The 57671-nt window shown below is 40.8% G+C and carries 48 protein-coding genes (2 of these 48 running past the window's edge); 7 read left to right on the top strand and 41 right to left on the bottom strand.

The annotated features are described in order from the left end of the window. From BLL40_RS04905 to BLL40_RS04860, 9 genes are all read right to left on the bottom strand, one after another. Positions 1–1423, bottom strand: partial view of a hypothetical protein gene (locus tag BLL40_RS04905; protein WP_073710794.1) — the 5' portion only. The gene continues 665 nt to the left of window position 1, outside the view; only the first 1423 of its 2088 coding nucleotides appear in the window; it begins with the start codon at positions 1421–1423; the stop codon falls past the left edge of the window. A gap of 19 nt (positions 1424–1442) precedes the next feature. Further along, positions 1443–2864, bottom strand: a complete 1422-nt coding sequence (locus BLL40_RS17330) for a putative Ig domain-containing protein (RefSeq protein WP_073710793.1) — start codon at positions 2862–2864, stop codon at positions 1443–1445. An 11-nt stretch (positions 2865–2875) separates the two neighbouring features. Next, positions 2876–3643: a cohesin domain-containing protein gene (locus BLL40_RS04895; protein WP_073710792.1), complete on the bottom strand. Its 768-nt coding sequence runs from the start codon at positions 3641–3643 to the stop codon at positions 2876–2878. Positions 3644–4079: 436 nt separating this feature from the next. Then, positions 4080–4703, bottom strand: a complete 624-nt coding sequence (locus tag BLL40_RS04890; RefSeq protein ID WP_073710791.1) for an S-layer homology domain-containing protein — start codon at positions 4701–4703, stop codon at positions 4080–4082. 949 nt (positions 4704–5652) lie between these two features. After that, a complete protein-coding gene (locus tag BLL40_RS04880; protein WP_073710789.1) occupies positions 5653–5883 on the bottom strand; it encodes a hypothetical protein in 231 nt (76 codons plus the stop codon). A 788-nt stretch (positions 5884–6671) separates the two neighbouring features. After that, positions 6672–9428: an S-layer homology domain-containing protein gene (locus tag BLL40_RS04875; protein ID WP_073710788.1), complete on the bottom strand. Its 2757-nt coding sequence runs from the start codon at positions 9426–9428 to the stop codon at positions 6672–6674. Positions 9429–10059: 631 nt separating this feature from the next. Then, positions 10060–11130: a glycosyltransferase family 4 protein gene (locus BLL40_RS04870; RefSeq protein WP_073710787.1), complete on the bottom strand. Its 1071-nt coding sequence runs from the start codon at positions 11128–11130 to the stop codon at positions 10060–10062. Continuing rightward, positions 11127–11855: a WecB/TagA/CpsF family glycosyltransferase gene (locus BLL40_RS04865; protein ID WP_073710786.1), complete on the bottom strand. Its 729-nt coding sequence runs from the start codon at positions 11853–11855 to the stop codon at positions 11127–11129. Before BLL40_RS04865 ends, BLL40_RS04870 begins: the two co-directional genes overlap by 4 nt. A 48-nt stretch (positions 11856–11903) precedes the next feature. Continuing rightward, on the bottom strand, positions 11904–13169 hold the full coding sequence (locus BLL40_RS04860) for a nucleotide sugar dehydrogenase (RefSeq protein WP_073710785.1): 1266 nt from the start codon (positions 13167–13169) through the stop codon (positions 11904–11906). A gap of 124 nt (positions 13170–13293) precedes the next feature. Here BLL40_RS04860 and csaB point away from each other — a divergent pair, with 124 nt between their 5' ends. Further along, on the top strand, positions 13294–14400 hold the full coding sequence (csaB, locus tag BLL40_RS04855; protein ID WP_073710784.1) for a polysaccharide pyruvyl transferase CsaB: 1107 nt from the start codon (positions 13294–13296) through the stop codon (positions 14398–14400). 12 nt (positions 14401–14412) lie between these two features. Beyond that, positions 14413–15579: a glycosyltransferase family 4 protein gene (locus tag BLL40_RS04850; RefSeq protein ID WP_073710783.1), complete on the top strand. Its 1167-nt coding sequence runs from the start codon at positions 14413–14415 to the stop codon at positions 15577–15579. A 165-nt stretch (positions 15580–15744) separates the two neighbouring features. Here BLL40_RS04850 and uidA read toward each other — a convergent pair whose 3' ends face one another. Then, on the bottom strand, positions 15745–17535 hold the full coding sequence (uidA, locus tag BLL40_RS04845) for a beta-glucuronidase (protein WP_073710782.1): 1791 nt from the start codon (positions 17533–17535) through the stop codon (positions 15745–15747). A 133-nt stretch (positions 17536–17668) separates the two neighbouring features. Here uidA and BLL40_RS04840 point away from each other — a divergent pair, with 133 nt between their 5' ends. After that, complete coding sequence (locus BLL40_RS04840) at positions 17669–18865, top strand: AraC family transcriptional regulator (protein ID WP_073710781.1); 1197 nt, start codon at positions 17669–17671, stop codon at positions 18863–18865. Positions 18866–19224: 359 nt separating this feature from the next. Here BLL40_RS04840 and BLL40_RS04835 read toward each other — a convergent pair whose 3' ends face one another. The 9 genes from BLL40_RS04835 to uxaC form a co-directional block, all read right to left on the bottom strand. Next, positions 19225–19464, bottom strand: a complete 240-nt coding sequence (locus BLL40_RS04835; RefSeq protein ID WP_245797888.1) for a PTS glucose transporter subunit IIA — start codon at positions 19462–19464, stop codon at positions 19225–19227. Between the two features lie 190 nt (positions 19465–19654). Further along, the gene (larC2, locus tag BLL40_RS17985) at positions 19655–20134 is read right to left on the bottom strand and encodes a nickel pincer cofactor biosynthesis protein LarC2 (protein ID WP_073710780.1); all 480 of its coding nucleotides are present in this window, start codon (positions 20132–20134) and stop codon (positions 19655–19657) included. 4 nt (positions 20135–20138) lie between these two features. Continuing rightward, positions 20139–20978 (bottom strand): nickel pincer cofactor biosynthesis protein LarC, encoded by an 840-nt coding sequence (gene larC, locus BLL40_RS17980; protein ID WP_073710779.1) that lies wholly within the window; start codon positions 20976–20978, stop codon positions 20139–20141. Position 20979: 1 nt separating this feature from the next. Beyond that, positions 20980–21723 (bottom strand): nickel pincer cofactor biosynthesis protein LarB, encoded by a 744-nt coding sequence (larB, locus tag BLL40_RS04820; RefSeq protein WP_073710845.1) that lies wholly within the window; start codon positions 21721–21723, stop codon positions 20980–20982. Between the two features lie 18 nt (positions 21724–21741). Then, positions 21742–23214 carry a gluconokinase gene (locus tag BLL40_RS04815; protein WP_073710778.1) on the bottom strand — a complete coding sequence of 491 codons (1473 nt, stop codon included), beginning with the start codon at positions 23212–23214 and terminating at the stop codon, positions 21742–21744. After that, positions 23207–24025 carry an ATP-dependent sacrificial sulfur transferase LarE gene (gene larE, locus BLL40_RS04810; RefSeq protein ID WP_073710777.1) on the bottom strand — a complete coding sequence of 273 codons (819 nt, stop codon included), beginning with the start codon at positions 24023–24025 and terminating at the stop codon, positions 23207–23209. The genes BLL40_RS04815 and larE overlap by 8 nt, the downstream gene beginning before the upstream one ends. Positions 24026–24043: 18 nt before the next feature. Continuing rightward, positions 24044–24814 (bottom strand): SDR family oxidoreductase, encoded by a 771-nt coding sequence (locus tag BLL40_RS04805; RefSeq protein ID WP_073710776.1) that lies wholly within the window; start codon positions 24812–24814, stop codon positions 24044–24046. 29 nt (positions 24815–24843) lie between these two features. Beyond that, a complete protein-coding gene (locus tag BLL40_RS04800; RefSeq protein WP_073710775.1) occupies positions 24844–26112 on the bottom strand; it encodes a nickel pincer cofactor-dependent isomerase, group 22 in 1269 nt (422 codons plus the stop codon). A gap of 14 nt (positions 26113–26126) precedes the next feature. Beyond that, positions 26127–27530 (bottom strand): glucuronate isomerase, encoded by a 1404-nt coding sequence (uxaC, locus tag BLL40_RS04795; RefSeq protein ID WP_073710774.1) that lies wholly within the window; start codon positions 27528–27530, stop codon positions 26127–26129. Between the two features lie 226 nt (positions 27531–27756). Here uxaC and BLL40_RS04790 point away from each other — a divergent pair, with 226 nt between their 5' ends. Next, positions 27757–28968 (top strand): ROK family protein, encoded by a 1212-nt coding sequence (locus tag BLL40_RS04790; protein ID WP_073710773.1) that lies wholly within the window; start codon positions 27757–27759, stop codon positions 28966–28968. Between the two features lie 7 nt (positions 28969–28975). On the opposite strand, the gene BLL40_RS17325 is transcribed toward BLL40_RS04790, so the two are convergent. From BLL40_RS17325 to BLL40_RS04750, 8 genes are all read right to left on the bottom strand, one after another. Further along, complete coding sequence (locus tag BLL40_RS17325) at positions 28976–29173, bottom strand: hypothetical protein (RefSeq protein WP_073710772.1); 198 nt, start codon at positions 29171–29173, stop codon at positions 28976–28978. A gap of 6 nt (positions 29174–29179) precedes the next feature. Beyond that, the gene (gene gndA, locus BLL40_RS04780) at positions 29180–30592 is read right to left on the bottom strand and encodes an NADP-dependent phosphogluconate dehydrogenase (RefSeq protein ID WP_073710771.1); all 1413 of its coding nucleotides are present in this window, start codon (positions 30590–30592) and stop codon (positions 29180–29182) included. A 242-nt stretch (positions 30593–30834) separates the two neighbouring features. Then, positions 30835–32340, bottom strand: coding sequence for a hypothetical protein (locus BLL40_RS04775; RefSeq protein WP_073710770.1), 1506 nt, complete (start codon positions 32338–32340; stop codon positions 30835–30837). Beyond that, on the bottom strand, positions 32337–33854 hold the full coding sequence (gene murJ / locus BLL40_RS04770; RefSeq protein WP_173799892.1) for a murein biosynthesis integral membrane protein MurJ: 1518 nt from the start codon (positions 33852–33854) through the stop codon (positions 32337–32339). Before murJ ends, BLL40_RS04775 begins: the two co-directional genes overlap by 4 nt. A 189-nt stretch (positions 33855–34043) precedes the next feature. Next, positions 34044–36008 (bottom strand): S-layer homology domain-containing protein, encoded by a 1965-nt coding sequence (locus BLL40_RS04765; protein WP_083566297.1) that lies wholly within the window; start codon positions 36006–36008, stop codon positions 34044–34046. 101 nt (positions 36009–36109) lie between these two features. Beyond that, positions 36110–37117: a C40 family peptidase gene (locus tag BLL40_RS04760; RefSeq protein ID WP_073710769.1), complete on the bottom strand. Its 1008-nt coding sequence runs from the start codon at positions 37115–37117 to the stop codon at positions 36110–36112. 295 nt (positions 37118–37412) lie between these two features. Then, complete coding sequence (locus BLL40_RS04755) at positions 37413–39359, bottom strand: S8 family peptidase (protein WP_073710768.1); 1947 nt, start codon at positions 39357–39359, stop codon at positions 37413–37415. An 88-nt stretch (positions 39360–39447) separates the two neighbouring features. Then, positions 39448–40869 (bottom strand): N-acetylmuramoyl-L-alanine amidase, encoded by a 1422-nt coding sequence (locus tag BLL40_RS04750; RefSeq protein WP_083566315.1) that lies wholly within the window; start codon positions 40867–40869, stop codon positions 39448–39450. A gap of 246 nt (positions 40870–41115) precedes the next feature. Here BLL40_RS04750 and BLL40_RS04745 point away from each other — a divergent pair, with 246 nt between their 5' ends. Then, entirely contained in the window at positions 41116–42417 is a 1302-nt protein-coding gene (locus BLL40_RS04745) for a hypothetical protein (protein ID WP_073710767.1), read from the top strand. After that, positions 42410–45139 (top strand): DEAD/DEAH box helicase, encoded by a 2730-nt coding sequence (locus BLL40_RS04740; RefSeq protein ID WP_073710766.1) that lies wholly within the window; start codon positions 42410–42412, stop codon positions 45137–45139. The genes BLL40_RS04745 and BLL40_RS04740 overlap by 8 nt, the downstream gene beginning before the upstream one ends. Positions 45140–45253: 114 nt before the next feature. Here the strand turns inward: BLL40_RS04740 and BLL40_RS17975 are convergent, their stop codons facing one another. The 5 genes from BLL40_RS17975 to BLL40_RS04720 all read right to left on the bottom strand — a co-directional run bounded on the left by BLL40_RS17975 (position 45254) and on the right by BLL40_RS04720 (position 49752). Then, complete coding sequence (locus BLL40_RS17975) at positions 45254–45376, bottom strand: hypothetical protein (protein WP_281247236.1); 123 nt, start codon at positions 45374–45376, stop codon at positions 45254–45256. A 27-nt stretch (positions 45377–45403) separates the two neighbouring features. Further along, the gene (locus BLL40_RS04735; RefSeq protein WP_073710841.1) at positions 45404–45781 is read right to left on the bottom strand and encodes a single-stranded DNA-binding protein; all 378 of its coding nucleotides are present in this window, start codon (positions 45779–45781) and stop codon (positions 45404–45406) included. A 209-nt stretch (positions 45782–45990) separates the two neighbouring features. Beyond that, a complete protein-coding gene (locus BLL40_RS04730; RefSeq protein WP_073710765.1) occupies positions 45991–46293 on the bottom strand; it encodes a hypothetical protein in 303 nt (100 codons plus the stop codon). Positions 46294–46310: 17 nt separating this feature from the next. Continuing rightward, positions 46311–48584, bottom strand: coding sequence for a S8 family peptidase (locus BLL40_RS04725; RefSeq protein ID WP_083566290.1), 2274 nt, complete (start codon positions 48582–48584; stop codon positions 46311–46313). Continuing rightward, on the bottom strand, positions 48577–49752 hold the full coding sequence (locus tag BLL40_RS04720; RefSeq protein ID WP_073710764.1) for an AAA family ATPase: 1176 nt from the start codon (positions 49750–49752) through the stop codon (positions 48577–48579). Before BLL40_RS04720 ends, BLL40_RS04725 begins: the two co-directional genes overlap by 8 nt. Positions 49753–50268: 516 nt before the next feature. Here BLL40_RS04720 and BLL40_RS04715 point away from each other — a divergent pair. Further along, positions 50269–52458: an ATP-binding domain-containing protein gene (locus BLL40_RS04715; protein ID WP_073710763.1), complete on the top strand. Its 2190-nt coding sequence runs from the start codon at positions 50269–50271 to the stop codon at positions 52456–52458. 306 nt (positions 52459–52764) lie between these two features. On the opposite strand, the gene BLL40_RS04710 is transcribed toward BLL40_RS04715, so the two are convergent. The 9 genes from BLL40_RS04710 to BLL40_RS04670 form a co-directional block, all read right to left on the bottom strand. Then, on the bottom strand, positions 52765–53448 hold the full coding sequence (locus BLL40_RS04710; RefSeq protein WP_073710762.1) for an NYN domain-containing protein: 684 nt from the start codon (positions 53446–53448) through the stop codon (positions 52765–52767). Positions 53449–54022: 574 nt separating this feature from the next. After that, complete coding sequence (locus BLL40_RS04705) at positions 54023–54217, bottom strand: hypothetical protein (protein WP_073710761.1); 195 nt, start codon at positions 54215–54217, stop codon at positions 54023–54025. Positions 54218–54735: 518 nt separating this feature from the next. Then, on the bottom strand, positions 54736–55182 hold the full coding sequence (locus tag BLL40_RS04700) for a hypothetical protein (protein ID WP_073710760.1): 447 nt from the start codon (positions 55180–55182) through the stop codon (positions 54736–54738). 15 nt (positions 55183–55197) lie between these two features. Continuing rightward, positions 55198–55764 carry a hypothetical protein gene (locus BLL40_RS04695; RefSeq protein ID WP_073710759.1) on the bottom strand — a complete coding sequence of 189 codons (567 nt, stop codon included), beginning with the start codon at positions 55762–55764 and terminating at the stop codon, positions 55198–55200. Between the two features lie 182 nt (positions 55765–55946). Further along, entirely contained in the window at positions 55947–56306 is a 360-nt protein-coding gene (locus BLL40_RS04690; protein WP_073710758.1) for an ArpU family phage packaging/lysis transcriptional regulator, read from the bottom strand. Further along, a complete protein-coding gene (locus BLL40_RS04685; protein ID WP_073710757.1) occupies positions 56299–56703 on the bottom strand; it encodes a hypothetical protein in 405 nt (134 codons plus the stop codon). The genes BLL40_RS04690 and BLL40_RS04685 overlap by 8 nt, the downstream gene beginning before the upstream one ends. A 52-nt stretch (positions 56704–56755) precedes the next feature. Further along, entirely contained in the window at positions 56756–57103 is a 348-nt protein-coding gene (locus tag BLL40_RS04680) for a hypothetical protein (protein WP_143180083.1), read from the bottom strand. A gap of 21 nt (positions 57104–57124) precedes the next feature. Further along, the gene (locus BLL40_RS04675) at positions 57125–57355 is read right to left on the bottom strand and encodes a hypothetical protein (RefSeq protein ID WP_073710755.1); all 231 of its coding nucleotides are present in this window, start codon (positions 57353–57355) and stop codon (positions 57125–57127) included. Between the two features lie 308 nt (positions 57356–57663). Beyond that, positions 57664–57671: the 3' end of a DUF927 domain-containing protein gene (locus BLL40_RS04670; RefSeq protein WP_073710754.1), read on the bottom strand. The gene runs 2401 nt beyond the window's last position; the window shows 8 of its 2409 coding nt (coding positions 2402–2409); its start codon lies beyond the right edge, outside the window — the gene reads right to left on this strand; it ends in the stop codon at positions 57664–57666.

Here is a 57671-nt window from a genome sequence, read left to right as displayed (position 1 = left end):
AGGCATTTAAATAAACCGCGCCCGTTGAACCTCCACTTAATACAGTTGTTTTTGGAGCAGTGACCTGATCGAGAACCGCTGTGCCATCCTGCCCAACATCAATTGTCAAGTCACCGACAATATCAATACCGTTCAATCTGGCAGTGATATCATCACCCGTACCTACTAGGACTTCTCCTTTTAGCTCAAACTGACTACTACTCCCATTGATCGTGACATCACGCTCAATTTTAAGCGAAGTAGCTAAACTAATATCACCTAAAAGCGTAATCTCAGCAATTTTATCGTTTGCCAATGCCATTAGTAATTCATTCTCATTTTTAACGCTGACAGAGTTGTCCGCTACTGCATATGTGATGCCTAATGAATCAAGCTGGCTGACTGGAATTTGTCTTAAGATCGATTCCAATACCTCTTGATCTTGCATCAAATCATATAACGTCACTGTTTGGCCAAAGTTTTTTTGTTCAAACTCCGGAATATAATCATTAATAAGAAACTCGTCAGCACTGCTATCAACGGCTTTTAATTTAAATTTTCTTTCTTCAAGAAACTTTCCATATGCATCAAACGCTCTTAATTTAAACTCATCTGAAGGTTGACCACCTGGCAATGCCGCTAGTCCAGCTTGTCCCATCGTAAATCCGCTAATATCTTTTCGATAGATTAAATCGCGGCTGTATTCGTCTTCGTCATCGAAAGTTGCTTTTAAACGTGATACTTGATCAGTTGTGACAATATCAATATTCGTTAAAGATGGATCTTTTCTCCTTTTATCGTTTTCGGGATCTTTGGTTATATCTTCATCTTCAATCGGATGATCTGGAACGAGCTGCTGAAGATGAATCGTCTCAATCGCTTGAATGAAAATGTCGGGCACGTGCACTGACACATCTCTTGGTGCATTTTGCTTGAATATATTTTCATTAATGATATCTGCTTGTGTATCAAGGAACGTTGATTTCAAACCTGGAAGCAACTCGTAGCTTTTAAACGGAATGCGGTATTCTTCAAGTTGATCAAAACGCAATGTATCTTTATCGATCACGAGTTCAAGGTCTTCAAATCTTTTAAAATCAAAATAATCAAGATTTTCAAAACGAACAATCAACTTATTATTTTGAGGAATAGCAACACTTTTTACAATATTTAATCGTTCTTTTCCCCCTTTAGCAACAACATAAAGAGGATTGCCTGCAAGAACACTTCTAGTGAAAATTTGACTGGCTGAGGCTGTAATATCTTTATCAAACGTAATGACTAGTTGATTGATCGAACTAATTTCATTGAATTTAAAGTATTCACTATCTTTATCAAACGTATATTCATATGGCTTTCCCGCTGCATTTACGTTAAAAGAAACCGAGATGATTCCCCCAATTGCTAGCAGAAAGACCAATGTGATTTTCCAGATTACATTCATGTTCGGCCTCCTGATTTGTTTAATTAATTTCTAACTTGTGTGACTTTGTCTCAAGGATGTTTCCGTATTTGTCATATAAACGGATTGTGGCGTATGACCCTCCTTTAAATAAAGAGCTTGCCAAACTAAATTGATTACTGCCTTCATAATGAGTAGCCATATTATTCACCGTAACAGCATAAACGTCAGCTGTTGTGTCAACCACAATAGTATGGATGTTCAACAATTGGAAATAGCCTACTGTGACATTTTTAATATAATTTTCATTTACAACATTTACTGTGGCATTAATCGTAAAGCCCGAAGCCCCGATTGTCCCTTTAGCTGTTACGGCGCCAAGCACTGATGTATTTACATCGTTCCAGACAACGCTTTCTTTACCTGTTGTTTTATCTTTATACGTTACGGTTACGGTTTTTGGAAGAACCGGTATTTCACCGCGTTTTACATTGATCGGACTCAGTTTTTCAACGGCGATGATGTTCGAATCAATGACCTTCACGCTGAATTGGCGTTCTGCTGCGTCACCGATCACATCCGTTACCTGAATCGTAAAGTTGAAGTCCCCCGCCCGCGTCGGTGTTCCTGTCAGTTCACCTGTTTTTTCATTTAACCTTAAACCGGATGGCATAGAGCCTGATTTCTGTTTAAATTGATACGGTGCTCTTCCATGGTGTGCTTCAATCATTTCACTGTACTCACTTTTTAAGACAGCATTGTTCATTTCTTTTGCAGCGACAGCAAGGAATGTCGTCCGCTTCCCTGTCGCATAATTCAGAATATGCATTACGTCATTTTGCGTTAACACACCGTCCACATCAACATCTGCTGATAAAAATTGTTCGCGGTCTGTAATATAGTCGCCGTTAATATGCTGTAAAACCCGAATGGCTCCTGCTGCCGTAACTTCATTGTTGCCAGTAACGTCTCCGACGGGCATTTTATATTCAATTTTCCCATTCAATGCTACAAGCTTCATCTCAGCATTATGACGACCTTTTACAGCCACATTCGTCACTTCAAGCGGAATCGATTGACCCGATGAAAATTGTTTAGACAAATCGTATGTAATGTAGCCAATCACGACTGCTTCATCCATCAGTTTATACTCTTGACCTGTCTGTGAATAAAAATCAATTTTTATTTTATTTCCATTGATCGCTTTTATCGTCCGGAATCCTTCCCCATCAAATAAATCACCGGGTTCAAATGATGCTAGTAACACATCTTTTCGGTCAGCCGGCAGTGAAATTTCCAGCTGGCCAGATGTTAAGTATGTCACGTTTCGCAGGATAACAGGTACTGTTACTTTTTTGCCCAATGACCTGACTTGACTGACTTCAAGTGTAGCATCTACTGCTGCTTGTGCTGGATAACTTGAAAAAACAAATACAAACATCATCAAAAAGGCTATCACTATTTTTGCATATTTTTGCGTCATATTATCACTCCTTACTCAACAGAGAATTCATATTTGATTGGCTGCTTTAATTTGCTTCCTTTTAACGATCGAACTTGTTCTGTAATTTCTAACGTATACGTCCCACGAGAATAATTACTTTTTGGTGACACAACAAATACCTTGCTGTCGCGCACTTTAATCTTCACATCGATCGCGTTTCCTCCACTGTCTTTTACCGTTACGGTGTGTTTATTTACTGTTGCTGAATTAAATTCATTATTAAGACGAACACTCCATTCTTTATCTCCTTTTACTTTCGACTTATGCTTTCTCACATCACCTTTAAACGGCTTCACTGAGCCATCAAATGAATCTACCGCAATCGCCGAGCCATTTTTACTATAAATCTTTACATTTTGCAAATCCAAATTCGTCGTCTCATCTGCTTTTAATAAACGCGCGGTTATTGTTAAAAGCGTCCCTTCCTGTGTTTCTCCGACAGCTTTTGCCCAAACAAGAGACACTTTTCCATCCTGACCCGTATGAACGGAAGATAAATAACCGGTTAGCTGATCGCCTGCTTCGGTTTTTTGAACAGTCAGTGCCGTTTTATCATATAGAAGATCAAGAGAGCCACCCGCTATCTTTTCACTTCCATGAATATAAAGGCTTATTTTTAACGTTTTTCCTTTTTGTCCTTCATAAATCGTCGTAGCACCAACAAATGATTTTCCTTCTGCTTTTACAATCGGATTTGGCAGTAGAAACACGAATGCAAAAAAAAGAAGAAGAAGCTTCCTGTATTTTACAAAGTTCATAGTATAGTAGACACAATAGATCGTGCCCTTCCTCCCTCCAAACATCTTTATATGATAGTTATCGGTTGTAAATTTATATTATTTAGGAAAAAAAGTGACAAAAGTTCTATTATTTCCCCTTAATTACGAAGGGAATGTTTAACAGAATCTTAGATGACTGATATGAGTTTGCACTAGTCTCACAGTCATCTTTCTTTTTCCACCAGTATCGGATCGTTAAACTTGTATCCACACTAGGGAGCTGACACTAGTTTTCTCGTAGCCTATTTTCCATAAGAGAATTAAAAAAGACTGCCCGGCAAATCAGTGATTGTGACTTGCTGGGCAGTCTTCTGTTGTTCTCCTATATAATTGGCGCAATCAGGAGAACCAATAGCGTCATAACGTCTAATTGTAGGCATTCGCTTCAAACGTTTGGCAACGAACCTGTTTCATTTTAGTAAATATCAATTACTTCAAAATTACCTTCCATTTGTTCCTTTGAATCGGTCCTGTATAAAAATAACGCAAATTCACCGCGTTTAATGGAATCCGCCGTACCGAATGAAACCACTGATTTCCCAGATGTTACTTTATTCGCCACCAATGCCTGAACAGCTGCATCATAACGGGACGATACGTCGCTAAATGAATGATTCGCCGCTCCCTGCAGCTTATATGCACGCACAAGAATAATCGCCATTTCCCCACGTGTTAATACTTGATCCGATCCAAAAACCGTCGCCGTTTTCCCTGATACAATACCCGCCGCTTTCAACGCGCTCACTGCTTTTTGTGCACGCGCTGGCACATCTGTAAAGCTTGATTTAGGTGCCGCTTCCAGATTAAGTTCCAATGCTTTCGCCAGCATGACTGCTGCGTCCACACGTTTCATCGATAAACTAACCCCAAATTGATTGGCATTGATCCCCGCCGAAATACCGTGATCCACCATATAACCGACTGATTCCTTATAACGGTCTGATACATCCGAAAATGAAGCTGCTTCAACTGAGAATACAGGTGTCATTATCAGTAAAGACATCCATACACTCACTGCCATCTTTTGATATTTCTTCATCTATTTCACCTCCATTCTTCATTTTATAAAAAATCTGAAACAAAATAAGCTTATAAGACAGCCCTCTTTTTATACACTTGATAGATCAGAATACCCCGATGAATGATTGTGAGCTACAATGATAAAGTGAATCTTCCATCAGGGGGGTTTTTCTTTCATCCCCCCTGATGGAAGAGGAACTCAGGTAAAGAGCGCCGCGTCCTGCGGCAATACCTGAGTGACCAGGCTCTGCCTGGCCCGAACCAATCGGGCCTTTACGGGCAGTTTGTCCCCCACTTATCCTTTTTCGATTTCTCCAAGTCTTAAAGTAGGAGTCTTACTGCCCGTTAATCTGCGGTCAACAGAGAATTTCTTAACCTTATTACTTCTTTAGGGTGAACAATTCTTCCATTGTCTCCTGCTAACAGAAGATGCCGGATACACCCTTCTCTTTCTTAATACATGGCCGAATACCCATTTGGTAATCCTTCCAACTGAATAGCGGTCGCTTCCTCCAGTTTCTTTGCCTGCACTTTTATTGGCAACAATCAGGATAAAACAAAGGATAATGTGATCAAAGCTTGCATAACCCATTTGATACTTTTAAACAGGAAAACTTTCTTATTTTACAACAAATAGTTACATTTCTATCATAAAACACTAGATGCCAAAAGTCACTATTATTTTTCAGAATATTACAATATTATATTGTGATATTCTGAAAAATGAGCGCCCCCTGCCAATCTTAGACTGTTTTTGCTTTACTAGAAAAGGACTTTACTTCCGTCCTCGTCAATTTGATAAATGTGATTCGTTGAGGCTTCTTCAATTTCTTTAAACGCCCAATAATCCGGTGCGATATCCTTAAAGGGCAGAGCGTCTTTCAAGGATATGCATAATGGTGATGTAGCATCCTTTTTGCATTCGTTTCCAACCCACCGACTGGCGATCAAAGCCATTTGCGCACGAGTCACAGTTTCTTCCGAACGGAATATGCCATTTTTAAAACCGTGAATGTATAGGTTGTGTGTACCTGCGCGAAGTAATCTGCCGTGCCTTCCATATACAACATAGTGAATGTGGAAAACTTATTGACATTAAATTTAATGCCCTGTTCCCCTGTCTTAAACTCAACTACACGTCCTTGAATGACTTCTTTCGTATCATCGCTATGTTCGATGAAAATCACGAGGTTTTTCAAGATTTCTTCCTGCTTCGCTCGTTCTTCAATTGCTGTACGGCCTATTTTATCCTTTGGCGGTCTGACTCAAAAAATAGATCCTGATTAAAAAACATATTTTGTAGGAATAAATGATTATGAAAAAAAGAGCCAAAAATAAGGTTTTTTTAGGATTATAATATTTCCAGACGGATGATCGAACGTTTCTAGCTACAGATGAATGTGATTAGTCATGAGGGAGTCCTTATGTAGAACTCATGGGAATTGTTTGTGGGGTTCTTCCTAAAGAAAAAAACACATCAGCTGGTCGGTCGCATCATAAAACAGCACTGTCCGTCGGTTGCCGGAGCTCGTAATGTGATACATAGCCAGCCAGGAACCCTATACACGGTTCACATGACAAAAACACCTTTTTTAGAGAAGTGTATTCGTGATGTTGAAAACATAAGTGATTACCTAGCACCATACCACCAAAGAAATTTCCATTGATTTCACAAAATCTATTAAGAAAATCAAACTAACAGATCTTTAACAGTCAGTCTACTCTGTTACCCTTTACCCTGTTATACCCTAAATTTTCAAATCCTCGAAAGGCATTAGGGCTGATATTAAGCCTATACACAATTATAATACAAGCTTATTTTTCCATTTGATCCTGGTTACTTAGCAAAAACAAAAAGAAAACCCTGCAGAGATTTCTCTCCACAGAGCTTTCCAAAAATCAAGACATAGAATCAAACTAAAACTCTTTTGATCTACAAATCTTGGCATTTATCGAGTAATAACAGGAACGAGTCTTTATATTAATATTATTTTACTGTATTAACAGTAATTGTTGTTCCTTCAGTAAGTTTATTAGTATCTGCATCTACAGTATCCATTACTTTTACTGTTTGTTCATTAGCTGGAACTACTTTCACTGTTAACGTTTGAGCTACGTTAATTTGGTTAGCTGCAATAAATGAAACTACAGCTTTACCACTAGTAATTGCAACTGATGCAGGAGTAACTTTAGCTCCATTAACGATAAACTCAAAATCATCAATATTCGAAGCTGTTACATTTTCACTGAATGTTAATTCCACAGATTCAGCCAATTTATTGTCATCAGCGTCAACAAATTTACCTGATTTTAATACTGGTTTCACGTTATCAACAAGACCTACAAGTTGAGTAAACGCATTTCCGCTAGCATCTGCTACTTTTTGATCAGCTTTGTTTACAACATTTTTAGAAATCTGTAATGATCCAGAAGTAGTTGTAGTTACTGACTCGCTTGGAAGCGTGATAAGAACTGTTTTCTTATCTCCAGAAAAATCTACTGTTGATCCATTTGGTAATGCCTTACCATCTAATGTATAGTTGGAAACTGTTGTTGCACTATCAGTCATATCAGTTGTACTAGCAAAAGCAACTTGATATTTGTTAGCACCTGCTGAAGTTACAGTTGGAGCAATGTCACTTGTAACAGCATACGTTGCTGATGTAGACAAGGCAAGGTTGTCATTTCCTGAAGCATCTTTAACCGCACCTGCTTCTAATTGTACAGAGTAAGTAGCAAGTTTACCTACTTCAGCAGCAGGAAGAGCGATAGACAAGAATTTGTCAGTTCCTAACGCACTTGGTGTTACTGCTAATAGTACACCATCTTTATAAACTTTAACTTTAGTTGCGTCTACAGTTGCAGAAACATTTTCGTCAAATTTAACTTTAATAACTCCAAGAGCATCAATTGTATTTGTGTTTGCACTCAATACTTTTGGTCCTACTGCATCTTTTGTTAATGTAACAGATCCATTATAATCTGCACCAGCAAGGTTTGAGTTATCTTTAATATTTGTAATCTTCACTGAAAAAGCCGCTGTATTTTCATTAGTTGCATACAAAGGATATGCAGTTGAAATATCAGTTGCAGGTAAAGTCACTATATATGTTAAGTCCGTTGGATCTTCAGAATCTAGAGCGACTTGAGTTGCTGTATTTGTAGCATCAATAAACGCTACTCCACCTTTTTTAACTTCAAATGTTGGAGCTACTGCAAGCTTTTCGCTTACTTTCACTTTGAACGTATTTGATGAATCAGCAGTTACACTTGTTATAGATGGAGCTGCTGTATCACTAACAACAGTGTATTCAGTTGCTGCTACAGAAAGAGTATTTCCATCAGCATCTACAGCATTATATGCAATTACACTGTGTGTTCCGACTTTTTTATCATCAGCTGAAGCCGGAATTTCTACATAGTACTTACCATCTTGATTAGTAGAAGTTAAAGCACCTGATAATACACCACCATCGACCTTCAAGTTAACACCAGAAACTGGCTCGTTGAAGTATACACGTACATTTGAACCGTTAAGTTCAGATGATACTACAGTTGGTGCTGAATTATCAAAGTAGTTAAGTGTACCACTCTTATAAGCAGTTACTTTGTTAAGATCTTTAGTCAATACTTCTTTCACTTCAAGTGTATAATAATCACCATTTGTAAAGATATCTGCTGCTACAGAATCGCTAAGAAGCACTGTCTTACCATCTGCTTGAAGATCTGCTACAAGAGTACCACCAAAAGGAAGTCCATTTAATTTTAATGTGTAATTAGCTACATTTTCAGCAGTTGTTTTATCTACAACTTTGTTGAAGACAACTTTAACTTCTTTAGCGTTAATCGCCATTACACTCTCAACTTGCGGAGTTGCAGAAGCTACTACCGTAAAGCTTGCTTGCGCAGAAGCTTCACCCACTGTTACTTTTGCAACATGTGTACCAGCTGCAAGACCAGTGAAATCAGCTGTTACTTTACCGTCAACGACAGTAGCTGTTTTTGTTTCTGCAGCTGTTGTTCCGCCGTTAGCGAAGATTTCAACTTTAGCCGTTGCGTTTGCTTCAGCGTTTTTAACAGTAGCTGTTACAGTTGTTTTTGCATCAGTTGTTACTGCTGCTACATTTGATACAGCTAGTTCGTCTTTTGTTTCTACTCTATAAGCGAAAATCGCGAAATCGCCGCGTTTGATTGCTGCAGTTGTGCCAAATGTTGTTGCAGTTGCACCAGAAGTAATGCCGTTGTCAACAAGCGCTGCAACTGCATCTTTGTAACGGTCTGCTACGTCAGTGAATGATAGTTTAGAAGCATCGCCTGTAAGCTCATATGCTCTTGCAATGATGATTGCCATTTCACCGCGAGTGATTTCTTGATCAGAACCGAACGTTGTTGCTGTTTTACCGTTGATGAAACCCGCTGCTTTCAATGCATCAACATATGCTTTTGCACGTGCTGGTACATCTGTGAAACCAGAATCAGGTGCATTTGACGTGTCAAGTTCAAGTGCTTTTGCAATCATAACCGCTGCGTCAACACGTGTAATTGTTTCATTTGTGCCAAATGTAGTTGCTGTTTTACCAAGTGTAATGTTGTTTTCCACAAGGTAATTTACTGCTTGCTCATATTTAGCTGGTACATCTGTGAAAGAAGATGCCGCAAAAGCAGGAGCGACTGCTGTTGCTACGAGTGTAGCTGTTGCTGCTGTAGCAACGAATTTACGATAAGACTTTGGTTGGTAAGCCATGTAATAAGTTCCTCCCGTTTTGTAAAGGTTTTTTAATGTAATTATATACTTGAAACCGATCAGCTTGTGGCCAATCGTTCCGTAAAACATAACATGAGTACCTGGGTTTATTTCTCACCGGATGAATCATTATGTAAGGCAAGTATAATTTACCAAGATTACAACTCAAGTAACATTCTATCAAACAAAGTAATTTTTTCAACCTTTTTTTGTATATTTCCATAATTTATTAAAATCGTAATGTTTGTTATCATCATGAAAAATATATGTAATAATACTAGCAAAATACGGTAGAAAAAGATTATTTGTTCAACAGTTTATTCATTATATACCATATACTAGATAAAGTTAAAGAATTTCGCTAATTTTTTTGTCATTTTTGTTGCATATGGCACTGTTACTAGATTCAATGCTGCTTAAAAACATTACAGTTTGGTTTCGGCTGTAACAAAAACACCTTTAAAAATACGGTATATCAAGTCTGTATTCATATCGGATATCTTAGGTGTAATGTTTACTCTTTTTATTAAAATTTCACGATTTATCCATAAATTAGATTTATATTTATCAAACTATTACTCAGCTTCTGAACGCTATACTTACTTTCTACAAACAAAAAATCGCGCCCCAGTTAACGGGACGCGATTTTGACGTATACTTCTTTCGTTGCTTTATGCAGTTGGTCTAATGAAAAGTTGCTTGACGCGTGTTCGTACAGTTTTTCACCCATCGCTTTTACATCCGCTTGCATCGCCCCACGGATGGCGTCGGCGAGTGCGTGTGCATCGCCTGCTCCGATGATCCAGCCCGTTTCGCCCGGTGTGATCAATTCGCCCACTCCTCCGACATCCGTGGAAATAAGCGGAATTCGTTCGTTCGCCGCCTCAAGCAGCGCGAGTGGGAAGCTTTCGCTGTACGATGCGAGCAGAGCTACATCAGACGCCGCATATATATTTGCGACATCTTTCCGGAAACCTAAAAAGTGAACACAATCTTGCAAATCTTTCGCTTTTTCTCGCAGTTCGTCTTCAATCGGCCCATCTCCTATTAAAAGGACGTGGGGCTTCATTTCTAACTGACGTAAAGCGTCAAATACAATTTCATGTCCTTTAATCGGGTGAAGTCTTGCCACCATTGCGATGACAAATGCATGATCTGGCACATGTAGCAGGGCAGATTCAGCTGGTTCTTCCGTAAAATAAATGCCATTGTATACAGTTTGTACCTTTTCGGCTGAAATCCCGAGTGAGACTAAGTTTTGTTTAAAACGGTCCGATACAGCGAAATAATGATCCATTTGTCGGATCGCATACATGCTTAATTTCGTGAAAATGGTGCCTTTGACGCCACCTTTTACAAAATCAAGCGCTGGATCACTATGAACAGTCGTTACCCAGCGGATACCCGTTTTCTTCTTCAAATAAATGCCAAACAGGTTGGCGCGCGGACCATGCGAATGCAAAATGTCAAATTGCTCCGCTTGAATGAATTTCGCAAGTCTTTTTAGAACGGACAGATCATAGCGTGATTTTTGCGCGAACAATTCCGTACGAATACCAGCTGCCCGCGCTTCTTCTGCGAGTGCACCTTCTTGAAAAATGGCAAGCGTCACTTCCGACGGCTCGAATTGTTCAAGAAGCGTAATGACGTGTTTGCGCGATCCGCCTGTTTCACCGCCGCTAATTAAATGAAGCACCTTCATTTTTTGTCCCCCCGCGAGGTGATGACCGCTGCAAGAAATTTCGGCAAAGCCATTTGACGTTTCAAACGTTTCGGTTCTTTCATGAGCCGGTACAGCCATTCGAGCCCGGCTCTCCTGTAAAATTCCGGTGCTCGCTGTACGTTACCAGAGTACACATCGAAGCTGCCGCCGACGCCTTGCAATACTTTTACTTCTGGTAATTTCGGCATATTTTCACGAATCCATAGTTCTTGACGCGGACTTCCGAGGGCAACAAAAATGATCTGAGCACCGGACGTTTGAATTTTTTCGAGCAATGCATTCTGATCTTTCACGTAGCCATTTTCGTATCCAACGACACGTAATCCAGGAATCGTAGCTTCTAGATTTTCTTTCGCTTTCTTCACTGTCGCTTCTTTTGCGCCATAGAAAAAGACACCGAGGTTTTCGGCCGCTGCCATCTGAAGAATGCGCCCCATCATATCAACGCCCGTCACCCGCTCCTTCAACTCGCCTTTTTTTAATTTAGCGGCAATGATCATACCGACGCCATCTGCAATCTGGTACGTTGAATTGTTAATAAGGTCTTTGACGAGCGGGTCGCGTCTTGCGGTCATCACTTTTTCAGGGTTGACGGCGATGACTGTGGACTGTTCGCCTCTTTGGATGCGTGTCTTCATATCCGTGATAATTTGATCATACGTGAGCGGCGATACCGACACACCTAAATATTGTTCCTTTTTCACCGTTTATCTCACCTTTTTCATTGATCGTTTATTCTGTTTCCGAACATTTTACAAACCGCGGAGGTCACCGATTTTGTGTACGGTGAGGCCGTCTGTACTCGTTAAACCTGTGCAGTTTTTCGTATCAAATACGACTGGACGGGCCATCCCGGCAACGAATATTTCTTTATTCAATTCTTTAAATTCATTATGATCGGCGAGCACAACGACTAAATGAGCGCCTGCAATCGCGTCTTCAAATGAAACGAGCGGGAATTTGACTTGTTCACCGCGGACGTGTGGATCGTGGACGCGTACGTCAAAGCGAGGGTTCTCGATCATTTTTTCAACGATTTCGATCGCCGGGCTTTCGCGGACGTCATCGATGTTTCCTTTATACGTTAAACCAAGCAGCGCAACAGTCGGCTTTTCAATATCGCCCGTCATGCGCAGCACTTGATCGACGACGTAATCCGGCATCGAGTTATTAATGTCACGTGACAATTTAATAATCTGTGCTTCTTCTGGCGCTTTTTCCACGATAAAATACGGATCGACGGCCAAGCAGTGTCCACCAACGCCTGGACCCGGCTGGTGCAAATTCACACGAGGGTGGCGGTTCGCAAGTTCGATTACTTTATGCGCATCGACGCCGAGTGCACCACAAATTTTTGACAATTCATTCGCAAGCGCAATGTTTACGTCGCGGAATGTATTCTCCATTAGCTTCGACATTTCAGCCGTCACTGCTTCGGTTACTAAAATATCACCTGTCACAACACGGCGGTAGACGTCTGCCGCTTTTTCAGCCGCCTCGGGAGTAAGACCGCCGACGATGCGTGCATTTTCAACGAGCTCGATCAAAATGCGGCCGGGCAATACGCGTTCCGGGCAATGGGCCAGATGAATGTCTTTCTCTGGATTAAAGCCGGCTTCTTTAAAAATCGGTGCCACAACGTCATCGATTGTCCGCGGCGGGATGGTCGATTCAACGATAATGACATCGCCTTTTTGCACGTGCGGCACAATTTGTTTCACTGCACTCACAACGTAGTCAACGTTCGCTTTATGATCTTCATGAACCGGTGTCGGTACAGCAATGATAAACGCATCCGCTGCTTCCGGCGCAAGTGCCGCACGCAGTTTACCAGATTCAACGGCTTCTTTCACGACTTCTGGCAAACCGTTTTCTTCTATTATAATTTCACCTTTGTTTAACAACTCAATCACTTGTGCATTTATGTCCACACCGACAACATCGAAACCGGCGCGGGCAAAGACGGCTGCAGTTGGCAGTCCGATATATCCTAATCCAATAATACATATTTTCTGCATCTGTAAGGACCCTCTCTTTTCTTTCAATAGCTTTTCATAGTATAGCAAATTCGATTTGAATACGCCACGTTTCGGTGATAAAATGAAGGTTAGTTTTCAAGTACAAACTAGGAGGATTATCCGTTTGAAAGTAGTGATTTCCGGTTTTTACGGACTTGGCAACACTGGGGATGAAGCGATCCTTGAGTCGATTGTCGATAATTTACGGTCAGAAGTTCCTAATATTGATATAACAGTGTTTTCGCTGTCACCTGAACAAACGGCGCGCGAACACAATGTAAAAACCGTGTACCGTGCATGGCGGCGTGAAAATAAAGAGAAAATAAAAGCGCTCCGGAACGCGGATGTCTTAATTTCCGGCGGCGGTGGATTATTGCAGGATACATATCCGACGAAGTTTTTGTTTGGCCCTCTTCCTTACTATTTAATCATCGCCATGCTCGCGAAACTATGCGGTGCACGCGTGATGTTTTTCTCGCAAGGCATCGGTCCTGTCACGTCCACGTGGGGCAAGTTTTTAATGAGATGTTTTGCCAACAAAGCGGACTTCATTACGGTACGCGACCAATATTCAAAAGACTATCTTCATGAACTCGGCGTCACCCGCCCAAAAACGGTTGTGACCGCAGATATCGTGTTTGCTTTTCAGAAAAAAGAAGATCAAGCCTGTTTGCAAAGTTTGAATTTGACAGGCAGTGAAAAGCTTCTCGCTGTATCTGTTCGACCATGGTTTGAACATAGTGATTACGAGGACAAGCTCGCATCCGCACTTGATGAATTGATCGAGAGCGATTCGGTGACGCCTGTGTTTGTCCCGATGGAAGGTCATCACGACGTGGACGCGTCGAAGCGAGTGATTCAAAAGATGAACAACGCATCGGCTTGTCATTTACTAGCGGGTGATTTTACGCCGAATCAATATTTGAACTTTATCGGAGGATGTGAGGCAACGGTTGGTTTACGTTTGCATTCATTAATTTTCTCGGCGCTCACAGCGGTTCCTCACGTTGGCATCAGTTACGATAAAAAGGTGGAAAGTTTATTAAAGCGGAGCGGAATGTGGGATTATTCGTTCCGTTTAGAGGATCTTGACCGGGATCAATTGGTCGAAAATACGCGTGATGTATTGAATAAAAGGGCCGATCTCAGTATGAAAGTTGCTGAGAATGCGGCGGTTATGCGGGATGAAGCGATTGAAAATATTGAATTACTGAAAAAGTATTTCATGTAGGGAGATGTCGGAATGAAGATTTTGCTTGCAACGGTGTACCATTATCCGCATACGGGCGGGTTGTCTGTGCACGTGGCGACGCTGAAAGCCGGGCTTGAAGCACGCGGACATGAAGTCGATATTTTATCGTTTACCGATATTCCAGAATTTCAGCAAAAAGCAACTGTACGCGGACCGGGCTTTTTAATGAATAAAGTGTCGAAAGGAAAAGGGTTTGTATACGGCTTAAAAAAGCGGAAGAAAATGCTTCAAAAGCTGATGGAAGCGCAAAAAGAGAAAAATTATGACATCGTGAATGCACAGGAAGTGTATGCGACGTTCGCAGCACTTGATGCAGGACTTCCTGTTGTGTCAACGGTTCACGGCTATTTGACATATGAAGCGTTGTCGGCTGGGAATATTTTAAAAGGCAGTCCAGAAGAGACATTTTTGCTTGCTCAAGAAATTGAAGCGTACCGAAAAACACGCTCGATCATCACAGTTGATACGCGCATTAAAGATTATGTGAAACGAGAAGCTGGCATTGAAGGAACGGCGATTCGTAATTTCATTAATGTCGATGATTTTAAACCGGATGCGGAAAATAAATTAGCTTATCGAGGGAAGCATGGTGTGCCGGCTGATGCGCCTGTGTTTTTCGTCCCGCGCCGTTTAACGAAGAAAAACGGGGTCATTTACCCGATTTTGTCTTTGCCTGCCGTGCTTGAGAAATACCCGAATGCGAAGCTGATTTATGCAGGAACAGGTGAAGCGATGGATGAAATGAAAAAATTAATCGCTGAACGGGGCATTGGGGCGAGTGTCGAATTGTTAGGCGCGATCCCTCATCATGTCATTAAAGAATATTATGCACTGGCGGACGTTGTATTAGTGCCAAGTGTCTATTCAGAAGGCGTGGAAGAAGCAACATCGATTTCAGCACTTGAAGCAATGGGATCTGGTTCTCCTTTAATTGCATGCGCAGTTGGCGGATTGAAAGAAATTGTCGATCATGGTGTTGATGGATTGCTCGTAGCAGAGAAAAATGTAGAAGAATTATCTGATGCCATGATTGATTTGCTCGATCATCCGGAAAAAGGGAAGCAATTTGCGGCCGCTGCCCGGAAGAAAATTGAAGATGAATACTCTCATTTAGCTGCCGCTGAGAAATACGAAGCCATTTATAAAGCTTCCCTTTAAGGGGAAGCTTTTTTTTGCTGTGCTAATGGCGGGATTGTATAAGAGTTTGGCGGAATTTCACTTCACTTCGGCGGGATTCTCCATATTCTAGCGGTTATTCTGCCGTCAGCTGCTGGAATCCCGCCATCAACACAAATAATCCCGCCATGGTGGCGGGATTCATAGTTAACCTTTATATCCAAAGTCCGGAATTTTCGTCCAGCGCTGGCGAAGTTCGTGTGCAGATGCTTTCGGTTTGCGATCACGTGTGAAGATCCCCTTTTTGTTACCTTGTACACGCAAAATGCCTTGGCTTGTAGCAAAGTCGGCAAAGTTCCATACTTGTTCTCCAACGAATTCTTTGTATTCGTCAAACACTTCATGATTTACACGATAGTATTCAACTTGAAATTCTTCCGTAAACATGACCGGTGCGACATCATGTAAGCCGGCAACGGTGTCAGCACCGTATTCAGTAAACATAATTGGTTTGCCTGGGCAGCGTTTGAGCCAGCCATCAAACTCTTCACGCAGCTGTGCTTTGACGATGTCCCACTCACCTGATTCTACGTACCAGCCGTAGTAGCGGTTCAATGCGAGTACATCCACGATTTCTGCAATTTTGCATGTTTCCGGCGTAGACCATAAATGCGTCACAATGGTAACCGGGCGTTTTTGTGGATCGCACTCTCTTGTTAACTGAACGAGTGGCTCGAAGTATTCACGCGCGCCTTCTTCTTCGGACGCTGGTTCATTGGCTACAGACCACATGACGACACATGGGTGGTTTTTGTCACGCGCCACGAGCTCTTGAATGATTTGACGATGCTGTTTGTGAGTCCCGATATGTTCCCATGTGTTGCGCTTTTCACTAGCGCCCAACAATGTCGCTGCAAAGTTTAAGTGAACGCCAACAGCTGGAGTCTCATCAATGACAACAATTCCTTCACGGTCCGCAAGACGCATAATTTCTTCAGAGTATGGATAATGAGCCGTACGGAATGAGTTGGCACCGATCCATTTCATCAACTCAAAGTCCATTACGTTAACCGCTTCATCAAATCCTCTACCATGAACGGCTGTATCTTCATGTTTACCGAACCCTTTGAAATAAAACGGTTTGTTGTTGATGAGGAATTGGCTGTCTTTTACTTCTACCGAGCGAACGCCAACTGGCTGTTCATATACATCCACAGTGCTGCCGTCTTTTGTTAACTCGATTTTAAATGTGTACAAGTATGCATTCATCGGTTTCCACAGCTTTACGTCCGGAATTTGAATCGTTCCTTCTGCACCTGATGCTTCAGCAACGATGATACCCTCTTCATCCACCGCGCTTACTTTCACATCTGCTTCGCCTGCTATGTCAATTTTGTACTGAACAGCGCCATCGATATTTGGTATAACGGTTACGTCTTGTACATATGTGTTTGGTGTTGTATAAATTTTCACCGGACGATGAAGACCGGCATAGTTGAAGAAGTCAAAGTTCGGCTGATTGCGGATCACTTTGCCAACACCCGGCACATCGCGTTCCACATATTTTCCAACCGGAAGCGTTGTTTCGTTCAGAATGTTGTCTACTGCGACGGTCAAACGGTTTTTTCCGTTTTGCAGGTGACCTTTAAGGTCTGCTTCAAACGGCATAAATCCTCCAGAATGTTCAACAACGAGTTCGCCGTTTACATATACTTTTGCTTTATGCGTTGCAGATCCGAAACGAAGAACGATACGTTCAGATGAAAAAATAGACGGTACGGTAAATTCACGCTCGTACCACACCCATCCAACATGATTGCGGATTTCCGCTGTGACACCGATATCGTTATAGGAAGACGGAACAGCCATATTCATTGTATCCGTCAATGCATGCTCATACCATTTTTCATCAAGTCCATTGCCTGTATCTAATTTGAAATTCCATATGCCATTAAGATCAATAATGCTTCTCGTATCCGTTATAATTGGGTATAACATGTTTTCAACACTCCTTTTGTAAATGGTTACATTTAAATCATATGACTATCCTTGTTCTATAAAAAGGACTATAATTGCTTTATGAGGACACTATTAACATCCATTTGTTCATCAAACAAGGAAGTAGGAACATATGATACAGAAGTCAATCCGTTTATCTTCTACCCTTATGACATTATTTCATTTAACGAATATGAATGTATGTGCGGTCGGGCGTTCTGGGATGGTCATCGCATCACACGAGTCTCATGTGCCTTCGGAAGGGTCCATCCCCCTGCAGACGCAATCATTTCGTTTATTGAGCGAAGCCGCTTTTCAACATCCAGAGCGCTGTCACTTTCATACAAACAAAGCTGGTTTCACATTTGCGGCGAGTATTTTCGATGAGGAGACGGCGATCATTGCCGGACCTTTTTTCATCCAGATGCCCGATATTTCTACATTACATACGCCCTTTCAACTCGATGAAACGTTCATCCGCGATCTGCCTCTGATGAGCGAAGCGAAACAGAAAAGTTTGGCCAATATCTTGCACCAGAGCCATGCTTTACAGCAAGCACCCATTTCATTTATTGAACATCATGACATTCCTGATCAAAAAGCTGATGCATTTGCAGAGTCTGCTAATGTGGAATTAGTGAATCTGCGCTATAAGCTAAACAATGAGATGATGCGTGCAATTGAACACGGGGATGATCAAAGGCTGATTGAAATCAGAAAAGAAAGCGGGATTTTATTCGATTTTTCCGAGCGGTTCCCGAATCGCCCTGTGCGCGCAACGAAAAACATGATGATCATTTTAAATACGACTTTTCGGATTGCGGCGGATCGCGGCGGTGTTCCTCCTTTTTTGCTGCATCAATTATCAGAAAAATTCGCGCTCGCTATTGAACGAATTGACAGCATTAATACATTGACCAAGCTGAGTGAGTCGATGGGCATCGAATATTGTGCGCTCGTGAAAGAAAATGAATTATCCCGCTTTTCCCAACTCATTCAACGAGCACTTCGGTATTTACATGTTCACTTCAAAGATCCATTTAATGGACAAGAGATTGCGGATTCGTTAAATACCCATCCCTCTCACCTTTCCCGTCAATTCAAAAAAGAAACCAATATGACGATGACCGCTTATCTTCAGAAGTTGCGCATCAAGGAGGCAAAGCGGCTATTAAAAAAAGAGCATTCTTCGATTGATTGGATTGCCGGTTCTGTCGGCTTTGAAGATGCTTCTTATTTTGCACGTGTTTTTAAAAAAATAACCGGACAGACACCTAGTGATTGGCGTAACGATCGAAACTTAGAACAAAGTGAAACATTTAACGGCTAAGCAGTCCGTTTACTCTTCGTGCAAAAAAGGTATCCTAAAAGTCAGTATTGTCACACCGGCTTTTAGGATACCCTCTTTGTTTTATTTCATCAGGTTTGTATACGTTTTCAAAAAACTCTAATCTTTTTCCTCCTTTCTGAACAGGTGCTCTTCGAGGAGGAAAAAAATATAATACGTGTGGTTTTTTTAATCCGCTAATTAGTTAATTTACTAAACAAAATAATTAAGATTAGCTTATCATCCTATTTTATTTTTGTCAATATGAAACATTTATTCTATTTTGATTTTTCAATCTATTAAAGAATCCTACGATAAAGCCGGCAGGATTCGAATTGCCTTTATCTATCATATATTGACGGTTAATCAAATTCAATAAGCAAGTCATCTTGCCACATTTTATCCCCTTGTTTGACATGAGAGGTGAAAAATTGACCTTTTAAATTCACTTTGTCAATCCCGGTATTAATTAAAACTCCCGCACCACTCTCTGATGTGATTCCAACCGCGTGTTCCGTCGATAATAAGGTAGTAACGACCCCATCCATTGGTGAAACTTCATACGGCATTTTACTGCCGTTCAATTTAAAATAAGCTTCCATTCAATAAATATCCGACGTCCAATTCAATCCTATACACCTTCATTCTCGCTAAGATGAAACCAACTCGCGTATGAACGACACTAAAATGTTTTTTTCAAAGAAAAAAGGGTTGTCCTAGTCAATGATACTGACGTTTGGGACAGGACCCTCTTCTATGTTCGTCTAAAATTTCTTGAATGGCTTCATATTTTTAATCGCATTTCCCGTCAAGACGCTTCCATACTTCCTCGTACACACGCTTGAGTGGAATGCCTTGTTTCTCGGCAATGCGCCGGCATTCATCAAACTCCGGGGCTCGCTGTACCGTTTCTCCGTTATGAGATCCTTCTTTTACCGTCACTGGTCCCCACGGGGTTTCCACTTTTATAAAAGCCCGCTCAAGCCTGTGCACTGTTAACGGATAATAACGCACGCCGAGCGTCGTCGTTTCAGTAAATAAAACATCCTTCATTTTCGGGACTGAATCACTTGAACAAAGCAGTTGAAGTAGGACACCCGGACGATTCTTTTTCATAAAGATCGGCGTGTAGTAGACGTCATTAGCACCCGCCTCAAAGAGCAGCTCCATTACGTAACCGAGCCATTCACCTGAAATATCGTCCAGATTCACTTCCATTTTAACCATTTGATCATCGATATGCTCCTGATCTGGAGGGCGCTGATTCATCATCTGTTCATTCTTTTCCGACGACTACACGCAAAACATTCGGGTGATCTTTAAATGTTTTCGTACCAGCGCCATACCCAATTGAATCAATTGTCATCGATGGCATCGAACAAAACTCATCGGCGAGAACGGAAACAATCGCAGCGCCCGTCGGTGTTGTCAGCTCAAAACGAATATCACTTTTGGCGATCGGCACCCCTTTTAACATTTCAAGTGTCGCAGGAGCGGGAACCGGATACACGCCATGATCAATTTGGATTTTACCTGTGCCTACAGGTACCGGCGATGATTTAATGGATGTGATGCCCATCTGATCGATTAAAATAGCCGCACCGATAATATCGATAATCGAATCGACCGCACCAACTTCATGAAAATGAACCGTTTCAAGCGGCATACTGTGAATGTGTCCTTCTGCTTCACCAATCTTTTTAAAAATCGCCAGTGACATACGTGTGACCTCTTCATTAAAGCCTGCCGCTTTAATCATCTCGACAATATCCTTGTACGAGCGATGGGCGTGATGATGGTGATGGTCATGTGAATGATCATGGTCATGACTGTGATCGTGACTATGCGTATGACCCTGTTCGTGGCTGTGGTCATGACTATGCGTGTGATCGTGATCATGGCTGTGACCGCTTTCAGCCGCCAACTGTACATCAAACTTTATCGCCGTGATGCCGTTTTTCACCACTTTTCCCCATGATACCGCATATTCTTCTTCTATTTGCAGTTTCTTTAATTCGGCTTCCATTTTTACCGGGTCGGCGCCCGCATCAAGGAGCGCACCGATGACCATGTCTCCACTCATGCCAGAGAAACAGTCAAAATAAAGTGTCGTCATATTATTTCTCCCCTTTATGCGCTAGGCGGTGAATAAGTACGGCGTTATAAGCTGCTCCAAATCCATTATCTATGTTCACGACACTAACACCGGATGCGCATGAATTAAGCATGGATAAAAGAGCCGATAAACCGTTAAAGTTCGCTCCGTAACCGACACTTGTGGGCACTGCAATAATTGGGTTTGTGATCAGTCCACCGAGCACGCTCGGCAGCGCGCCTTCCATGCCGGCGACACAAACAGAGACATCTGCGTTTTGAATTTCTTCAATATTATCAAGCAGACGGTGCAGACCAGCTACTCCGACGTCATAAATACGACGGACATTGACACCAAGCGTTTCAGCTGTCACGGCTGCTTCTTCAGCTACCGATAAATCAGATGTGCCCGCGCACACAATCGCTATGTACCCATTTGTTTTCGGCTTTTCTTCCGTCCAGGCAAGTGTTCTAGCGATTTCATTATATTCAAACTCTGGGCAATTCTTTTGTACAATGACTGCTTTCTCAAGCGAAATGCGCGTCACCAGCACAGAGTCATTGCGCGCCCGAAGTGACTGGACAATCGTTAAAATCTGTTCAGCTGACTTCCCTTCACCATATACGATTTCTGGAAATCCCTGTCTGTTTTTCCGATGGTGGTCAATTTTCACGAATCCTAAGTTTTCATATGTCGACAGTTTTTCCTTTGCTTCTGCTGCCGTTAACATCCCATTCTGGACCTCTTCTAAAATACGATCGATTATTTGAACCACACACCTTTTTTAGAAATACTTCGTTACATCCGCAGCGAGTCGGACATATTTTCCATAAATGTCCTGATACACTTTATGATTCTCTTCATTCGGTACAACTACTTCACCCATTGGCAAGTTGTTCTTAATGTCTTCAAATGAATCCGTTTCTCCGACTGCTACAAGCGCTGTCCAAGCCGCTCCCCAGGCTGCACTATGGTGGCTTTCAGATACATACATATTTTTCCCAAATACATCCGCCATCATTTGAAGCCAGATCGGTGACCGTGCAAGACCCCCGTTTACATAAATCTTCTCAGAAGGACCTGCTAAGCGTTCAAGCGCCTCGCTAATTTGATATAAATTAAAGGTAATTCCTTCCAGAACCGCACGAACGAAATGTTCTTTCTGATGCGTAATAGACAACCCGAAAAAGTTCCCACGTGCGTGTTGATTCCAAAGCGGTGCCCGCTCGCCATTAATATAGGGCAAGAAAATAATTCCATCCGAACCCGGTCTGATGCGTCCCGCTTCTTTCGTAAACTCTTCATACGTTCCTTGATAGTTTAACAAGTTTTTAAGCCATTCAAGCGCGATCCCGCCATTATTTGTCGGGCCGCCAATGATCGATGCTTCTCCTGTAAACATGTAACAAAACGTTTCATGTTTTTCATTTGGACGGAACCCATTCGCCCACTGACGAACTGCTCCGCTTGTACCGGCAGTGATTGCCACCTCGCCTGGCAAAATAGCACCGCTGCCAAGGTTCGCAAGCTGTCCGTCCGCTGCGCCAATAACAAATGGAATATCTTCTGGTATGCCGATGTAATCGGCAATAATTTTATTTAAGCCTGTCAATATTTCTGTTGGAGGCACCGGACGCGACAACTGCTCTTTTTTCACGTTCAATAATTCAAGAATCTCCATGTCCCAATCGAGCGTTTCACCATTGAATAAGCCGGTGGCAGAAGCCATTGAATAATCGACGATGCGCTTATCAAACCACTGCAAAAGTAAATATTCTTTTACAGACATAAAATAAGCGGCTTTCTGGAACGGTTCGTAATCCGTTTCATTCATCCACAGAAGCTTGACAAGGGGAGACATTGGATGAATAGGTGTACCTGTTTTTTCATATAGCGCTATTCCATTCTCACTCATCAGACGCTCTGCTTGATCACTGCTGCGTCCATCTGCCCAAATAATGGCATTTGATAGCGCTCGGCCATTTTCATCAACACAAATAAGGGAATGCATCGCACACGAAAATCCAATACCTGCCAATTGATCCGGTGTCACACCCGCTTTTTGAATGGCCTCTTTTAAAACGAAAACAGAAGCAGATGTAAGTGCTTCTGGATCCTGCTCAACGTGGTTTAGCTCTGGATAAAATGATTTAGTTAACTGTTCGGATTCGGCAGTTACTTTTCCACTTCGATTAAAGACGACTGCTTTAACACTCGTTGTACCGATATCCAGTCCTATAACGTATTCTTTAGGCATGTTGTTCATCCTTTTCTAGTGCTTTGTTCATACTGCCACTTTTATAGCCGACAAGATCCAGTGACACATATGTATAACCAAATTGCTGCAGTCTTTTAGCAATGGCCGTGTGATACTCAAGAACACGCCCCATATCCCGAGGCTCTACTTCAATTCGCGCTGTATTTCCATGCGTCCGAACCCTTACTTGCCGGATTGATAACGATTTTAAATAGGCTTCTGCCTTTTCCACTTTTGTCAGCTTTTCTTTTGTGATCGTTTCCCCATAGGCAATGCGGGAAGACAAACAGGCAAAGGATGGTTTATCCCACGTCGGCAAATCAAAATGACGGGACAGCTCTCTTATTTCATCCTTAAATAAATTTGCTTCCTGCAGTGGACCACGAATGTTTTTTTCTTTCGCCGCTTTCATCCCTGGACGGAATTCATTCATGTCGTCTGCAATCACGCCATATACGATATGATTAAACGCTTGCTTGTTCAAAATCGGAATAAGGTGATCAAACAGGCTGCTTTTGCAAAAATAGCATCGGTTCTGATCATTTTCTGTATACCCTGGAATCGCTAATTCCGACGTTTCAATGACCGTGTGCTTCACACCAATATGTTTAGCCAGCTTCCTTGCTTCTTCCAGTTCTGTGGACGGATATGTTTCGGAATCCGCTGTAACGGCGAGTACTTGCTCCGGACCAAGTGTATCGACAGCTGCTTTCAGCAAAAATGTACTGTCCACTCCACCTGAAAACGCAACGACAACAGAATCCATTTCACGGAGAATCGACTGCAGCTTTCCGTATTTTTCATTTACCATTACGATTCATCCTTTCTGTTAAATCGTCATACTGCCAAATCCGCCATCAACGCGGATCAGCGTACCCGTCACAAAACTGGATGCTTTGTCAGACGCAAGCCACACTGTCGCTCCCTGCAATTCATCCGGATCACCGAAACGGTTCATTGGTGTATGATTCATAATAGAAGCAACGCGTTCTTCACTTAAAATCTTTCGGTTTTGTTCAGCTGGGAAGAAGCCTGGGATAATCGCATTCACACGAATTCCATCTTGGGCAAATTCACGTGCTAAAAATTGCGTCACACTGTTTAACCCGGCTTTTGAAACAGAATAAGTGAACACTTTTGACAGCGGTGTTGTCGACGAAACAGATGAAATATTAATAATGCTTCCCTGTCTGCCTTGCTCGATCATTTTTTTAGCGAACACCTGGCATGTTACAACAATACCTTTCAAGTTTACGTCCATAATAGTATCCCATTCGTCCATGTCAAGATCGAAAAACGGTGTCGCGCTATTTGTACCAGGTGCATTTAATAAAATATCCCAACCGCCAGACCATTCTTCAATAGCGGTTGCTGCTGCTTCAAGCGATTCTTTCGAGACGACATCTGCCTGAAATGCTTTCGCTATGCCGCCTAATGCTTCAATTTCTTTGACGACTTCATTTGCTTTATCAAGGTTACGGCCAACAATCGCCACTTTTGCGCCGTGAGTGGATAGCCCCTTTGCCATGGATGAGCCAAGAACACTGTTCCCTCCGATCGCGACGGCCGTTTTTCCTGTTAAATCAAATAATGTATTCACAGTAGATCCCCCTGTTTTCTCTATCGTTTTTAAAACAAATTTCCGTTTTGATCGAATGAAAGCTCTTCCGCTTCTGTCACCGCTTCAAGTTGCACATGATCCTGCACGTATGGAAGCAATGCTTCGGATACTTCAATTTCACTGACTTCAAGTGTATTTTTAATACGAACCATTTTTACTTTTGAAAAATCAAGGATATTGCTCGTTTTGATAGCCGCTTGAATGGCTTCTTTATCATTCGCAAGGGTAGTTGCAATTTTTGTCGGTGCGACCACCGTTGATGTCAGACCATTCGCATACGTTACTTCGAGATCCATTTTGTCAACAAGGCGTTGGGTCGTAAAATCGGCTGTGCCGACACCGTTCGCATTCCCTTCTGTCTCGTCTGTCAAGTCAAGCACGAGCATTTTCGTTACATCTGGCCCGCCGTGCGCATATGGTGTTGGGTAGCGGCCCGTAATATTCGGGTCCATGCCATCACCACTAATGTTTTTACCGATTTGATCAATAACAAGTACATCCAACTGTTCGAAAAACAGTTTTGGGAGCAGTTCTTTTGCTTTCACTTGAAGTTCTATTTCTTTTTCTTCAATTTCTTCTGACGCTAGCACTTCAACGACCGACACTTTATCAAAGGCATTTTCGACCGTTGCAATACCGAACAATACCGGCAGATGCTCCATAATCATTTTCGCCATTGCCGGCACGTGCACCGCCATATGTTTAAAGCCCAGCTGGTGGCACGCTTCTGCTCCTTTTTGCTTGCCTAGACCGATACTAATCATTTTCATAATGCCACTTTCAACAGGTCCGCGAAAAGCGGTATGCGGCTTAATACGGTTAATGACGACAATGCCATCCGCTTCAGATGTGTATTTATCTACGTAAACCGGCAGGCCGTTTGGCAATTCCCCAACTTTAATGACTTCCATCGAAGATCGAATTTCCGCACCGGTACTTTCTTCTGTTACACCGAGATGTTTCAAAACGTCAATTTGCCCTTCGGCTGTTGCACCGCCGTGGCTGCCCATGCTTGGTACGATAAACGGCTTTGCACCCATTTCTTTTAAAAAGGCAACGGTCATCGCTGTAAGTTCAACAATCCGGTCTACTCCTCGGCTTCCGACTGCAATGGCAATCGACATGCCTGGTTTGATTTTTTGACGGATGACTTCGCGCTCAAATTCCTTTTTTAAAATGGCTGCCAGATCATTGATTTTTTGATTATCAAACTTCTGTCTTACTTTCACCATTTTCGGTACAGGAATGTCTTGAACAAGATCTTGAATGATCCCCATTTTTATCTCCCTCCTTATCGCTCCAAAAAGTAACTCTTAGCATTATCATACCCAATATTTCGTACCATTTGCTCAAGGAATGCCGAACTATTCGGTGCTTTCCCCTGTTCAACCCATTCTCCAAGAATATTGCATAAAATACGGCGGAAATAATCGTGTCGCGTATAAGAAATAAAGCTGCGGGAATCCGTCAGCATTCCAATGAAGTGGCCTAGTAAACCGACACTTGCAAATGTTTTCATTTGCTGTTCCATTCCATCAATATGATCATTAAACCACCAGGCAGAACCTAATTGAACTTTCCCCCGGATCCCTTCTTCAAAGAAGTTGCCCATCATTGTCGCAAGCACATCGTTGTCTTTGCGGTTTAAGTTAAAGAGAACGGTTCTTGGCAAAGCACTTTCTTGTTCGAGTGCGTCAAGGAAATGAGATAATCCTTCCGCTACATCACCATCACCGATCGAATCAAATCCTGTATCCGACCCAATTTTTTCTTTCATCGCCGTATTATTATTGCGGATCGCACCCATATGAAGCTGCATTACCCACTCTTTTTCAGCATACATCTTGCCAAGTTCTTTTAAAACGAAGGAACGGTAAGCAAGTAAGTCCTCGCTTGTTAACTCTTCTCCACTGATCCGTTTGTTAAAGACTGCTTCCGCTTCGTCTTTCGTCGTTTCTTTATACACCATTTTCGGAATATCGTGATCCGATGCTCGTCCACCATTTTCATTGAAGAAATCAACCCGGTTTTGAAGTCCGGCTAAAAGATCATTGAATGATTCTACGTTCAAACCGGAAACACTCGCCAATTTGCCAAGCCAGTCTGTAAATGCGGGACGTTCAATAAAAAGAGCTCCGTCCGGACGGAATGTCGGGGCGATAGTTGCTTTAAATGAATCATCTTCTTTCAGCAACTTGTGATAACGAAGATCCGATGCTGGATCATCTGTTGTACCAATAAATAATACGTTTGATTTTTCAATAAACGATCTTGGATCATATCCAGGTGACTCAAGCTTTTCATTACATTCATCCCAAATTTCTTTAGCCGTTTCCGGTGTCAGCAATTTTTCGATGCCAAAGTATTTTTTTAATTCCATATGTGTCCAGTGGAAAAGCGGATTGCCTATTAAATGTGGTACTGTCTTTGCCCAGGCCTGAAACTTTTCCCAATCACTTGCCTCACCCGTAATAAGTGACTCACTCACACCGTGCATACGCATTAATCGCCACTTATAATGATCGCCCGCAAGCCAGAGCTGCGTGATGTTTTCAAACGGTTTATTTTCCCATACCTCTTTCGGACTGAGATGACAGTGGAAGTCGAAAATTGGCGTATCTTTCGCCGCTTTTTCATATAAGTGTACAGCTGTCTCATTACTTAATAGAAAATGATCACCTAAAAATTTTTTCATATTGTACCCTCTCCTATTTTATGTTAATGTATTTTTTAAGTTAAAAATTGTAAACATTTTCAAAACGATATAATTAATCAAAAAAAAAATTATCTTTTAATTTGTTTACTAAACAAATTAACTATGCTATTTAATTTATCATGTCTCTGTATTCTACGTCAATAAACCTTTCTCAGAGATAAAAACCTGTATAATAAAAGAATACACTTATGAAGGAGGATTATACATGGCTGCTGGTGATGCCGCTTACATAAAAAAAATAAACCGTTCACTTATTGTTCAAAAAATTATTGAAAGAAAAATGATTTCTCGGGCGGATTTATCAAAATTAACCTCTTTAACAAGAGCGACTATTTCCGCTCAAGCAGCGGATTTGCTTGAAGATGAACTTATTGTAGAAACACATCCCGAACATTATGGCGTAGGAAGACGCCCGATTATGCTATCTGTGAACCGATCAGCCGGTTTTATACTTGGCATTGATCTCGATTATGGGCTGTTAACGTTTGCTTTATCTGATTTGCTCGGTCAGCCAGTGTCGATCTATACAGTCGAGATAGAGGCGACTGACTATGAAACGATTCTCCATCTTTTAGTCAAGCACATTCAACTTTTCGAAAAAGAATGTACAGAAAGCCGCTATGGCTTAGTCGGTATCGTTATTGGAGTTCACGGTCTAGTGACAAAAGATGAAACTATTCATTACGTCCCTCGTTTCGGGTGGCAGGATACTCACATAAAAAATGACCTAGAAAAAGCAACGGGATTCCCTATTTGCATCGAGAATAATGCTAATTTATGTTCTTTCGCAGAACGCGTTTACGAGCACCATGAAACTGAAAATTTATTATGTGTAAGCCTTTATTCTGGAATTGGACTTGGTGTGATGATGAACGAAGAATTTTTCAAAGGGCATGATGGCTTTGCAGGTGAAGTCGGTCATACTATTATTATGCCGGGCGGAAAACCGTGTAATTGCGGCAACTATGGCTGCTGGGAACAATACGCGTCGGAATCCTCTTTTTTCAACGAGCTATCGAAAAAGAAAGGTCAATCGAATATTTCCTATAAAGACGTGCACCAATGGCTACAATCAGGAGATCAAGTCGTTGTTGAAATGATGGAACAATTCATTTATTTTTTAACAATCGGCCTAAACAATTTGATTAATGCATACAATCCGGAAGTCATCGTTTTAAACAGCGAACTCCTCCAGCTCAGCCCTCAGTCTATTGAGCAAATTGAATGCAATTTAAAGTCTACTATCAGTCAATACCGGGAATTATCTCTTTCAAAGCTTGGGACAAAGGCTTGCGTCTTGGGGGCCTGTGCGCTCGGTATTAAACACTTTTGGGATGTACCATCTATGAATCTATCGATTGATGAAACTGAAACGAGCGCTGATGTGACAGTTAGTCATGAGGAGCACAATCAATAAAAAGAACTCAGGTAAAGAGCGCCACGTCCTGCGGCAATACGTGAGTGACCGGCTTCAGCCGGTCCGAACCAATTGGGCTTTTACAGGCAGTTAATCCATCGCTTATCCTTCTTTTCTTTTCGACGTCTTGAAGCGGGGGTCTTACGCCCGTTAATAAGGGATAAAATGAAAGAGCCATCTCCATAGTAGAGATGGCCTTTTTCATGTTCTTTTACTTCATCCACTCCGTATGGAATGAACCTTCTTTATCAATTCGTTTATACGTATGAGCACCGAAATAGTCACGTTGCGCTTGAATTAAGTTCGCAGGCAGCGTTTCTGTGCGGTAGCTGTCAAAATACACAATTGCACTTGAGAATGACGGTACTGGAATACCACGGTCCACAGCCATTGTCACGACACGGCGAAGTGCTGATTGATAGTTTTGTACGATCCCTTGGAAATATTCATCAAGAAGCAAGTTTGCAAGGCTTGGATCGCGGTCGAATGCTTCTTTAATTTTTTGCAGGAATTGTGCACGGATAATGCAGCCTCCGCGGAAAATCATCGCGATATCCCCGTAGCGAAGATCCCATCCATATTCTTCTGATGCCGCTTTCATTTGAGCAAATCCTTGCGCATATGAACAAATTTTGCTCATATAAAGCGCCTGACGGACTGCTTCGATCATTTCTTTCTGATCACCGTCAAATGGTGTTACTTCAGGTCCTGTTAATCGCTTGCTTGCCTGTACACGTTCATCTTTCAACGCAGAAATGAAGCGGGCAAATACAGACTCCGTAATAATAGAAAGCGGTACACCTAGGTCAAGTGCGTTCTGACTTGTCCACTTGCCTGTGCCTTTTTGACCGGCAGCGTCTAAAATGACATCGATAAGCGGTTTACCTGTTTCATCGTCTTTTTTCTTGAAAATATCAGCTGTAATTTCGACTAAATAGCTGTCAAGTTCGCCTTGATTCCATTCTGCAAATACTTCATGCAGTTCGTCCGTTGAAAGGCCGAGCATATGCTTCATGATGAAATAGGCTTCTGAAATCAACTGCATGTCACCGTACTCAATACCGTTATGCACCATTTTTACGTAATGACCTGCACCATCAGGACCGATATATGTGCAGCATGCGTCATCGCCTACTTTTGCGGAAATGGCTTCTAAAATCGGACGAACGAGTTCAAATGCCTCACGCTGACCACCCGGCATAATAGAAGGACCTTTTAGTGCCCCTTCCTCTCCGCCTGATACACCAGTTCCAACGAAATGAAGGCCAAGACCTGCAAGTTCTTTATTGCGGCGGACCGTGTCTTGGAAGAAGGTGTTTCCACCATCGATCAAAATGTCCCCTTTGTCAAGATAAGGCTTTAACGATTCGATCGTTGCATCTGTTGCAGCACCCGCTTTAACCATAAGCAAAATTTTACGCGGCTTCTCAAGAGAAGCAACAAATTCTTCGGCGCTGTATGTTCCTTTGAAATTTTTCCCTTCTGCCTCTTCTTGAAGAAAAGCTGTCGTTTTATCAGCAGAACGGTTATAAACAGCAACTGAGTATCCTCTGCTTTCAATATTTAACGCTAGATTTTTTCCCATTACTGCCAGACCGACTACCCCAAATTGTTGTTTCGTCATCTGAATTTCCTTCCTTTCCACTCCCGTTTATTTTTTATTTAGCAGATGTGATACGAATGAACTTCCTGCCTGCTTTTCAACTTATCTAAACCTTCTGATAAAGCATGCTTTGAATATACGTCAGCTTTCGTTCTTTCGTCAATTTTCTACTTCTCTATTATTTCGTCAAACTTTATTTATTTTCCTGCAAAAAAATATCGATTTTTGTCAATATTCAAAAAATATATCTACTTATGTCAACATTATCGTGATCTTAAATATGCTTTTTTACTTTTGATCAATTTTTGAAGCACTGAACTTGAATTTCCACCGAGTGCGGCCCATTTTTTTTCATGCCCCTCCAAATCGTTCAGCGTCAAGTATTCATAATCATTGCCATCAAACGTTCCATCAAGATTAATCTGGTACCAGAGATCGCCGTTCGGCCGGATCCAATCGCTGCCTACGGATTCAATGCCTCGGCGGATTTCACGGACAGCAAGCAAATATTTTTTATGACCGGTCGCGTTGTATGCATCAATAAGCATATTTGCTTCACCGAGCGCATGATTAAGGGAGGCGTGAATGCGCTGTTTGCCTTGCTGCGGCGAATAATAATCAGCTGGCAAGTATCCCTTTTCAGTGCGTACAACGTTGCCGATGCTAATTAAATTAAGCAGATAGTCGCTGTATTCAGGTAACGTTTTTTCCAGTTCTGGCACACCAAGTTCTTTGCCGATCCGATGCAAATAAATTACGATTAACTCATTATGACGCGTATCCACGTACGGCGCTGTAATATTATACTTTTTCTTTAACCACGTGCTCGTATATTCTGTTTTCCAGATGACATCTTTTTTTGATTCACGGTACGCCCATACATTCGCTGCTGATTGAACGGTTAAATTGTAAAAATAGCGTTCTTTGTATTTAAAATAGCGATCGATGGCTTCTTTTTCAATGAGTGTACCCATATGACGGCCGTATCCATCTTTCGTAAATGGCTCCACAGACCATGGTAATTTTTTCATTGAGCCATCCACTGTAAACCAGTTGTTTACTTCCTTATAATTTGTCTGCTGGAATTTAATCCAGTCATTCAAGTTGTCGGTTTGTTCAAACAGTGGTGCTTCTGCAAGCAAAAACCATTGCTCGCTTATTTCACCACGGCCGGCAGTCATCGTAAATTCAACACCTTCTTTTGAATGCTGCAATGTATTTTTTTCCGTCAGCAGCTCGCGCACTGTACTTTCACGGCCGCTTCCGTACAATTCATTCAATTCACGTGACGTAAACGTGTGGCTCATGACCAGCTCGTTCATAAATTCACGATTGTTCGTGTAGCGGAACAGACCGGCCGGTGGCTTTGTTTCATCCACACCTGTAACATCATCGTGCACCCGTTTTGGAATGTTTTTCGTCCAATCAACAAAATAATAATCATCGGCAGACGGAATTTGCACCTTGCCCTTTACGGTCCCTTCGCCACTTATACGCAGCATAACAAATCGATCGCCATTGTTCATTTTCCGTACTTTCACTGTTAAGGCAGCCTTGTGTCCGACGTTATAACGATAGTTTGTATCTTCATAAAGAGAATGGAGTCCTTCTGGATTCGATTCTTTTTTCAAAGATAAATAATCTGCTTCAAGAAGGAGTGATTTGTCACCAATCGAAATGATTTGCGGTTCCGTAATAGGTGCCGCTTCGGAACTTGCCTTGCAGCCGGCCAGTATCAATACAGCTAAGATGATGGTCCATTTTCTCACGATAAACTGCTCCGGTTTCGTCTAATCATACTGAGCAATTTACGGAAGCCGTCTTTATAGAAGAAAAACAGTCCAACTACATATAAAATGGCACCGATTGGCACGAGAATAGCGAGCTGCCATAATGAATACCATTCATCGACAAGTGGACGGATGAAATAAAGAGGCAAAACCATAAATACGGTCACAATTGCCGTACGAACCAGTAATCCAATAAGTCTTGCAGGCTCTGATTTATCGAAGTCTTTATAAACAAAAATGGTACAGGCCGTTAAATAATATAGTGAAACGAGTGAACTGGTGAGTGCGAGTCCCGGATAGCCAAATGGACCGATGAAAAGCCAGTTTAAAAGCACATTAATGGCGATCGTAAACACGCTGATCCGGAAGACGATTTTCGTTTTCCCTTGCGCATACATTGCTTTTGCAACGATGTACTGCATTCCCTGTGTCACAATCATGGGTAAGTAATAAATGAGTGCAATGTATGTATGATGCGTATCTTCAGCTGTAAATTTACCCCGTTCATAAATGAAGGACAATGCGGGTTCTCCAACGACGTAAAGACCGGCTGCGATGGGGGAGAGCGTTAGCAATGAAATTTGCATGCCGCTGAAAAACGTATTTTGAAAGCTTTTGCGATCATTCACTTGTTCAGCTAGAAGAGTAAATATAATAACAGCAATCGTCGTCGCATAAATCGTATGCGGAATGGACGATAAAAGCTGTGCGTAATTCAAATAAGAAACAGGCCCTTCTCCTATCCCCGATGCGAAACCTTTATTAACAAACACATTGATTTGGCCGACGACAGAGCTGAGAAGTGCCGGTGCTAACAGTACGAGGAAAGATTGCTGAAACTCTTTATCGACCGACAAAACCGGCTGCCATCTGTAGTCCGTTTTATACAGATAAAAAAATTGAACAAAAATGCCGAGAATCGTACCGACCATAAAGCCGTAAGCAAGGCTCGCAATGCCCCACTGCTCCGAGAAAAGAAGAGCGAATGCGACACCGACAATTGTTTGAAGGAGCTTTGCAATCTGCGAAGGTACAAAAACGCGTCTTCCCTGCAAATAAGAATCTAAAATACTTGTTAATGCAATGAATGACATGAACACGAAGAAAAATTGCGTAATCGAAACAGCCGTTTCTTCTGTCAATAATGGCATATTTCCAAAAATGAGTGGCACGAACCACGGTGCTAAAATGAAACCGATTATTGAAATAACGATAAATAAAAGGAACGTTACATTCATAACTCCGTTTGCGCTTTGGTCTGTTTGTTCTGGATTTTCTTTCCGTTTCTTTACATACATCGGCAAAAATACATTATTAAATCCACCTGCAATCATAGCGATGACCAATGTAATAAATGAAAACGCAAGCAAATAGCCATCTGTGTAACTGCTGACACCAAATTGATAGGCTATAATACTTTCACGCAAAAAGCCCGACAATTTGACAACGAGCGCGAGCAATCCGAGCCAAAGCGCTGTTTTTTTCAATGACATAATATATATACACCCCAATATCTCTTAAATTCCCCTACTTATTTTACCCTATTCTCAATTATCATGCGAGAGCCGGACGGATAAATGGAATAATTACCCACAACAAGCGAATCTCGCTGCAGTCATTGATCATCCCGTCGTAAATACAGTAATCCCGCCATAGCGTGTTTGCTAGGCGGGACTCCGTTTCTATTTTTTACCTGCAACAGGCAAAATATTAATATAGTCGCTATAAATATAGCCTTCTGCACTCGTTGGAATGTCTGATACAACTTTTGTCCATTCACCTTGCTGCAAGATTGCAACTGGCATTCTACTTAAATTGTATGTGTATAGAAGACTTCCATTGGCACTTGTGCGTACATTTAAGTCCATTGTATTCGTGAAACCTAATGTATATTGGCCAAAGTCCTTTAAACCGAGTTCTTTATCGATCGTTCTCATATGACCGCCGACTTTTGCTCCCCAGAATGGATCCGATGCATACTTCACATTAATGCCGTTCGATTTTGTTCCCGGTGCAGCACCGTATGAACGCCAATCGCCAGGTGTGAGATAGCCACCTCTCCAATCCCCATCTGCACCAGCAAAATATTCATCTGCCAAATGCATAATACCTGCTTCTACCGTTTCAAATGACTTTCCTTTTTCAGGATTGTTATCATATACTTGAATGCCGAACAAATTATTGTTGTTGTATGCATGACTGCTTGTGCCGTAATCACTTTCATGAATAGCCATTGCCAGCACCATCAAAGCATTGACATGTTTCTCTTTTTCTACTTTTTTCAGTGAAGCGCCAATACCAAGCAATTTACTCTTTGTCGATGCATCTTTATAACGTGCCGCACCTGTTGCTTCCCGTTCAGCCACAACTTTCTTAATATAAGCATCCAGTTCAGCTGCTGTATAATTTGTCGTTGTACGAGCATTTAGATATTGGAAATATTGATATTCCCGTCCAATAATCTGACCAGCCTCATTGAAAAAACTAAAACCATCCCAGCTATAATATTTTTGACCGCTTCTCATAAATGATGGCGCAATACCGGCATTATAAGACGAGTACGTATTGTTTTCAATCCCATAAATGGAATGAACGAGCGACCCATTTACATTTTGATAGTAACCGCGTCCTTTCGCTCCCTCAAATGGAACGAGCATCGCATCGCCCGGTTTCATATAGTAATCTTCTCCACCAATATATACTTGCACATATTGATCAGTAGATGTGACATATTTCAATTCAGTTGTTGTGTACACGATCTTTGATGCATTTTTCGGATTTGCTGACACGTATGTTTTCGCTGTTTTTAACGCAGGATCCGTGTACAGATTCACTGTCGCTCCGCTGGCTGGTTTAGCAAATACCATTCCAGCATTGGATTTCATATATATAATTTCCCCATCTTTTGTCACAAGCTCAGAGCCACTCGTGTTCATCGCCTGTTTTGCAAGATCAAAAGATTCATAGGATACGGCAGAACGTGTTACATGGCCATCTGCATCAATATTTGCCGTTTGATATAATTTTGCCGGCGGCTTCGGTAATTCACCTTCAAGAAGCCGGTAAATAAACGCCGCTGCCTGATCACGCTGAGCGTTTGCATCCGGGCGGAACGTATTATCCGGGAATCCGGAAATAATCCCTAAGTTAACACTCTTTCCAATCGCAATTTTATGCGTTGAGCTCAAGCCATCCATATCCGAAAACGTTGGTGCGACGTATTCTGCTTTCTTGTTCAAATACGCGAGTGCATTGTCAATCATCAGCGCCATATCTTTACGGACAATTGTCGATTTCGGATAAAAATTCCCATCCGAACTACCTTTAATAATGCCCGCTGCTGCCGCTGCATTTATGTAAGATGCTAGTTTACCGGCCGACGATACATCTTTAAACACATCTGGACCAGTTGGAAGTTCAAGTGCGCGCGCTAAAAACGTCGCAAATTCTTCACGAGTTACATTATTACCTGGTCGAAATGTACCGTCCTCATATCCACTCATAATGCCTGCTTCAATAATGGACCTTAGTTCTGCCTCAAGTTTAATACCAGTTACATCATCAGCTTGTACTTTCATGTTTAATGACGGCAAAATGGGGAATAGTAAAACAAGCGCCATCACAATTGAGATTGCTTTTTTCATCATAGATCGGAACTCCCTTCAAGGTGGTGGCCTATTTTTGATGCTTCTATTATTATATAAAAAAACAGCCCCAGTGTAAGAGCCGGGACCGTTTTTTATCGTTCTTATTGTGCATTCATAGCATTATAGATTGCAACGGTAAATGCTTCACGAGTTGCATTGTGGGTACCGTAGAATTTTTCACCTATGAAAAGACCTGTTTTATCGATAGATGCCATCGTGACGATGCCTTCATATGCCCAATGACTTGAACTGATATCTGTGTATAATACGCTTGCTGCTGCTGTTTGTGACATTTTTAGTTCAAATGCACGTTGGATGATTACAGCCATTTCGTTGCGTGTCATTTCTGCGTCAGGACGGTATGTTTTATCAGCAAATCCGGTAATGATGCCTGCTTCACGCATTGCTGCGATATCATAAGCGAAACGATATGATTTAGGTACATCTTTAAAATGGCTCATCACTTCTGGTTGAATGTTCAAAACACGGTTGATGATTGCTGCTGCTTGTCCGCGTGTTACTTTCGCTTCCGGACGGAATGTGTAATCTTCAAAACCTGTAATGACTTCTTTATCTGTTAATGTTTTAATTGCTTCATATGTTGTTTCTGATTTTGCGATGTCTGTAAACCAGTCAGGTTCGTTTATAATGCGTTTCGCGCCTGCATATTTTGGTCCCCAGTACGAGTTGTTTAATGAAACAAGATCAATTCCAGCACTAGATGTAGCATTCAATACCATGTTACCGCCTGCGTATACACCAACATGTGAAATACCTTTGCGATATGTATTGGCAAAGAATATAAGATCTCCTGGTTTTAAATCACTTTTTGCTATCGAAGTGCCAACTTGATATTGTTGGTCTGTTGTACGTGGCAAAGAAATATCTGCTGCATGTTTATATATATATTGTGTAAATCCGGAACAATCAAATCCACTTGGCGTTGTTCCACCAAAGACATAAGGGACACCCATAAATTTTTTACCGTAAGCCACGATTGATTCTCCGACAGACGCTGCTTCTGTTTTAACAGATGTTAGCGGGGACAGAGTGAAAAGCATGATTGCGGCGATTAAAGCAGTTATTGCTTTTTTACAACTGTTCACCATAAACCTCCCAGTTTCTCTTTCGTTCTCCATATTTTCTCACTGATGTAATTGTAGCAAACTTAAACCTCAAATAGTTTTACGTTTCTATTACATTAAAATATCGTTATATTACGTTGATTTGACAGCATTCCCTAGCATTTTTCTATGAAAGTTTCAATTTCCTGTTTATTTATCCTATCATTCCCCTAATTCCCCTAACATCCCTGTAATATTGACACGAAATTGAAATAAAACTGAAAATTCGCATTACAAAAGACCCGATTCGTATATTTCACGAATCGGGTCTTGTTTTTTATTAGCGTATTTCTTCATTTATGGCACGAGCAAGGAATGCTGAGAACTCCGCACGGTTCATGTGGGCTGACGGACGGAATGTACCATCCGCGTATCCACCCGCAATATTGGCAGCAACGATGCCGTTAATATACTGATAGCCTGTCACTTTTGCTGTAACATCTACCACCGTTCCTGATTCTGAAGGCGCTATTTTATAGGCACGAGCAATCAAGATGGCCATTTCAGAACGTGTTACAGGTGTACCTGGACGGAATGTACCGTCGCTAAAGCCCGAAACAATCCCGGCATCAAGCAAACCTTGCACGTAGCCGGAAGACGAAACATTTGCGGTCACATCTTTAAAGGCAGTGTTGCGTACTGTTCCGTCAAGACCGAGTGACTGTCCAATCAACACAGATGCTTCCCCTCGTGTAATGCCTGCTTCTGGACGAACGGTGCCGTCGCTGAAACCTGTCATGATGCCTTCATGATATAAATACACCATGTAGCGATCGTACCATTTTGTTGCACGTAAGTCGCTTATTTTTGGTTCTTCTATCGTTGCTTTTAATGTAATAAACGATACTTCGTCTTCTACTCCATTCACAACTGGATGGAAATAATACGTCACCGTTCCTTGCGATGCATAATCGATCCATTCGTCTTCTGTTTCATTTTTCCCAACGAACGTTTCACCACGGTATACGTTAAAAGTGCCGAATCGAGCAGAAAGATCACTCGTATCAAATATCACTTTTCCTTTTGTATCGGTTGTATAAGGTATGGTAATTCCATGATTGATTGGGTTTTCATCAACCTGCACAAGGCCGAAGCCGAAATAAGCATCGCGGCCTGCCGCGCCTAAATCAACGGCATTTTTCTGCAAAAGTGATCGAATTTGAATGTTTGTCATTTCCGGATACTTTTCTTTATACAGCGCCGCAAGACCTGTTACATAAGGAGCTGCCATTGACGTTCCGCTTGAGTATTGATAACCGGATGCATGAATGGATAGCGGATACGTGCTGTAAATCTTCACGCCTGGAGCTGTTAATTCAACTTCTTTCCCGAGTGATGACAGCGGGTCGATCTTTTTGTATTGATCAATAGATGAAACTGCAATAACACTTTCAAATTTCGCAGGGTATTCAACCGATGATGCAGAGCCGCTTACAGGTGCTCCTGTATTACCTGCCGCCGCTACAATTAGCATGCCTGATTTATATGCTTTTTGCATCACTTCCTGCAACGCTATTTCGTTCACCGGTGTTGTAATGCTGACATTTAAAATGTCCATTTTTTGTTTCATCGCCCATTCAACACCAGCAATCATTGTGCTTGTCGTACCAAGTCCATATTCATCAAGCACTTTAATCGCATAAAGTTTGGATGATGGTGCAACACCGACTGTTCCGAATGTATTATTATTCGCTGCGATAATCCCCGCTACGTGTGTACCGTGACCGTAATCATCTTTGTACGATTCCGGACAGCCATTTTTGTCGACGATTGTCATCATGCAGACACCGCCGGCAATCCGGTTTTGCAAATCAGGGTGACTCGTATCAACACCAGAGTCGAGTACACCAATTTTCACATCAGCCCCAGTTAATGTGGCTGGTACAAGATTTTGCGCCCCCACCATTTTGTATCCGTATGGGACCGACTGTGCTGATGATTTGACCGGCATATCGTACGTAATGGAGGCTACATCCGGTGACATCCCCAATGCTTTTTTTTGTACATCTGTTACTATAATCGATGCAGCTGGGATTTCTTGAAATATGTACTCGATTGATTCCGAATATTGCTCAAGCAATTCATTGTCCACTTTCTCATCAAACATAATTACCGCCTGTCTACCATCAATCGTGTTTGCTTCGAACACTGCAGGGGTAGCGATGAAGAAGAAAAAAGCGGCGAAAAGCAGTGCAGGCAAATATTTTGAAATACCTATGTCGATCACCTCTTTCTTCTAACTAAAAATAAAGAGAAGCCGTATGCCTCTCTTTATTGTACCGTTTACACGATGAATATTCTATTTATATATTTACCTATTTTGCAACATCATAAAGCGGTGATACTTCATACCCTTTAGCATCATAATAGTCCAAAATACCGTAGTAAATGGCTTTAGACATGATCTTCATCGAATAATCCGATTTCATTTTGGCTGCATCCCCTGCATTGGATATGAACCCTAGCTCGGCTAGTGCTGCCGGCATGTTGTTTTCACGAAGCACAGATAAATCGCCTGGCTTTACTCCACGATCTTTTAAATTCCATGCGGCCAACATACGTTTCTGTATTTTCGTTGCGAGCAATTTGCTGTCTGCCACATACGGATTTCCTGCTGCATAATAATACGTTTCCGTCCCGCTTGCACTGGCCGACGCAGCATTCACATGGATGCTAACAAAAACATCACCGCCATTGTCTTTGGCAAAAGTAGACCGGGTTTTCAACGGAATAAACGTGTCGGTAGAACGGGTCATTTTCACATTAAACGGCGTTTGTTTCAATAAGTCATTCACTTGAAGCCCCGTTTTCAGCACTACATCTTTTTCTTTCAGCCCATTTCCAATCGCTCCTGGATCTGTGCCTCCATGCCCTGGATCAAGAATGATTGTTTGACCGGAAAGGCGTGAATCCGCTCCGTGAATCGGATTATCTGGTGTTGTTGTAGTCTGCTCTTCTGTATTACGAAGATAATATGTACTGACAAAACCAGTTGTGCTGCCTGATTTGATATATGTCCAGCCCGCAATATCATGCGCCCCAATTATTTTTGTATCTTTCGCCAGTTTCCCTACAGAAGCATATGATGTAGATGGACCTGAACGGATATTTAAGTCACCAACATTTGCCCACAATGTTTTTGTAAAACTTGAAAACGTTTTTGTGCGAAACTCTGGACTAATCGCACGGGCAAGGAAAACCGCGAAGTCAGCACGTTTAATGATCTGATCCGCGCCAAAGGAACCATCTTCTAAACCGCTCGCAATCCCGCGTGATGTTAATGCATTTGCGGCACCAGATAACGTTCCGCCAAAGTTATAATTGAATGCTTTTGAAAGCATTACGGCCATTTCACCGCGTGATACTTCGTTATATGGTAAAAACCGTCCGCCATCGTAGCCTGAGAGAATCCCTTTTTCAACTGCAGACTGTATGTAGCCCGATGCAAAACTGCCAGAACTGACATCTTTAAAATTAGTGACACGCTGAGTACCGTCAAGCTGAAGTGCACGGCCGATGAATGCCGCTGCTTCCATACGTGTAACCGTTTTGTCCGCACCAAAGATAGTCGCTGACGATCCATTAGCAATTCCTCCTTCCGCCAGATAGTTGACTTCTTTCGCTGCACGGTTAGGTACATCAATAAAGCCTGCTGCACTGGCATTCTGTCCAAAACCAACTAGAGGAACTGTCAATAAAAGCACCATTACGACAAAGAAAAATCTTTTTTTCACTATTATGTCTCCTTTATTAAAATTTACCACTTTAGTCTAGCATATAAATATTAATCTAAACACCTCTCTTTATGTATGTTTGTCGAAGAAACCGCTATTTTAATAGATTCTCCCTAAAAATGTAATAACTTTGTAACACATGTCACCTTGGCGAAACAAAGGAACATTAGTTCTTTTTTCGTTGTGTGTTCAGGTCTGTTTCATGCTATAATGAAGAAATCTTACAGAATTGAAAGGGTGCCATCTACTTTGACGAAGGCGAAAACGCTTTTTCCAGATCGAGCTTCTTTTAATCGAGCGGACCTTTTTTCCATTCCAGGTGTTATGCGGGCATCTGACTTGCGCCCTATGCAAGAGATAGGGCCTTCACCAGAGCAATGGAAAGAAACGATTACCTCGGCCATTTATAACCGGCTCACGATTGAAGATATTGAAGAACGGCCGTACAGTACTGAATACACTGCTAAAGATGTGTACAAGACATTGTTGAAAAAAGCACCCGCTGACCGAGAATGGGCGGTTTTATTTCGTATGTTTGCGGCTTTTTATTCATTTTCTAGCCTAGCTGAACGTTTGGATGAAGCTGAACTAAACGATGACATAGCAGAACGCGCCGGATATGATATCCTGTTTTATTTGGCTGATGAAACGTTTGATGCAGTGAAACTGACTGGCGGCGCGATGCCATTCGCTTTCGAGCCATATATTAACCTAATCCGAATGGATACCGGAAGACTGTTGTCCTTTCCTTACGAGCGTTTTCCCGCTGCGCGGCTTGACCTGTACCGCCTCCTCTGGGGCTCGCTATTCACAAAAATGGACTGGCGACGCGAAGAATTAGAACGAACTGTTCCTGCTCCCGGCAGCAAAATGATTCAGACAGCTGCCCACATGCATCAACTGTATTTGCTCGGTGAGATGAATAAATTTGTAGATGTTGCTGCCGCTGGACCGGCTGAACTCTTCTTATATTTTACTCACTGGCTTCAAGATGCAAAACGGTCAGATCGATTTATTCCTTTATTAAAAGCAGCATCGGCTCTCGCAAGCGACGGTATTTTAATGATTCAAGATGAGTACAGCCGTCGTTTATTCGTTCGCCAGTTCATTCGTTTAATCGATGAAGATGACCTGTCTGTCCGCGTTCCTTCGCTTATGAAAGATCTATATACCGCTTTATTGCCATTCAGCTACGCCTCACTCAGCTACTTTTTAATTGATCGGGGCGATTATGCCGAATGGATCGACTTGCAGCTGCTTGTTGATGCGGAGCTTCCTGATCTTGACCGAGCAGGATTGAAAACGGCGATCATAGAAGCGCCGGAAGAGACATTACCGCTTCTCCATCATGGCATCGCCGCGCTTATTGCAGTCCGGAATCGAAACGCGTATCGGCAAGCTGTAAGATTCAGTAAACGAATGCGGACCATATACAAAAAATTAAAGCGCTCTGACGAATTTGATCATTGGTTTGACTGGCTAGCAAATGACACGAAGCGGCTGCGTGCCTTTCAAGAAGAATGTAAAAAAGGCGGACTGTTACATGATTAAACTAGATACGATTCATTTAGCAACACACTACGAGAATGAGAATTTCCACATACTAGCGATGGATGACAGTGGTGAACCGCTCCCCCCTGAGTTATGGACACGTTTGCTGTTTGCCAGCCACCGCGAAAGCTTTTATGGGACGAAACTCACATACGGCCAGATCAAAGGCAGTAAATCTGTTCGATTAACGCCATTTGAGTGGGTTTCTTTGTTTAAAGCGGAACATTTTAACCGGTTTGCCCGTTTTGAATGGGACGAAGCCGGTCATTTTAGTTTAGCGTGTGCGCCTGTTTTGTACGAAGCGGTGTTTGAGGCAATGCCAGAATTTAAGGAAAACGGAATTCATTGGCCTGTGCCGGATGATGTGCACGATGAGTTTGCAAATTCTTTCTGGGAAGAACCCATTTTTAATGAAAGCCGATTCGCATTTATTAATCGTGTCTTCCCACTTATTGCGGCGCAAGCCCATCCCGGCATGACCGTGCTTGCAGACTCACTCGGCGACAGGTTGACAGCAGATGAACTCAATCGTTATTTTGATCCAGAACGGCTCCGCTCGTATCTTGCGGGCAGTGATCTTGCCGCATATGAACCGGGCCTTCGTTTATCTGAACCGCACGCAGATGATGAATTGTGGCGGCTCGAAGCAGTTTTAATCCGGAATAAGCCATCTGAAAAGGTATACTTATTTAATAAAAAGCTTCCAAAATCGGCTGAGCCATTTGAATTGGAAGCACATAATGAACTGCAGCGATGGCTTCAACTATTTCCCGAACTGAACGAAAATGGTTCGTTAAAGAAATCACTGTCTGAAGCCGAAGCTATTACATTTTTAACCGGAAGCGGTGAAAAGTTAACGGCTCTTGGCATCCCGGTACTACTTCCGCCGTGGTGGGAGTCTGTTCGTTCAGCAACTGTCTCCTTAGCCGCTGATGTACGCGAGTCGACTAAACAATCATTCGTGGGTATGAATGCCATTTTAGAGTTTGATTTTAAAGTAGCACTTGGCGGCGCGGAAATGAGCGAAGAAGAGTTTATGCAACTCGTAGGCGGCGAACACCGGCTTATTAAAGCAAACGGCCGTTGGGTGCACCTTGATCCTGCTGTAATCAGCAAAATTAAAACGTTAATGGATAAAGCAAAGCAAGAAGGTGTTACTATTGTCGATGTGTTGAATCAGGAATTTTCGGATACAGAAGATGCAGCCCGTGTTCATATTCGCTTAAATCGCTCTTTACAGGCAATGATCGAAAGACTGAAAAGCGCTACAGACATTCCGCTCCAGCCTGCACCTTCAGCGTTGCACGGAGAGCTTCGTCCGTATCAGCAAATCGGCATGAGCTGGCTGTTGTTTTTGCGCGAATTCGGATTTGGTGCTTGCCTGGCTGATGATATGGGACTCGGTAAAACGGTGCAATTAATCGCCTATTTACTGCACGTGGAGAAAAAAGAACGCCCCGAAATGCCAGCGTTGATTATTTGTCCGACATCAGTGCTCGGCAACTGGCAGCGTGAACTAGCATCTTTTGCACCAGATCTATCTGTCATGCTTTATTATGGAAAAGACCGTCCGCGCGGCGAAGCGCTTTTAAAAGAAATCGCAAAAGCCGACGTAGTGCTGACGACATACGGGCTCGTTCATTCTGATTTTGAAACGCTTGAAAAAGTGGAATGGAGCACAGCGGCACTTGATGAAGCACAAAACATTAAAAATGCTGGAACGAAGCAGTCGCGTGCAGTACGAAAGTTAAACAGCCGTCATTTTATTGCTCTAACTGGAACGCCAATGGAAAATCGATTGTCCGAACTGTGGACAATTTTTGATTTTACGAATCGCGGTTGGCTCGGTACGCTTACACAGTTTCAAAAAAACTATATGATACCGATTGAAAAAGAACAGGATGTTGATCGTATAGTAGCTTTGCAATCGAAAATACGGCCGTTTTTATTGCGTCGGACGAAAACCGATCCCGAAGCGGCACTAGGTCTTCCTGACAAAGTGGAGCAGAAAGAATATTGTCCGCTATCGAAAGAACAGGCAGCCCTTTATGAACAAACGGTACGCGATACGATGGAACAAATCGGACAGCTATCTACATTTCAACGGCGTGGTCTCATTCTCCGCCTTTTAAATGAACTAAAACAGCTCTGCAGTCATCCTGCTCTCTATTTAAAAGAAGAGATGCCTGACGATGTACGCGGACGTTCGTCCAAAATGGATAAATTAATGGAGCTTGCTGTGAATATTTACGAAAATGGGGAAGCCTGTTTAATTTTCACACAATATATTGGTATGGGTAAAATGATTCAACGTGAAATTGCAGATACGTTTGGGATCGATGTGCCATTTTTAAATGGGGCAACACCGAAACAAGAGCGCGATAAACTTGTGGAGCATTTTCAAGATGGAGCGTTTCCGTTTTTCCTTTTGTCTTTAAAAGCAGGCGGTACAGGCCTTAATTTGACCGCAGCCAATCATGTCATTCATTACGATCGCTGGTGGAATCCAGCGGTGGAAAATCAGGCGACGGACCGGGCTTACCGGATTGGACAAAGCCGATTCGTTCACGTCCATAAATTTATTACAACGGGAACAATTGAAGAGAAAATTGATGCGATGATTGAATCAAAACAGGCGGCAAGCAGCGAAATTATTCAAAGCGGTACGTTCATTGCAAATCTTGATAATCATGCACTCAGCGAGCTATTTAAACTCGATTGATGAAAATAGCTCCGTCTGACTGCCAGAGGGGCGGCAGACGGAGCGGCGGCTGGCACCATTTCGCGGATAAAAGGGGGCTAACGACTCTTTTCTAATAACCGGTCACCGCACCAGTTATTGTGACTGTAAACGTTGCTTTTCTAACTTTTCAATCCGTTCTTCCAACTGACGAATAACCGTTAACGTTTTTCCAAGTTGAAAAATCATATCTTCCATGACACGTTCGATCCGATCCATCCTTTGACAAACAACTCCTTTTCGCTTTTAAATGAGCGGAACAGTCTGGATCATGTCTGATGTATCAGGCTCTTTCACTTCCGACTGCTTTTTACTAAGAAAACGAATCGTATGAACGAGTACTTCTGTCACATATACGATTTTATCGCTGTTGTCTTTGTAGTTTCTCGTCTGAATCGTCCCGAGCACTGCAATAAGCGAACCTTTCTCACAATATTTTGCTGTGTTTTCAGCAATACGGTTCCAAATCGTGCAGTAAATAAAATCTGTATCTGTTTCCCCTTGCGCATTCCGGTACGGCCGGCTGACGGCGATCGTTGTTTGCACGAGCGGTCGCCCATCACTGGTATACTTTAATTCTGGTTTTTTCGTTAGCCTGCCTACAAGTGTCACTTGGTTAATCAGATTAATCAAACGACATAAAAAACAGCCGCAAATGCAGGGAAAGAACCCTTTGTTTTACGGCTTTTTTGAATATGTAAGGATAACAAAAAGGAATGAAAGGTAAAAACACTATGAGAAAAAGTATGAGTTTCTACTCTTCTTTCTTCCTATGTTTTGCTTCTTCTTCTGCCAAATTATTTATTCTAATTCCTTGAGCTGGACTTTCTCTATTATTCTGCTGTAGCCTCATTTTTTTTCAATACAAGCTTGACCCCGGCTTCTCCTGATAGTCCTACAAACAATTTAACAAGACCGTCAGTTTGAGCAACTCCCTTTACATGTAGTTCAATGGAATCTAAACTGAAATCCGTAAACCCTTTTACAAGCTCTTGCACTTGTTCCATTGATACCGGCAATGAAGTCCCTCTAAAAGCTGTAGAACCAGACGACGGGAAAAACTCTCTTTCTTTTTTTTCTGGTTCTTCTTCAATTACGGGTAACATTAAAACTACTTCTTTTTCTTGGTTATTCATTTGAATTCCTCCTTTATTTATCCAATATCCTCATAACCAACTTGAACCTCAGTTAATGTCTGGAATCTACTTTCAGCCTCGTTTTCAATTGCACCATGTACATCTACATCATTCTGAGTTAGATTTTCTATAGTTACTATGAGGACATAATCAATATCTTCAACAATTTCCGGTTTAGTATATAATTGCAACCAAATCTGCCAATCACCTGGATTAAAAACAGTAAAAACTTGCGAAAAGTGATGGACATGACTCCAAGGTTTTCTTCCTTTTTTTCCTTTAGGATTCTGAGTTTTTGCTGTCCCGCTTGAATTAATCATGTGGAATGAGGCATCTATATAACCTCTTAGATATTCTGATCCCATTCCCTTATCAACTGGAGATAAGCTTAAGCAGGTTACAGTTACTTTAGACACTGGCGCTCCCTTTTTTGAATGTTCAGATAAAGTAGAAGGCATCCAAAACCTCACTCTTTGTTTTACTAACCGGGACATACTACCTTTACGTATAAATGTAGCCCTATCTTTGTATGAATCTTTGGCATTTTCGTAATTGCCTATACCGCATCCATACATTCGTTCAAATATCTCTGGATTCTCAATCAAGTGCTCACTTTCCTGCGCGTGATGCATTAGAAGCCCCCTTGCAATAAGTGGATCTTGGTTTGGTACTACCTGAGTTAACAATGCAATATCAGCTGCTGCAAGAGGTGCAGAATAGCTTGTACCAAAATCTTGAATCAAGAAGCCTTCATTATTAATTACATACGCTGCAGAATTTGCTGCTATAAATGCTTTTTCCTCGTCACGATAGATATTCCCACCAGGATAAACTAAATCTGGCTTATTGGATCCTGAAAATCCAAATCCAATTCTGCTAAAAGGAGATAGTTCTCTTTTTCTCGACATGCTTCTCTTATGTTCATCTCTTGTTATCGAGCCAACTGTCACACCAAAAAAAGATTCGGCCGGGGCAGCTAATCTTGAAGAAGAATCATCAGCAATATGCTCTAGATTATCATACACTTTCCAAAGCTTATGATTTCCAGTTGGTAAAGCGAAATTGATCCCTTCCCGGCTCAAACAATCAATTTCGTATGCCAAATTACCAACAGTATAATCTTCGATTGGATTTTCATCATTAAAAGACAAACAAAAAGTAGTAGTAGCAACCTTAATGTTCTTAACAGCTTCTTGTATCCTTTTAACTAGCGTACCCTCATATAGAGGAGATATCCCGTCATGTATAACAGCATCAATCACTCGGACTCTTGGATTTAACTTCATACTTTTTACTTGCTCATCAAGATTATCTCCAAATACTGCTCTACTAGCAACTTTTGTTCCATGTTCTGCAGTAAAATCTGTAATGCCATCTGCTACCCATCGATCTGCAATACAATTTTCAATATTTTCTGGAAATCTTATCCCATTATCCAGTATACAGACAATTGGAAGCTCTCCTAAATCAGATTCAACTTCCAAAGGTAAAGTTGATATATCAATCGGATGCCCGTTTCGCTTCTCACTAACATCGAAAAAAGGTGAGGGCTCTGCCTTTAGTATTATCTCTTGATCAGTAAAAATATCGACACCGCTTGAAGGTAATAAAATCCTTAAAACAGGGGTATTATCACTTAAGTAATAAAGTCCATCTTCCCCTAGTTCTCCGTTTACTTTCTTCACTTCTGTTAAAAGATAACTAATCATTTTCTCGTAAACGTCTTTTTCTAATTTTGGTAATAGTGTAACCTGCATATCTAACATCTGATCATGAACTTTTTTTTCAATAAGCCTTTTAGTTTGAACGTCCGCAACATCCAGCTTCGATATCGATTTAATATATTGGAAAAAGTCCTGTGATCGACCTTTTTCATCAATATATGAATTGAGCTTATCAGTAAACTCTTTAAAATCAGCCGGGGTAGAAGAAACAATAGCCTCATTTGACTTTTTAATCGCATTAATTTTCAAATTATTATTTTCGAAGATTTTTTTATAATCTCCTCTAGCATCTGCCTGCTCATCCTCTTCCAAAGTCACTTTGAAAATCACTAATTCTTCTGAAATCGGAGTCTTTTTTGCATTATGTTTAGCTTCAATTTCTTGAATTCCTTGAAATAAGGTGCCACCGTGATTCACATGATCAATATTAAGTTGAGTTGGAATGAATCTTGGCTTGTGATCTAATTCTTCAACTTCAGAATCAGGTATCCAAAAATGCGATTTAGGATCTTCTCTTCTTTTTTTATACTTATCTTCTTGTCCTTTCTTTTCTTCTTTATCATCCATGTCTTATTTCCTCCTTTTTCAATCTATCCGATAAAGTAGTACGAGGAATATCTAATAATTCGGCAAGCACTTGTAAGGTTACTCCGTTCTCTCGAAGTTTCCTTAACTTGCTTATATCTAACACTTCTTTATCTGTGTTATAAAGAAACACTACATCAATTAATGCTTCCACATAATCTTTTATCGATAAATCTTTGGAACCTTCATTTAAGACAATATTTTTAATTGCTTTTAATGATATCTCGCGAATTTCAGAAAAGTTAAGACCAGAAGTAAAATCAGAGAGCTTATCATAATTGACCTTACTATCACCTATACCATGAAAACTCATTAAATGTTTAATATAATCAGCTCTTAATGCTTTATTAGGCAGGTCTAGATACATAACTGAGTTAAACCTTCTCCAAACCGCTTTATCAAGTAAATTCTCATGATTCGTAGCAGCAATAACAAAAACATCACTAGTCAATAAGTCCAAGTTCTGAAGTAAAGTATTAACTACCCTCTTCAATTCTCCTAGTTCATTTTTATCATCTCTCATTTTGGCTATACTGTCAAATTCGTCCAGCAATAAAATAACATTTCTCCCGTTTACTGCTTCAAATATCTTTCTAATATTAGTACCTGTTTGACCTAGAAAAGATGATACTAGGGAATCTAACCTGACATAAATCAGAGGTAAATCCATCTTTTTCGCAATCATATATGCAGTTGAAGTTTTTCCACATCCCGGAGGGCCACAAAGTAATAATCTGTTTTCAACAGGTAAACCATTACTTACTAAAAAGTCTTTATTCTTATATTCATTTATTACTGCTTCAATTTTATTCTCAATTTTTGGAGCTAAAAAAATCGACGAATTATCTATTTGAGATGGATATATAACTTCGAATAGTTCTAAGTTATTTGATTTGTCTCTAGGAGCAATAATTTGAGGCTGCTTATTTGACGCTACTTGTGCTCCAGAAGAAGGAAAAAACACTTTTTTTGAACCGCCTTCATCAATTTTAAAATCATTTTTTTGAAAAGCTGCTAAAAGTTTTGTTGCACTATTTTTATTACCTTTTGCTTTTTCCTCTTCGGCAATTTGGCTAACTTTGTCTTTAAATAATTTATCATCTTTATTCGAATAAGCTTTTATTAAATCAATTACCAGCTCCAATCGCATAAAAATCCCCCTTTTCGTTATTAACCGTCACTTAATTATATAATACCATATAATATAGGGTTTTATCATTAATATATTCCCTTTTATTCCGGAAATATCCGTCACAAATATAAACACTTAGTTTCCAATCTTATGAATTAAGTAATGACCTTCTATTTTTTGATTGCACCAAAAACGCCCCGGCTCATAACGAGTACGGGGCGTTTTGTCGCTTACTTCGTTTCCTTTTTAGCAATGAAAACAAAAAAGGAAACAACAAAGAGCCGCTCCCTTTCACCCCTATTGTTCAGACAGCCACAGACATAAAAACTCTTTCGTCGCTCTAGCTGGCAAGGTCCATTTCCTACCTACATTCACTTTAGAGAAATATTCGTTTAGTATCCTACAAGCATTTTTCGAAGATATGCAGCAATAAATTTAAAACTATTAGCACAGGAATATAGTCCTTATTTAACGAATTAATTAACATGAAGAGAAATAGTGTCAAAATTATTATTTAAGAAGAGAGTTGTGCATATGGCGATAGGAGAAAAAGATCGGAAGTTTATTGCAACGGAGCCCTTCGGAATAGCTGGAGAAAAAGGGGAACAAAAAGTTTGGGATGCAGTTAAAAGTGCTTTTAGTTCTAGAACCTGTATTGGTTATTGGCGCTTTCCTATCTTTTCTAAAGTCGGACAAAACCGAAAAGAACCAGATATACTAATTGCTGACCAAGAACAAGGACTAATTGTAATTGAAGTGAAGGCCATTAACATTAATCAAATTGCAGCTGTTAATGGTCATCGGTGGGAGTATAAAAACTTTTATACAGATTCCGGAAATCCCTATGAACAGGCAGAAAATCAACTTTTTTCACTGCTGAGCTATTTTGATAGAGAGCCAGAAACAAGAAGAAAAATTAGTGGCACAGTATTAATAGCTTTGCCCGAAATAACTGAAAGCGAATGGATTGAAAGAGGTTTTGACAAGATGCCATCCTGCCCACCAATTATTTTCAAAGATCAAATGGGCAAAAGTGGATTATTGAAAAAAATCCAAACAACAAAAACTGTCATAGAAGGCATCGAAATTAATTCTGATCGTTGGGAAGTTTTGTTGTCGATTCTTGGAGGAAATCCAATTCTAAGAAAAGAACAAGTTGCAGTAAAACCAAACTTAGACAGCCGCGCTGCAATTATTTCAATGTTAGCTGATCGCTTATATGAGCTCGATCTACAACAAGAACAAATTGGAAAGGTTATACCTCCAGGACCACAAAGAATTCGAGGTATTGCAGGGTCTGGAAAAACAGTTTTACTTTGCCAAAGGGCTGCCCATATGCACCTTAAACATCCTGATTGGGATATTGCTTTGGTCTTTTTTTCAAGAAGTTTATATAACGAGATAGTAAATCAAATAGACAAGTGGCTTAAACATTTTACAAATGGGGAAGTTCGCTATGATGAAGAGGTTAAAAGAAAACTACGTGTATTGCCGGCATGGGGAGCTAGGGACAGAGAGGGTTTTTACGGAAGAATTTGTGATGCTCATGGTGTAAGGAGACTAACTCCCGGGGATACAATAAATAAAAACCCTACTAATGCTCTAGCCGAAGTTTGTACTCGTTTATTATCGGAAAATGAAATTGAACCTCTATTCGATGCAGTCCTGATAGACGAGGGGCAAGACTTAGTTGTAGAGGATCACTTAAAATTCCAAGGGAAACAACCTTTTTATTGGCTAGCATTTCAAGCTTTGCGACCTGTTAGCGCAGAGGATCCTTTCCAAAAACGCCTTATTTGGGCATATGATGAAAGTCAAAGTTTGGAGAATTTGATCATTCCTAAAGCAAGAGAGCTTTTCGGATCAGAAGAATCCTATAGCCAAATGGTCACTGGCATTCATCCAGGAGGCATTAGGAAAAGTGAGATAATGCATAGATGTTATAGAACGCCAGGACCAATTCTTACAGCAGCACATGCAATCGGAATGGGATTGCTCCGATCAGAGGGAATGCTTAGAGGCATTACTAATAAAGAAGACTGGGCAGCTATTGGATATGAGGTTATTAAAGGTAACTTTAGAACGGGAGAAGAAATTACTCTTCATCGCCCTCCTAAAAACTCCCCGAATCTCGTACCTTCTCTGTGGAATTCGCCTGTTTTACAGTTTAATACGTATAATTCAAGAGAAGAAGAGCTCAAAGCATTAGCAATTAGTATAAAAGAAAACATTCAAAAAGATCAATTAGAACTATCACGAGATATTATGATAATTGTTTTAGGCGGAGATGCAAGAAATTTAGAAAGGGAGACAGCACTCTTTCTTATGAATGAAAACATTGATATTTATATACCAAGCGCTTTAGAAAAAAATGTTACTGACCCGAGATATCCAAATACAAATCCGGACAAGTTTTGGGAAGATGGCGCAGTTACAATTTCCCGTATTCATAGAGCTAAAGGCAATGAAGCCAATATGGTTTATGTTGTTGGTTTTGATCAGGTTGCTTGTAATGAGAGTGAAACAGCCCTGAGAAATCAGCTATTTGTTGGATTAACAAGAGCAAGAGGGTGGGCTTCACTTTCTGGAATCGGTGAATATGGAATGTATCAAGAAATGAACGATGTTATAAATAGCGGTGATACATTTACTTTTACCTTTAAACGGGCACCCATTCAAAATATTAATGATATTGACGAGCAAATTCCTGTTGAATTAAGGTAATTCAAAATCAATTAACTATTCCTTTAAGGTTGAACCGTACCTTATAAAATGGACAGTTTTAAACTTGCGAAAAAAATTAATGTAAAGTTGATTGATCGAGGACAGCTAATAAATTATATCATTACGAGTAAAAAGGAAAATCCTACTGCTTTATATACTATTACTGAGTGGATAAAGAAATAACTGAGGCCCCGGCTCATATCGAGTACGGGGCGTTTTGTTGCCTTGTTGATATAAATTAAAAAAGCTCAGTTAAAGAGCTGCTTTCCCTAAAACTTTTAAGGTCAATCTTATGAAATTTCCGTTTTACTCCTGTTGAACACAGTCATCTTCTGCTTTTTCTTGTATAAGTTCATTCACCTGTTTATTAGAATGACATCTAACATAGTCACTGTGAATTTCTAAAGTGTCGTTGATATTGCGTGGGCCTATTTTTTGTAGTACAACTTGAAGACCTTCTCTTCGGGCAAACTTCATTGCTGGTACAAAGTCAGCATCACCGGTAACCATTATAATTCGATCCACTAGCTTCTTACTTGCTAGCCAGGCTACGTCTAAACCTATTTTAATATCCACACCTTTTTGCTGAAAATCCAAAGTGAAGTGATGATCTTTGAATTCTTCCTCAAAACTGTCATCCATTAATCTCTTTTGAACATCTGACTTTAGTTTCCATCCTCTGAATTGGGTATCACCTAAACGAATGGCCATTAAATCTTGTTTTGACAAAGTTGAAAATAAATTGAGATTGTAAGTGGATGTATCCGAATCTTTAAACTCTATCCATTCTTTGCTGAACGGCTTTTGGGTTCTTTGCTTGCTTGGCTCGCCTTGATAAAAGAATATGCGGTAGACTTCTTCATTCTTTTCTATTAGACTATTCATGTAAGTATAAACTTTTTCTGGATCAGGATATCTTCTTTCACCTGTTGCATCTTTAATTCGATGCAACAAAAACTGGCCATCAACTATAATTGCAACCCTTTTCATCTCTCCACCTCAATAAAAAACCCCACCCATAAGTATTAATTTTCGGGTAGGGTATCGGTATTGTTTTTAGTATGAACACGTACCGTGTTCTATATACAGTATATTACTCAAGTTGATTAATGATGTCAATAAAAAAGGTAAATATTAATACTTTATGATTTATTACTTTTTCCATATTTATCATCAACTATTCACATTTTTTTGGCACTTGAATAACGATCAAGCCTCTCCTTGTTTCACGCCTGCTTCCTTCCCTACTGTTCAGACAACCATTGAAGCAAAAAATCTTCTGCCGCTTTAGCTGGGAAATACCTCTTACCACCGATTTTGTGTTTTGGAAAACGAGAATCAATGAGTTCGGGGCGTTTTTTTTTGCTTATTTCATTGCCGCCCTATTATAATAATTTTTTATTTGTGTAATCCTCTTCTTTATGGAAGGAAATTACTTTATTAAATAAAGGTAAAAATTCAAAAACACTCTCCAAAAGAGAATGTTTTTGAATTTTAATATGTACTTACGACAAAGATATCCTGAGAACACAATTTTGCATTTTCTAAAACCGCACGGTACGCATCAATGCTTATTAAGAGATACATAAGGGTATTTCTCGTGGAAAAATGCAACTGGTACCTTGCCACGTTCAACCCAATATCCCTTACTTTTCAATTCATCGTTCATGGCTTTTATCCGTAGTTGAGCCGTTCGAATACTGCCACAATCCAGCATCTGTTTGACATCTTTCGAATCGTAAAACAATTTTTCATTCACGTTTTATTCACTCTCTTCTTTCTTTTTCATTTCAGCTAATATTCGAGGTACAGATGTTTTCATAAAAACTCCGCCATGCTTTTGAGCGCCTCATCACTGATTTGTGGAGGTTTAACTTCTATCATGATAAACCTGACCTTTTCATGTTAATCATTATCGACATGTGAATCCATTCTAAGCTATGTGTAATGTTATGCCCACATTACCTTTATTCTAGAAACATACAAGCAATCCTGCTTCCTCTGATTGTATATTACTCAGATAATGCCCAATGAAGAAGCGATTTTCAATAAGGAGCTTTTCTTTTTCTCATAATAGACATCTTTATTTATAGCGAGGCCCAGATATACGTTAAAATCCTTCTATGCAATAATACTATCTTCGCTGATCCTGTCCTTTTTCCTTCATGCAGACTACTCTCTGCGGGAGAAGTATTCTAAAACACAAAAAAAGAAGCGAAATAATCCGCTTCTCCAATCATCTATCATTCGGCATTTGTAAGCTTTTCATTCCTACATCTACAAAGCCTTTATGTCATCGAATGTTAGTTTTTTAGGTTGTTCGAAAACGATCTTTTCTCCAATTTCAATAACGAAATCTTGTCCGAACTCTAAAGCATCAAAATTAACTCGTTTGAACGTTCCATAAGAATCACTGTAATTAACACCTGGAACATTGTGCATAGCCAATTTTTGAAGTACAATCCTTTCAACTTCTGTTTTTACTGCACTTTCCTTTATATCCTCATGAATTTTCACTTGCCCAATAAACGGCTCACGATTTACATTCAAATTTTTCTCTATAAAGCTATTAACCTCCGATTTTGGTATCATCCTGTGGGGAGCGTTAAGATATTTAGCAAAAGAGAATTTTCCAAATTCAGAAATTGGTATAACTTTGTATGCATATTCCACCATCGGGTATTTATTTTCAGCTTTCATTATTTGTCTTTCAAATTCAAACATTATTTATACCTCCTCTTAAACAGACGCTGATTCAATCGCGCTAATGATCTCTTTTAAATCTTCTACTAGTTTATTTTTTTCGTTATTATTAATTTTTCGAACAAGATAGTTTGCGCTAACGAAATTTCCTTCTTCTAGAAATTCAAAATCTAAAATAGCGTTAATGTTATTTGGAATATTTCTCATTTTTTTCAGTTCATGAACATTAACCAGTAATGGTAACAAAACATCTTGTAAGTAAGGTAGTTGTTTTTTTAATTCCTTTCTCAATTCAGTTAACTGCTTGTTAAGCTCAGCTGCTTCAATCTCCACATTCCTCTGGATTGTTTCTTTATATTCAGCTGGTACGAGAGGGATTGGTTTTCTGAACTTAATTTCCTTCTCTAGTTGCTTTTCTAATTCCTCGATTTTCTCGTACTCTTCAACGGAGTTAGTATCTTTCTTTCTTTTTCTTAATAGATCAAGCTTGTTTTGCTTTGGCATCTCAGCAAGCAATGATTTTTCTTTATCTAAAGCAATATGAATAGCTTTTTTTGATTCTACAAAATAACTATTTGGTTCAATTAAATTTATTTTTCCCATAGGTTAATACCTCCATTTTTGTATTGTTTGTTATTAGGGACCCCCCTCCCCCTCACGCGTGAGAAGGTAAAAAAATTTGGAGAGTTAGGCCCCCTGCCCGGTGCCCCTGATCAAAATAAAAACTGAACCCTCGTACCGGGGGGCTTATATTACTCCATATAAATCACTCCCTTCAAAGGGATTTAAATAATTCCTAAAGCTGTCGCGAACAAACGAATGGCTTGCTTTTTTTGAATATAAAATTGATCCTTCGTTAATCCCATATCCATATAAATTGTTAAATCATTGACTGCAGCATTACCTAGGTACTTTTTTTCAAGAATCAGACGCTGTGTATCATTTAATACTTCTGTAAGGACTCGCTTTACTTGCTTATACTTAAGTTCCTTTTCTCTCTCCCTGTTGATTACAGTAGGAAATACTTTGCCTACTTCACAATCTTTGAGTTCATTATTGTTTTTCACCGATACTCTTAGAGCTTTATAGAGTTTTAATTCTTCAGCGACAACCTTCTTCAATTCGTGATCATTAATATCAGTCATCCACTGAATCCATTCTGATCAGCATTCCTAAATAGAAAGCTAATTTCTGCATTGCTTTGTTTTTACAACTTCTATATGCTGCAGCTGATATAGTCGGTTTCATACGCTGTTGGTACATTTCAATATCAGTCAGATATTCACTTTCCACACTGAGATACCTCTCTTGTATCAAGTCTCTTTCTCTACACGGAAGCATTGAGACTGCAGATTCTATCTTTGCGCAGTAATTATTAATGGCCTCCTGCTGATCAGGCGAATATGTTGGATCGGGTATTTCTTCATTTCCCTCCCACCTGGGCATTAAAGTGTACCTGTAGAATCGGTATCTTTCGAACTCATTTATAAGGATCTTCCGAATCTCCCTCATATCCGCAACACAGGAAAGTTTATGTTCCATGGAATCCCACCTTGTGCTAAAATACTTATAGCTCAAGGATAGACAAGGCTTTCTATCTTTCTTTTATTTCGCTTTTGCTTTCACATTCCGTGGAAGCTTTTTTATTTTCTTCAGAACTATTAACCATTTCAAAGAGCTTATCTTTTAACTCCTCCAAATAGGCAAGATCCTTACCCAGCTTTCCCATCGTATAAAAAGTTAGTTCGGATAGAACCCTCACTTTCCTAAAATGGGATTCGAAGTAGAATTGCCGATCGTTTGAATGATCTGCTTCTTCCATACTTACTTTTAATTGTCCCAAAAGAATCTGAATATCATTAAGGGTTCGTACACTGAGGCTGACACTATTCACCTTGTCATCGAGCTCATAAGAAATTTCTTTCAGTTCAGTTTTCATCATCAATTCCTCCATTTAAGTCTTTTACTTTCCATTTTCCAGAATGACCCTTTTACCAGCATATTTAATTTTCTTGATATAATAGCCCGTCGAATTAAAAGGACTTTCAGGATCTATACAATGTGCTACAACATGACCTTCTTCTTGGCCGTGCAAATGGAAGTCCACACAATAAGGGCACCAAACAGCCATATATCCTTTTGTTCCTCGCTCAATTCCCAATAGTACTGGAGCATCGTACTTTTTTCTTCTCATTATCTAAGCCTCCATGTGGTAACCTACTGTAACCAGTGGTAACCCGAGTTTCCAAAAAGGTAACCAGTCATAAACGTTGTTAAATCAACATTCGTGGTCCATATATTTGAAAAGTAACCAAGTAACCAAATTTTTTATGAATGCACTTATATAGCTTTCTATCCTTAGTAATTGTTTTTTAAGTAAAAATACATATGACTATATATTTTTTTAGGTTACTTTGGTTACTCATGTTACTTATTAGGTATAAGGTTGATACATCAACGTTTTTACGGTAACCACTTGTTAAATATTTTGGTTACTTGTGGTTACTTCG

This window comes from Domibacillus mangrovi (genome assembly GCF_001906925.1).
Classification (GTDB): Bacteria; Bacillota; Bacilli; order Bacillales; family Domibacillaceae; genus Domibacillus; species Domibacillus mangrovi.
This window is presented reverse-complemented; position numbering and strand designations above follow the sequence as displayed.

What these genes read in the sequence shown, in the direction of transcription:
- BLL40_RS04875 (WP_073710788.1), bottom strand. Translation starts at nt 9,428, where the DNA reads ATGGCTTACCAACCAAAGTCTTATCGTAAATTCGTTGCTACAGCAGCA.
- BLL40_RS04890 (WP_073710791.1), bottom strand. Translation starts at nt 4,703, where the DNA reads ATGAAGAAATATCAAAAGATGGCAGTGAGTGTATGGATGTCTTTACTG.
- BLL40_RS04710 (WP_073710762.1), bottom strand. Translation starts at nt 53,448, where the DNA reads ATGAAAAGGGTTGCAATTATAGTTGATGGCCAGTTTTTGTTGCATCGA.
- larE (WP_073710777.1), bottom strand. Translation starts at nt 24,025, where the DNA reads ATGGTAAATGAAAAATACGGAAAGCTGCAGTCGATTCTCCGTGAAATG.
- BLL40_RS17325 (WP_073710772.1), bottom strand. Translation starts at nt 29,173, where the DNA reads ATGAAAAAGGCCATCTCTACTATGGAGATGGCTCTTTCATTTTATCCC.
- BLL40_RS04685 (WP_073710757.1), bottom strand. Translation starts at nt 56,703, where the DNA reads ATGGAACATAAACTTTCCTGTGTTGCGGATATGAGGGAGATTCGGAAG.
- BLL40_RS04690 (WP_073710758.1), bottom strand. Translation starts at nt 56,306, where the DNA reads ATGACTGATATTAATGATCACGAATTGAAGAAGGTTGTCGCTGAAGAA.
- BLL40_RS04720 (WP_073710764.1), bottom strand. Translation starts at nt 49,752, where the DNA reads ATGCGATTGGAGCTGGTAATTGATTTAATAAAAGCTTATTCGAATAAA.
- murJ (WP_173799892.1), bottom strand. Translation starts at nt 33,854, where the DNA reads ATGTCATTGAAAAAAACAGCGCTTTGGCTCGGATTGCTCGCGCTCGTT.
- BLL40_RS04840 (WP_073710781.1), top strand. Translation starts at nt 17,669, where the DNA reads ATGATACAGAAGTCAATCCGTTTATCTTCTACCCTTATGACATTATTT.
- BLL40_RS04850 (WP_073710783.1), top strand. Translation starts at nt 14,413, where the DNA reads ATGAAGATTTTGCTTGCAACGGTGTACCATTATCCGCATACGGGCGGG.
- uidA (WP_073710782.1), bottom strand. Translation starts at nt 17,535, where the DNA reads ATGTTATACCCAATTATAACGGATACGAGAAGCATTATTGATCTTAAT.
- BLL40_RS04675 (WP_073710755.1), bottom strand. Translation starts at nt 57,355, where the DNA reads ATGAGAAGAAAAAAGTACGATGCTCCAGTACTATTGGGAATTGAGCGA.
- gndA (WP_073710771.1), bottom strand. Translation starts at nt 30,592, where the DNA reads ATGACGAAACAACAATTTGGGGTAGTCGGTCTGGCAGTAATGGGAAAA.
- BLL40_RS04760 (WP_073710769.1), bottom strand. Translation starts at nt 37,117, where the DNA reads ATGGTGAACAGTTGTAAAAAAGCAATAACTGCTTTAATCGCCGCAATC.
- BLL40_RS04695 (WP_073710759.1), bottom strand. Translation starts at nt 55,764, where the DNA reads ATGGGAAAAATAAATTTAATTGAACCAAATAGTTATTTTGTAGAATCA.
- uxaC (WP_073710774.1), bottom strand. Translation starts at nt 27,530, where the DNA reads ATGAAAAAATTTTTAGGTGATCATTTTCTATTAAGTAATGAGACAGCT.
- BLL40_RS04860 (WP_073710785.1), bottom strand. Translation starts at nt 13,169, where the DNA reads ATGCAGAAAATATGTATTATTGGATTAGGATATATCGGACTGCCAACT.
- BLL40_RS04740 (WP_073710766.1), top strand. Translation starts at nt 42,410, where the DNA reads ATGATTAAACTAGATACGATTCATTTAGCAACACACTACGAGAATGAG.
- BLL40_RS04730 (WP_073710765.1), bottom strand. Translation starts at nt 46,293, where the DNA reads ATGAATAACCAAGAAAAAGAAGTAGTTTTAATGTTACCCGTAATTGAA.
- BLL40_RS04870 (WP_073710787.1), bottom strand. Translation starts at nt 11,130, where the DNA reads ATGAAGGTGCTTCATTTAATTAGCGGCGGTGAAACAGGCGGATCGCGC.
- BLL40_RS04680 (WP_143180083.1), bottom strand. Translation starts at nt 57,103, where the DNA reads ATGATGAAAACTGAACTGAAAGAAATTTCTTATGAGCTCGATGACAAG.
- BLL40_RS04715 (WP_073710763.1), top strand. Translation starts at nt 50,269, where the DNA reads ATGGCGATAGGAGAAAAAGATCGGAAGTTTATTGCAACGGAGCCCTTC.
- BLL40_RS04815 (WP_073710778.1), bottom strand. Translation starts at nt 23,214, where the DNA reads ATGCCTAAAGAATACGTTATAGGACTGGATATCGGTACAACGAGTGTT.
- BLL40_RS17330 (WP_073710793.1), bottom strand. Translation starts at nt 2,864, where the DNA reads ATGACGCAAAAATATGCAAAAATAGTGATAGCCTTTTTGATGATGTTT.
- larC (WP_073710779.1), bottom strand. Translation starts at nt 20,978, where the DNA reads ATGACGACACTTTATTTTGACTGTTTCTCTGGCATGAGTGGAGACATG.
- BLL40_RS04790 (WP_073710773.1), top strand. Translation starts at nt 27,757, where the DNA reads ATGGCTGCTGGTGATGCCGCTTACATAAAAAAAATAAACCGTTCACTT.
- BLL40_RS04800 (WP_073710775.1), bottom strand. Translation starts at nt 26,112, where the DNA reads ATGGGGATCATTCAAGATCTTGTTCAAGACATTCCTGTACCGAAAATG.
- BLL40_RS04895 (WP_073710792.1), bottom strand. Translation starts at nt 3,643, where the DNA reads ATGAACTTTGTAAAATACAGGAAGCTTCTTCTTCTTTTTTTTGCATTC.
- BLL40_RS04765 (WP_083566297.1), bottom strand. Translation starts at nt 36,008, where the DNA reads ATGATGAAAAAAGCAATCTCAATTGTGATGGCGCTTGTTTTACTATTC.
- BLL40_RS04725 (WP_083566290.1), bottom strand. Translation starts at nt 48,584, where the DNA reads ATGGATGATAAAGAAGAAAAGAAAGGACAAGAAGATAAGTATAAAAAA.
- larC2 (WP_073710780.1), bottom strand. Translation starts at nt 20,134, where the DNA reads ATGATGAATCAGCGCCCTCCAGATCAGGAGCATATCGATGATCAAATG.
- BLL40_RS04700 (WP_073710760.1), bottom strand. Translation starts at nt 55,182, where the DNA reads ATGTTTGAATTTGAAAGACAAATAATGAAAGCTGAAAATAAATACCCG.
- BLL40_RS04835 (WP_245797888.1), bottom strand. Translation starts at nt 19,464, where the DNA reads ATGGAAGCTTATTTTAAATTGAACGGCAGTAAAATGCCGTATGAAGTT.
- BLL40_RS17975 (WP_281247236.1), bottom strand. Translation starts at nt 45,376, where the DNA reads ATGGATCGGATCGAACGTGTCATGGAAGATATGATTTTTCAACTTGGA.